Below are 55497 nucleotides of genomic sequence, written 5' to 3'. Positions count from 1 at the left end.
TCAGGTCGGCCTGGAAGAACGTCATGTTGGGGTGCGACCACGCGGGTTCCGCGTAATCGACATTGACCACCTGGGTCACGCCATCGGCCAGCAGCATTTCTGCAATGGCGCGGCCAATACCGGAACTGGCGCCGGTGACAAGCGTGGCAACGGGAAGGGACATCTCGGTACTCCGTACCGGCAACTACAGCCGGGTCCGTCAGAAAAAGATGCGGCCAGCCGGCGAGCCCGTCGGCCCGGCCGCATTGCTCTACCTCGTTGGGGAAGAGACACCACTGAAACTTCCCATCCGGGTAAACGGCAGGAAGCGGACGAAACTTGAGGGGCGCCGGGCGCCCCTCAAGTCCGTCAAGACACGTTCAGCAACGGTCAGACGCGTTCGATCACCATGGCGATGCCCTGGCCCACGCCGATGCACATGGTGCACAGCGCGTAGCGGCCGCCGGTGCGATGCAGCTGGTACATCGCCGTGGTCACCAGGCGGGCGCCGCTCATGCCGAGCGGGTGGCCCAGCGCGATGGCGCCGCCGTTGGGGTTCACGCGCTTGTCATCGTCGGCAATGCCGAGCTGGCGCAGCACGGCCAGGCCCTGTGCAGCAAACGCCTCATTCAGTTCGATCACGTCGATCTGGTCCAGCGACATGCCCAGCTGCTTCATCAGCTTCTGGGTGGCCGGTGCCGGGCCGATGCCCATCACGCGCGGCGCCACGCCGGCGGTTGCCATGCCGACGATGCGGGCACGCGGGGTCAGGCCGTGCTGCTTCAGGCCGGCCTCGCTGGCCAGCAGCAGCGCGCAGGCGCCGTCGTTCACGCCCGAGGCGTTACCGGCGGTAACCGTGCCGTCGGCACGAACCACGCCGCGCAGCTTGGCCAGCGCTTCCATGCTGGTGGCACGCGGGTGTTCGTCGCGCTCCACCACGATGGCATCGCCCTTCTTCTGCGGAATCGTGACGGCGGTGATTTCCTGGGCCAGCGTGCCGTCGGCCTGGGCGCGGGAAGCCTTCTCCTGGCTGCGCAGCGCCATCAGATCCTGGTCTTCGCGGCTGATCTTGTAGTCCGTGGCCACGTTCTCGGCGGTCTCGGGCATCGAGTCCACGCCGTAGGCGGCACGCATCGCCGGGTTGATGAAGCGCCAGCCGATGGTGGTGTCGAAGATCTGCGCATCGCGCGAGAAAGCCGAGGCGGCCTTGCCCATCACGAACGGGGCGCGGCTCATGCTTTCCACGCCGCCGGCAATCATCAGCGTGGCTTCGCCGGACTTGATGGCGCGCGCGGCCGTGCCGGTGGCGTCCATGCCGGAGCCGCACAGGCGGTTGATGGTGGCGCCGGGCACGGCCTCAGGCAGGCCCGCCAGCAGCGACGACATGCGCGCCACGTTGCGGTTGTCCTCGCCGGCCTGGTTGGCGTTGCCGTAGATCACGTCGTCGATGGCGGACCAGTCCAGGTTCGGGTTGCGTGCCATCAGGGCGCGCAGCGGCACGGCGCCGAGGTCGTCCGGGCGCACCGCGGACAGGCTGCCGGCATAACGGCCGATGGGGGTACGGATGGCGTCGCAGATAAAGGCGTCGGTCATGTTCTGTCTCACTCGTCTTTGGTATGGGTCAGGCGGCCACGGGTTGCAGCAGCGGCACGCCGGTCAGGCGCTGGAGTTCGTCGAAGGTGAGGCCGTCGACGAGGTCGCGGGCGACCAGGCCGTCCGGCGTCACGTCGATGGTCGCCAGGTCGGTGTAGATCCGCGTGACGCAGCCGATGCCCGTCAGCGGGTAGGTGCACTCGCGTACGACCTTGCTTTCGCCCTGCTTGGTCAGGTGTTCCATCATCACGAACACCTGCTTGGCGCCGATGGCCAGGTCCATCGCACCGCCCACGGCGGGGATGGCGCCCGGCGCGCCGGTGTGCCAGTTGGCCAGGTCGCCGGTCTGCGAGACCTGGAACGCGCCCAGCACGCAGAAGTCGAGGTGACCGCCACGCATCATCGCGAACGAGTCGGCATGGTGGAAATAGGAGCCGCCGGGCTTGATCGTCACCGGCTGCTTGCCGGCGTTGATCAGGTCGCCGTCTTCCTGGCCGGGCGCGGGCGCGGGGCCCATGCCGAGCAGGCCGTTTTCGCTCTGGAGCAGGATTTCACGGTCGGCCGGCAGGTGGTTGCCCACCAGGGTGGGCAGACCGATGCCGAGGTTCACCACGGCGCCGTCGGGAATGTCTCGGGCCACGCGGGCGGCCATCTGGTCGCGGGTCAGGCGGTTCATTGTGATCTCTCCTTGGCTTCAGGCGGCTTGATCGGCGTTGGCGGCCTGGGCGGCGCCATCGATCTTGACCACGCGCTTGACGAACAGGCCCGGCGTGACGATGTGCTCGGGGTCCAGTTCGCCCAGTTCCGCGATGTGGCTCACCTGCACGATCGCGCATTTGGCGGCCATGGCCATGATAGGCCCGAAGTTGCGGGCGGTCTTGCGGTAGGTGAGGTTGCCCCAGCGGTCCGCCGTGTCGGCCTTGATCAGCGCGAAGTCGGCGTGGATCGGCGACTCGAACACATAGCCCTTGCCGTCGATGATGCGGGTTTCCTTGCCTTCGGCCAGCGGGGTGCCGTAGGCGGTGCGGGTGAAGAACCCGCCGATGCCGGCACCGGCGGCGCGGATGCGCTCGGCCAGGTTGCCCTGCGGCACCAGTTCCAGCTCGATCTCGCCGGCGTGGTAGAGCGAGTCGAACACGTACGAATCCACCTGACGCGGGAACGAACAAATGATCTTGCGCACGCGCTTGGTCTTGAGCAGCGCGGCCAGGCCGGTGTCGCCGTTGCCGGCGTTGTTGTTGACGATGGTGAGGTCGCGTGCGCCCTGTGCGATCAGCGCGTCGATCAGCTCGGCCGGCATGCCGGCCATGCCGAAGCCGCCAATCAGGATCGTGGCGCCGTCGTGGATACCGGCCACTGCCGCTTCCACCGAGTCATATAGCTTGTTGATCACTTGCGTTCCAGTACGGAAAAGTCCGGCAGCGAAGGCCGGGACCAGCCGCAAGGGGGCGGCACGCAAAACTGTCTCCGGCGTCATGCAGGACGGGGCGTCCGCGCCGTCTGTCCCATGCTAGGCATGGTGGCGGGCGCAGACCGGGTCCAACAATCTTGGTGTTGTCTTGGCGGCCGTCTGGGCGGCCATGAGTGCATCTGAAACCTGCGAATCCTGCAAAATAAGTTCGCTATTCGAACTCCAATTCGCAGACTGAACAAAGGTTACACCCGGCCCGGAAACAGGGTCAAGGCGGCCCGACCCGTGGCGGGCGATAATCGCACCCCTCGGCGAGGGGCGCCGCCATCCTTTCAGGGTAGACGCAGGACGGCCTGGCTGCCGCTTACGCCGGGGCGTACCTCCAGGCGCACATCGATGCGCTCGCGCAGTTCGGTCACGTGCGAAATGATGCCGACCAGCCGGCCCGCCTGCTGGAGGTCCAGCAGCGTGCGGATCGCAAAATCGAGGCTTTCCGGGTCCAGCGTGCCGAAACCTTCGTCCACGAACAGCGTGTCGAGCTGGATGCCGCCGGCGCGCGACTGCACCACATCGGCCAGCCCCAGCGCCAGCGACAGCGAGGCGAGGAACCCCTCCCCGCCAGACAGCGTATTGGCTGGCCGCGCGCTGCCGGTGTCATGGTCGAACACCTCCAGGTCGAGCCCGCCCGCCACGCGCTGGTCGCCCTGCTCGCGCACGCGCTGCAAGGCGTAGCGGCCCCGGCTCATGCGCATCAGCCGCAGGGACGCCGCCTCGAGCACCTCGTCCAGCAGCGTCGCCAGCACAAAGCGCTGGAACGTCATGCGGCGCGGATTGTTGCCGTTGGCCACCTCCGAGAGCCGGCCCAGCACGGCGTAGCGCGCCTCCACATCGCGGCTGTCCTCGGCCAGCGCATCGAGCAGGGCCTGGCATTGCAGCAGCGCATCCCGCGCGGCGGCGAGTTCGGTGCGCTGGCGGATGGCATCCTCCAGCTGCACGGCTGCCGTGTCGCGTGCGGCCAGCAGCGCGGGCAGGTCCGGCGCGGCGATGGCCTGGGCGATGGCGGCGGTGCGCGCGCGGTGCTCGGCAGCGGTGGCCAGATCGATATCGAAACGGCGCACGGCTTCGTCGAGTGTGGCGATGGCGTCCGGCGCGAGCGTGGCGGCTGCGTAGGCCGCGGCATCGGCGAACCCGGCCAGCGCCAGCGCATCGGCCAGCTCGGTGTCGCACTGGACCGTGCGCGCGTCGGCCTGGGCCACGTGCTGCTGGGCCGATGCCAGCGCGGCCTCGCTGCCGGAGAGCATCGTCGCCGCCTGCCGTTCCGCGGCTTGGGCCACCTGCAACGCCGCTTCCAGCGCGCCGGCGTGGCGCCGGGCCGCTTCGAGCGATGTGGCGATCACATCGGGGTCACGCGATTCCGGCGGCACCAACGCGCTGGACGCCTGAAATTCAGCCTCTCGCTTGTCCCGCTCCTGCGCGGCGACGCGCGCCTGCGCATCGGCGGCGCTGGCGGCGGCCTCGGTGGTGGCGAGCGCCGTCCGGCCCTGCGTGGCCGCCGCTTCCAGTTCCTGCGCACGCTGGGCAGCCGCTTCCGCCTGCGTCGCGGCGGCGGTCAGCGCGGCCACGTCGGCCTCCAGCCGGCGGGCCCCGTCCTCCGATACATCCTCGATCGCTTCGGCGATATCGGCCAGCCGCTGCTGTGCCTGCACGACGTCCGCGTCGGCCTTCTGGCGTGCCGCCGTGGCCTCGGCGAGCGCCTCGTCGGTACGCTGGAGCGCCGCGCGGCTCGCGTCGAGGTCGTCATCGGTCACCAGCGCCAGCACCTGCTGCGCCAGCGCCGGATGGTCAGTGCCACCGCACACCGGGCAGGCATCGCCACGATGCAGGCCAGCGGCCAGCCGCGCCGCCTGCCCCACGCGCCAGGCGGCTTCCGACTGCGCCAGCGCGGCCCGCGCGGCGTCGCGCGCGGCACCGGCCCGGGTCCATTGCGTCTGGGCGGCCGTCTGCGCCGCGCGCAGCGGCGGCAGGGCAGCTTCCACCTGTCGATATTTGGCGATGCGCGCCAGGCGCTCGCGCGCGTTGTCGCGCTGGAGCCGCGTGGCGTCGAGCGGGGCCGCCGTGGCGCGCGCCTGCGCCAGCGCCTCGTCCAGCGCCTGCTGACGCTTGGTGCCGGCATCCAGCGCCGCCACGGCCTTGGTGTGGGCCGCCTGCGCTTGGGTCAACGCGGCGTTGGCCTGCGCCAGCGCGTGTTGCAGCAGGCCAAGCTGCCGCGCGCGCGGCAGCAGGTCTTCCAGCGCCGTGGCGCTGCGCTGGGCCGCCTCCCGCTCCCCGGCGCGCGCCTGTTCGGCGCGCAGGGCCACGGTGGCGGCGTCCGCCTCGTGCCGGGCGCGCGCGGCGGCGGCCTCGGAACGGGCCAGCGCCTCGCGGGAGGTGCCCTGCTCGCGGCGCGCCGCCTCGGCGTTGCGCGCCACTGGCGTCACGTGCGCGGCGCGCTGGGCCGCGCGCAGCCTGTCCCGTTCCGCATCCTTCGCCGGCACGCGAGCGTTGAGCTGCGCGAAGGTCGCCTCGGCCTCGTGCCACGCCTTCAGGTTCGCCTGCTCCATCTCGCCCTTGCGCAGTGACGCCTGCGCCGCCTCGCTCGCGGCGCGGGCCAGCGCTTCGCGCTGTTGCAGGTCGAGCAGCGCCTCCTGCTGTGCGGCGATGCGCGCCGCGAGGGCTTCCGTCGACGGCAGCGTGTACTGCTCCAGCAGCGTGCGGCGGCGCAGCCCGATCTCGTCGGCCTCGCGCCGGATACCCGCCGCCTGATCCTTGAGGTGCTCCTCCACGCGCCGATACAGCTCGGTGCGGAACAGCCGCTCCAGAATGGCCTGCCGCGCGCGCGAATCCGCCGTCAGCAGTTCGCGGAAGCGCCCCTGCGGCAGCACGATCACCTGCCGGAACTGCGCGCTGTCGAAGCCGAGCAGGTCGCGCACGGCATCGCCCACGCGGTTCGGCTGGGTCGCCTTGCTCCGCCAGCCATCGTCCATCATCACGTCCAGCTGCGCCTTGGCGGCCTCCTTGACGAAGCCGCCGGCGGCACGCTGGCTCGGCCGGTCCTGCGTAGGCGAGCGCGTCACCCGGTAGCGCGTGGCGCCCAGGCAGAATTCCAGCGTGACTTCCGTGCGCAGGGCCGGATCGGCGTTGGCGCTGCGCATGTCCTGGGGGTTGCGCTCGCCGCCGGAGGTGTCGCCGTACAGCGCGAAGCAGATTGCATCGAGCAGCGTGGTCTTGCCCGCGCCCGTGGGGCCGTGGATCAGGAAGAACGCCTGATCGCCCAGCTTTGTGAAGTCGATGGTCTCCGTGGCCGCGAACGGGCCGAACGCCTGGAGCGTCAGGTGCAACGGTTTCATGCCGATTCCCTTTCCGCCGCGGCCATGTCGGCCAGCAGGTCGTCCAGCGTCCGGCGCTGATCGCCGTCGAGATCCGCGTCCGCTACCTCGCGGAAGAAGTTGGCGAACAGCGTGCCCGTATCGAGTTCCCGCAACTGGCGCCCCGCCGCGCTGGCCTGCCCGCTGCGGGCCAGCACCGTGCGCTCCATCGCCAGCGCGTTGGGGTAGACCTGGCGCAGCCGCGCCATCGGGTCCAGCAGCGCGCCGGTATCGGACAGCACTGCATAGATATAGTCGTCACGGCGCGCGTCATCCATGCCCTGCGCCAGCAGCGTGGCCAGCTCGCCCTGCAGCACGCGCAGGTTGCGCAGCGGCTGGAGGGCGATCGGCTCGATCGTCACCTGCCCGGCGCCGTCGATCTCCACCAGCGAGACCGACTTCATGTGCTCGGCTTCCGACAGCGAGTACTTGAGCAGCGAGCCCGAGTAGTGCACCCGCTCGCCGATGGTCTGGGGCCGGTGCAGGTGGCCCAGCGCGACGAAATCGAAGCCGGCGAAGACCTCCGCCGCCACCGCCCCGCTGCCGCCGACGGACAGCGGCCGCTCCGACTCGCTCACCGCCCCGCCCACCACGAAGGCGTGGGCCACCGCCACGGCGCGCACGCCGGGCGGATGGGTGGCGCGGATGGCGGCCAGCTGTGCCTGAAGCGCCGCTTCGTGGCTGGGCAGGTCCAGCCCGAGCGCGTCGCGCACGGCGGCCGGCTCCGCATAGGGCAGCGCATAGATGCGCACTTCGCCATGGGCGTCGTGCAGCGTGACGCAGCTGGCCTGCGGGCCGGTGCGCCCCGCCACGTGCAGCCCCTGCGCCGCCATCAGGCGGGCGCCGAAGCCCAGCCGGTGCGCGCTGTCATGGTTGCCGGCGATCATCACCACGGGCACGCCCGCGTCCACGACGATGCGTGCCAGCACGTCGTCCAGCAGCGCCACGGCCTCGGGCGGCGGCACGGCGCGATCGTAGACATCGCCCGCGATCAGCACGGCGTCTGGCCGTACGTCACGGACCAGCGCGACGAACTGGTCGAGCACATGGGCCTGGTCTTCGAGCAGGCTGCGGGCGTGGAACAGCCGACCAAGATGCCAGTCGGCGGTGTGGAGAAAACGCAATCTGAGTCCTTCGGCGCCGTGGCGCGAGAAGCACGGCCGGGCCGCGCGGTCCCGCATCATAACGTTGCGGCCCCCCGCCCCGCATCCCCCAGTCTTCCGTTGTGGGTCCGCCCTTGTGGGTCCGCGTCAAGTGGGTCCGCGTCAAGCGGGCTCCGCTTCGCTGTCGGCGATCTGGAACTTGCGCATCTTCTCCCACAGCACCTTGCGGCTGATGCCGAGACAGGCGGCGGTGTCCTGCCGGCGCCAGCCGTTGGCGTCCAGCGCCGCGATGATGCGGCGGCGCTCCTCGGCGTCGCCGCGCGGGTCGGCGCGCTCGGTGCCGTCAAAGGCACCCGGGCGCAGCGCGCGGAACAGCGGACGGATGCGCGCCTCGTCCCAATGGCCGCACTGCTGCACGGTGATGCCAATCCGCTCGGCCAGGTTGCGCAGTTCCCGCACATTGCCGATGAAGAACGCCGTGCCCACCGCGCCGCGCAGCCAGTCCGGCAGGGGCGGCAGGGCGTCGAAGCCGGCCGTGCCGAGCATATGGCGCAGGAAGGAGACCAGCAGGCCGACCTTGTCCGCCGCGCCCCGGTCCTCCAGGCTGGGGATGCGCAGCTCGATCACGGCCAGCCGGAAATAGAGGTCGGCGCGGAAGCGGCCCTGGCTCACCGCCTCGCGCAGGTCCTTGTTGGTGGCAGCCACGAGCCGGAAGTCCAGCTTCACCGGCATGGTCGACCCCAGCCGCGTCAGCGCGTTTTCCTCCAGCACGCGCAGCAGCTTGACCTGCTGGAACAGCGGCAGGTCGCCGATTTCATCGAGGAACAGCGTGCCGCCGGTAGCCTGCTCGAAGTAGCCCCGGTGGGCGAACATGGCGCCCGTGAACGCGCCCTTGGCGTGGCCGAAGAACTGGGACTCGAACAGGCCGTCCGGAATCGCCCCGCAGTTCACGGCGACGAACGGCCCCTTGCCGTAAGTAGTGTTGCGCTCGTGGAACAGCCGCGCGATGCGCTCCTTGCCGGCGCCGGTCTCGCCGTACAGCATCACGTTGCTGCCGAAGTCCGCGTAGGTATCCACCTGCGACATCAGTTGCAACATGGCCGGCGAGCCGGCGACGAGGTCGGCCACGTCCGGGCCGGTGGCAGCGGCGGCCAGCAGTTGCGGCATCAGCTTGCCGATCTGCGTGCGCAGGTCGGCGCCGGTGAAGTCGTGCGGCAGGATATGCGCGTACTCGGGCGGAAAGCGGCCGGGGTCGACTTCCCGGTCCGGCGCGCCCACCCAGATCACCGGCATGCCGTGCGCGGCCTCCCAGTCGAGCGTGAACTTGGCCGCGCCGATGGCCGAGGCGCTGATCACGGCGATGCATGGCTTCACGCGCGGCTCGGCGGGCAGCGCGTCCAGCGCGCCGGCGCGGATCACCTCCACGCCCAGCGGCGTGAGGAAGCGCGCCACGCGGTCTGCAATCTCGTACTTGCCTTCCCAGACATAGACTTCCAGGGTCTCGTAGGCCCAGCGGTCGGCTTTCATGATGGTTCGGTTCTTCAGTAGACCTTCAGTAGACCAGTTCGGCGTTATTGCAATCGACCCCGTTCAGCCACAGGTCGGCATTGCCGAGCCGGATGCCGAGCGTGGACGTCAGCGGAATGAGCAGGGCGTCCAGCAGGCCCGCGATGGGGGTTAGCAGGGCGTCCAGCAAGGCCCCGACGTTCAGCGGGATGCCCAGCACGCCAAGGCCCACCGTCACATCCGGGTTGAGGTTGCGGACCATGTCCGTGATCGCGCGGGACAACGGCTTGGTCGATGACGTGGAGGCACTGCCGCCCGGCGCCAGTACCACGTCGTTGAGCGGGTTCATCGGCGTGACGTCCGGCTTGGGATTAGCAACGACCTTGGTCGACAACACCCCGGCAAGCACCTTCACTACAGCCAGCTCCACCGGCGTCGCCGCCGGCGCGCACTGCGGCTTCGTCCCATCGGCCACGCAGGTGGTCAACACGTCCGTGGTGACGTTGACGGTGGCGCGCCGCTGCGCCGGGTTAGCCGCGCACTGGACGTTGGTCAGGTCGCCCCGGGCCTGCCCCACGCGCAGCCAGACCGGCAGGTTGACATCCGCGCTGGCCAGCCCCAGCACCGGCAGATTGGCCTTGACCGCCAGCCAGAGCCCCAGTTGCGCGGTGGTGGCCGTGGTCTGCCACGTGCCGCCGGGCAACTGCCGCGCCGGCCCCAGCGCCACCTGCGGCGGCTGCACGATATAGAGCTTGCCGCCCACCGAGCCGAGGCCGACGTTGACCGCGATCTTGTCGAGGTCGATGGCACTGGTGCCGCGCGCCACGTAGGCCGCCGTGGTCAGCAGCGACGCCACGTTCACGGCCACCTCCGCCGCCGACGAGGCCGCCGGCGTGAGCACGCCCAGGTCGAGCATCTTCGCCAGCGAGACCGTGGTGCCGATGCCGCTCACCCCCAGCTGCGTCACCGGGCTGCCCAGCGCCGCGTTCAGCAGCGCGCTCTTGCCCGCCGCGCCCAGCACCAGCGCATAGAAGTCCTGGATGGAGAGCGTGGCATTGAGCAGCTGGTCGATGGTGCCCACGCCGGCTTGCAGGCGCAATTGCTCAAGCGTGACGTTGGCGCCGACCAGCCCGCTCCAGTCGAGCACGGACAGGGTCACCGTGTTGCCGAGCAGCAGGCCCAGCATGCCGCTGGCCGTGGACACATCGAGCAGGCCGCTGCCGAGCGTGAACGACGCCACGGGCGGGCTGCCGGCCGCGATGGCCTCCGCGCGCAGCTGCCGGGACGCCGTGCCGGGGATGACGAACAGCAGCGGCACCGTGTAGGTGGCCTGCACGCGCACCGCGTTGGGCGAGACCGTGGCGTCCGGATAAGCGGGGTTGAAGTGGCGCACGCTGTCCCCGTTGGCCGGGTTGGCCGGGTCCCACAGGCCCAGGCAGGCGCGCAGGCCATCGGCGGCGCCGCCGGCTACGTCGGCACATTCCGCGCTCACGCCCGACGCATAGCCGTTCTGCGCCGCCGCCGCCGTCACGCTGCCGAGCACGCTGGCCGTGGTGGCGGGCAGGTCGGCGGCACGCTTGAGCTGCTGCGCGCCGGAGAGCGCGGCCAGATCCACCGTCTTCTGCAACTGGCGCTGGCTGTAGAACACATGGCCGACGTCGATCGACACCAGCGCGGCAATGCCGACCGTGGCGATGAGCAGCGCCGCCATCAGGCTGACGGCGCCGCGCGCGTGGCGATGGGCTCGGAGCGGACGCATGGTTGTGGCCTTACTGCCCGTTGGGCGCGGGGGGCATATTGCTGCCGCCACCACGCAGCGGGCTGCCGGTGGCCTGGCTGGTGAAGAACTCCGGCAGCTCGTAGCGGAAGCTGCGCATATACCGCTCATAGCCGATGGCGGCCTGCTCGCCGCCCAGCGGGATGGCCGCGCCGGCCTGCGAGCCGTTGCGCTGGATCTCCAGCAGCGTGCGCGTCTGCTGGCCGACCGGGAGCTGGGCGGGAGCCGGCTGGGGCTCGGCCGTCTGGGCCGACGCAGGGGCGGCGGACAGCAGCGCCAGCGGCGCCAGCAGCGCCAGCGGCGCCAGCAGCGCCAGGTGACGGAAAGATCGGCGAAAAAATCGGCGAGAAAGTCGGCGGATGGTCATCGTGCGTCTCCTGAAGCGATGGCGATCGCGATGGCGTTGGCGTTGGCGTTGGCGTTGGCGTTGGCCGGGGCCAGCAGCGCCAGCGGCTTGGTGGCGGTTGGGCGCCCGTGGGCCAGCGCCGCACGCGCCACGCGCTCGCCCTCCTTGCGGACGGCGGCCCGCGTGGTCTCGGGCATGGCGGCGCGCTGCATCATCGCGTTGGCCTCGGCGCGCTTGCCGCTCGCCCACAGCCACACCGCCGCGTTGCTGACGATGCGCGGATTGCTGCCGTCCAGCTGCAACGCCTGCATCACCGGAATGCGCGCGTCCTGCAAGGCGCCGCCGCGCATCAGCGCGTAGCCGAGGTCGTTGGCCACCTGCGGGTTCACCGGATCGAGCGTGGCGGCCTGCCGCAGCGAAGCGGCGGCGCGGATGAAATCGCCCTGCCGGCCCAGCACCAGCCCGATGCCGTGATGCGCGGCGGCAGCGCGGTCGGTGCCCAGCAGCGCGCGGTAGGCGGTCAGCGCCGCGTCGTCCTGGCCGGTCTCGCGCAGCGCGGCGGCGCGCATCAGCTGCAGGCCCGGCTGGGTGCCAAAGCGCTGCTGGAAGGCGTCGATATGAGCCAGCGAGGCGAAGTACAGCCCCTCCTGCTGCATCCGCGCGATCAGGCCGAGGTAGACGGCCTGGTCGTTGTACTCGGCGCGGGCCTCCTTGTCGCGCAGCTTGGACAGCGCGATCTGCGCCTCGGCCTGCTGCGCCAGCGCGTCGGCGCTCTGCTGGCCCGGGCTCGCGCAGCCCGCCAGGAGCAGTGTCACCATCACAGCCGCCATCATGGCGCTCATCGGTTTCGTCATTCAGTGCCCTCCGTTCATGCGCGCCAGCATGCGAATCACGCCCAGGAAGCCCGGGCCGGCGGTGAGGATCAGCAGCACCGGCAGCAGGCTGACCACCATCACCCCGGTCATCTTCACCGTGAGCCGGCCAATCTTGTCCTTCATGCGCGCCTTGCGCGCGGTCTGCAGCCGCTCGCCGAACTGGCGCAGCGGCTCCTGCACCGCGCCGCCGTGGCGGTCTACCTGCGTCAGCAGCGTAATCAGGCCCTTGAGGTCTTCATCGTCGAACAGCTTGCCGATGCGCTGCAGCGTCTGCTCGCGCGAGCGGCCCGAGGCGAACTGCTGGTTCGCGCGCTGCAGCTCGGGGCCCAGCACGTGCAGCATGCTGCCGAACTCGACTACGATGATCTGCAGGCTCTGGTCGATGGACAGCCCCACGCCCTGCAGGAGCCGCAGCATGTCGATCAGCACCGGCAGTTCGTCGGCCACCCGCGCCAGCCGCTGTCTGGCGCGGCGGCGCAGGGCCAGCTTGGGCAGCAGGAAGGCCACCGCGAAGGTGGCGAAGCTCCAGCCGATGGCGCCGGCCAGCGACACCGGCAGCCGCCAGACGAAGGCCGCCAGCGCCAGCGCAACCGGCACCGCCACGCGCAGCCCGCCGAACACCGTGCGCGGGCGCACGCCGTAGTAGCCGCACTGCTCCAGCAGCCGTTGCTCCTCGGCGGTGACCACGGCGCGGCCCAGTTTCGAAGTGAGCCAGGTCTCGCTGAGGCGCCCGCCCAGGGTGGTGGAACCGGGGTTGGCGGTGGGGTTGGCCGCGGCGGCCGGGGGGGACGCCGATGGGGACGCCGATGGGGACGCCGGCGTGGCCGCCGCGCGCACCGCCTGACGGTCCAGCGCGGCGTCGAGCGTGCGCGTGGTGGCACGGCGCTGGCGCCATTGCCGCACCAGCGGCCACGCCAGCAGCCCCGCCGCGCCGGCGGCGGCCAGCAGGCTCATCGAGAGCAGAGAGGTCATGTCGATCGTCACATCCATGCGCGCGCCCTCATATCGACTTGGCCAGCCGGTATAGCAGCAAGGCGCCGACCACCTCCAGCCCCAGCGCGGTCAGCAGCATCGCCTTGCCCATCGGGTCGCGCCACATCAGCAGGATGTAGCCGGCGTTCATCACGAACAGGCCGCCCGCCACCACCAGCGGCAGCAGGCCCAGCACCCACGCCGACAGGCGCGTCTCCGCCGACAGCGCCATCAGCTCGCGCTGCGCTTCCTCGCGGTCGCGCATGAAGGTGGCGGTGCGCTCCATCACCACATCGGCCCGGCCACCGTAGCGCACGGACAGGCGCAGCACCGACGACACGATCACCAGTTCGGCCAGATCATAGGCGCGGCCCACCATCAACACCGCCTGATCGAGCTCCTTGCCGGCACGCTGGAGGTGAATGGCCTGCACCAGGCACTGGCGCAGCGGCGCCTCGGTGTTCGCCACGGAATTCTGGAACGCGGCCGGCACGCTGCTGCCGATGGTCATCAGCCGCACCACGCCATCGAGAAAGCCCGGCAACTGGCGCAGCATCTTCTCCCGGACGCGCCGGATGCGCACCCAGAGCAGGAAAGCGGCCAGCGCCACGCCCGTCACCAGCATCGCCGCCGCGCCCAGTGCGCCGCCGATCAGCCCGCCGAACAGCACCAGCGTGGCCACCGGGCCGCCCCAGCGCAGCGCCGTGGCGCGCGTGGACGCGAGGTCGGCGCGGCGCAGCAGGTCGGTCCAGCGGCGGCGCAGGTCGCGCGCGCCCGCTTGCGGGGCCGGGTCGGTGGCAGTGGCGTAGCGCGCCTTTACCTGCTCGGTCTGGGCGGCGAGATGCGCGCGCGCGTGTTCCGCCTGCCCGCGCGCGCGAGCCGTGGCGAGCAGCAGCAGCCCGGTGCCAAGCAGCACCAGGGCGACGGAGGCGATGAGCAGGCCGGCGACCGCCATCTCAGAGATCGAACCGGTCATCGAGCCCGAAGTTCGCGGGCCGCATGCGCGCGAGCTTGGGCGAGTGCGGCAGGATGCCGAGCGACTGCCAGCGGTCCGCCTCGGTGCCGTCGGCGTTCTGCAGCGGCTCGTGCCGGTAGAGTTCCTGCGTGGAGATGATGTTGTCGCCCAGGCCGGTCACCTCGGTAATCGACAGGATGCGCCGCTTGCCGCTCGACAGCCGGCCAATCTGCACGATGAAGTCGATGGCGTTGGCGATCTGCCGGCGCAGGCTCACCTCGCTGCCCTGGAAGCCGGCAAAGCCGGCCAGCATCTCCAGCCGGTACAGGCATTCGCGCGGGCTGCTGGCGTGGATGGTGCCCATCGAGCCATCGTGCCCGGTGCTCATGGCCTGGAGCATCTCCAGCACCTCGCCGCCGCGCACTTCGCCCACGATGATGCGGTCTGGCCGCATGCGCAGGCTGTTGCGCAGCAGGTCGCGGATGGTCACCGTGCCGGTGCCCTCGAACCCGCCCGGCCGGCTCTCCAGCCGCACCACGTGCGGGTGGTTGAGCGCCAGTTCGGCGGTGTCCTCGATGGTGATCACGCGTTCGGTGGCCGGCACGAAGGTGGCCAGCGCGTTGAGCAGCGAGGTCTTGCCGGAACTGGTGCCGCCGCTGACCAGGATGTTGCAGCGGGCGCGCACGGCGGCCTCCAGCAGTTCGCAGATCTCCGGGCTCATGGTGCCCAGCGCCTGCAGGTCCGCCGGCGTCAGCGGGTCCTTGCGGAACTTGCGGATGGACACCACCGGGCCTTCCAGCGCCAGCGGCGGGATGATGACGTTGATGCGCCCGCCGTCCGGCAGGCGCGCATCGACCATCGGGTTGGACTCGTCCAGCCGCCGGCCAATCGGCGCCAGGATGCGGCGCACGATGCGCAGCAGGTGCCCGCCATCGGCAAACCGCACCGGAATCCGCTCCAGCACGCCGTGGCGCGACACGTAGACGTCCATGTGCCCGTTCACGAGGATATCTTCCACGGCCGGGTCGTTGAGCAGGTCCTCGATGGGGCCGAAGCCGGCCAGCTCCTTGGTCAGCGCCTCGGCAATCTGGCGCAGCTCGGCCTCGTTGATCGGGATGCGGCGCAGCCGGGTGAAGCTCTCCAGCTCCAGGTCCACGAAGCGATGGATCGCCGTGCGCGACCATCGGCCGAACTCGGCGCCGAGTTCCTCGATACGCGTGAGCAGGTGCTCGTGCGCCGCTTCCTTGATCGTATGGAACTCCTGCGAGACAGGAAATGGTGCGGCGGCGTTGTCCGAAAATTCGATCGCTTGGGTCATGTCAGTTCCAGCTCTATTGCCAAGTCCGGATCAGGTTCGACTCGGGTCTGATTCAGGTGCCGGTGCGGACGGCGCGCAGCGCCTCCGGCAGCCTGTCCTTCATCCGCGCCAGGATGCTGCGTGCCTCGCCCGGCCCGGCGGCGTAGCCCAGCCGCGCCATCAGCGTGCCGAGCGCGCGCACGTAGGGGTCCGCCGCGTCGTCGTCCGCCAGCACCGCGCCCCGGTTGGCCGCGCGCAGCAGGGCGCCGCGCCGCTCTGGCAGGGTGCTGACGGACGCCACACCCACCCGTTCGGCCACCTGCGCGGCGTCCACGCCCAGTTGCGCGTCGAAGCGGGACACCAGCAGGTGCAGGTCGTCCCGTTCGATCTCGCGCTTGCGCAGCTCCTGCACCAGCTCCACGGCGGAGACGATGGCGCCCACGCTCTGCTCCGTGACGATCACCACGGCATCGGCTGCCTTGACGATCTGGGCCATGAACTCGGCATTGGAGAAGCCGCCGAGATCCACCACCTGGAGGTCGAAGAAGGCGCGCAGGCGGTCCAGCAGGGTCAGGGCTTCCGAGTACGAGACATCGCGCAACTCGGACAGCGTGCCCGGCAGCGGCAGCACGGACACCCCGTTGGCGTGGCGCGCCAGCGCGGTGCGCACGAAGACCTGATCGAAGCGGCGCAGGTTGCGCACGGCCTCGGCGAAATGAATTTCGGGCGCGATATTGAGGTACAGCGCGCCGTCGCGCGCCGGCAGGCCGAGGTCGAGCAGCAGCACCTCGCTGGCGCCGCGCTGGCGCACCGCCGCCGCGAGGTTCACGGCGGCGCTGGTCACGCCCACGCCCTGGCGCGCGCCCAGCATCGCCACGACCTTGCCGTGGCGGGCCGGCTCCACGGCGCGCACATCGGCACGCAGCGCGGCGCGCGGCACCATCAGCCGCTGCACCGCGGCCTTGGCCTGCGTGGTGGCGCCGTGCAGGTCGATGAAGTCCCGCACGCCGGCGCGCAGCGCGGCCAGCATGGTGTCCGGCTCGGTGGCATGGCCCACGGCCACCAGCGGCACCTGCGGGAACAGGCGGGTCACCTGTTCGGCCAGGCGCGTCGAGGCCACCGCGTGCGGCGCCGTGAAATCGAGAAACACCAGTCCGGGCCGGAGCGCGCTGATCTGGTCGGCAACGGCCTCCTGCGAGCTGGCCTCCACCACCAGCGTGCCAAGGCCCGCCAGCGCGCCGGCCAGCCAGTGGCGCACATCATCGCGCGCGGTGTTGAGCAGGAAGACCTCGGTCTGGGCGTCCATGGTCTTACCTCGAGAAGCCGGGCAGCGTGGGGTCGGCGAATTCGCCGAGCATGAAGCGGCCCCAGACGTTGGGGTCGCTGCTGGTGCGGCCGTCGTTGCCACCCACGCCCGCCACCGCCGGCGCATCCTTGGCCAGCGGCTTCACCAGATGCGGCGTGACGACGATCATCAGCTCGCGGTCTTCCTGGTGGAAGTTCAGGTTCTTGAAGAAGCTGCCCAGGATCGGCAGATCGCCCAGGAAGGGGATCTTGCTCACGTTGCTGACCGTGTTGCGGCTGACCAGCCCGCCGATGACGAAGCTCTCGCCATCGCCCAGCTCCACGGTGGTATCCGCGCGGCGCGTGACGATGGCCGGCACCGACGCGCCGTTGATCTGGATGCCGCGCGAGGGGTCGAGGTCACTGGCCTCGGGCGCCACCTTCAGTGCGATGCGCTGGCCGGACAGCACCGTGGGCGACACTGTCAGCCCGATGCCGAACGGCTTGAACTGGATGGTGGTGGTGCCCAGCGCCTGCGGCACCGGGATCGGGATCTCGCCGCCGGCCAGGAAGCTGGCGCTCTGCCCGGACAGCGCCACCAGGCTCGGCTCCGCCAGCACGCGCACCATGCCGTTGGCCTCCAGCAGGCTCAGGTTGGCGAAGATGCCCTTCGAGGCCGACGCGGCGATCAGGTTGAACGCGCTGCTGATCGGCGATGTCATTTCGCCGGCCGTGCTCACGCCGGACGTGAAGTCCACCTTGGTCAGCGACGACGGGCTGAACTGCGCGAACGTGAAGCCGCCCTTGTTGCGGATGAAGTTGAGCCCCACCTCCTTGAGCACGGTCTTGCTGATCTCCACCACCTTCACATCGACCTGCACCGTGCCCGAGACCGGCAGCGTGGAGCGATCCACGACGACGCCACCCGGCTTGCCGTCGGCTCCGCTTGCTGTCCCACCTACTGCGGCGCGGGCGGCCTGCTGGGCCCGGTACGCGGCGGCGGCGTCCGGCGACTGGCCGCTGATGGTGGCGCCGGCCGCCGAGACATCGACCTGCGCGCCATCGGCGTCGGCCGCCACGGCATCCACGCGCACCGTGTAGCTGAGCGGCGCGGCGTTGCGGGTCCAGAGCTTGAGGTCGGTGGCGCCGGGCTTCTTCGCCACCACGAGCACACTGGGCGGGCCGTTGCGGTGCTTGAGCAGCAGCGCGTCCGCCACGGCGGGGTTGCCCACGGCCACGCGCTCCAGCGGCTGGCCGGGGCGGATTTCCTGCTGCGCGCCGGCCAGCAGCCGCAGCGTGCGGGGGGCTGGCGGCGACTCCTGCGCCGGGGCACGGGCGGGCAACAGCGCGGCGCCGGCGGCCAGCGCGAGCGCCATCGCCGCGATCATCCTTCTATATAGATACGCCTCGGGGCCTGAATGGGCGCGGTAACGCGTGGGGGTGAACATGCCGTGGGGTCCGTTATTCGATGTCTCGCTTGCCGGCGCGGATCATCTCCACGCCGCTTCGGGTGTCGCTCGATCCCTGCCGCGCCACGGCTGCGGCGGGTACCGGGGGGGCAACAGGGGCCGCGGCCAGCGCCGTGTGCCGCACCGGCGCCGTGCCGACCAGCCCCGCCAGCGCCACGCCACCCAGCGCCTTGTCCGCCGGGGCGCGCGCGGCCTCGGGCGGCACGCCGGCGCGCGCCTGCAACACGCCCGGCGGATCGGCAAACATGCCTTCGCTCGGCATGGTCTCGTCCTTGGGGTTGCGCAGTGCCAGCGTCAGGCGTCCGGCCTGCTGCGCCATGACCAGCTTGTTGACCTGCTCCAGCGGCACCGACAGCACCGCCGTCTTTGCGCCCTCGCGGCGCGACATCATCTGCTCGGCGCCCTCGGCGCGCCTCGCGTCGTTGACCGCGCCGGCGCCGTAGGCCAGCACGCGCAGCCGCGAGAGCAGCATGCGCGCCTGGCTGTCGGCAATTTCCTGGCTGTCGCGGCGCAGGACCACGAACACATCCACATAGTCGCCCGGCTGCACCTGATGGCCGACGCCAATCACCTCGTCCACCGCCACCGCCATGGCGCGCTGGCCCTCGGGCACCTGACGCGCCAGCCCGGCCAGCAGTTGGCCTTCGAGCACGGGCACGTTGGCGCCGAGCGCCACCACGGGCACCTGGCCGGTCACGCGCGCGACGTCCTGATAGGCGCCGGTCGGGTCGATCGGCAGTTGCATGACCTTGAGCGCATCGGCGGGCAGCGGCTTGCCGGCTTCCACTGCGCGCGTGGTGACCACCACGGCATGCATCGGCGCGGCGCCCTGCACCGGCTGCGGCACTGCGGCCTGGCGCGCCACCCGCCAGGCCAGCAGCGCCAGCAGCGCGGCCAGCACCAGCAGCGCGACCGCCGCGATCCGTATCTGCCTGCTGTTCATGTGGGGGCTCCGGGTGTCATCGACATGGCTGGGTTCTCGGCATTCGTCTCGGAAAAAATCGGTTTCAGATATCGGGGGAGATCTGCACCACAGCCGAACCGGTCAGCGTGGCGGGCACCGGCACCAGCGGCACGCTGGGCAGGAGCGACGTAGTGGGCAGGTTCAGCGTGACGCGCACGCAGGTGGTACCGGCCGGGGCGGAGCAGGCGATGGCCTGCGCGACATCGGCGGCGGGCACCAGCGTGGCGAGGGAATCGGGCAGCGTGGCGCGCGCGGCCTGCGCGGCGGCGGACACCCGCAGGTCGATGGTGGTGGCGAGCGTGCCCCCGTTGGACGTCAGCGGATAACGCAGCGCAGCCCGCGCGCCTTCCTCGGCGGCGAGCGTGAGCACCTGCTGCAGCGCCAGCACCATGCCGTAGTACACGATGCCCAGCACCAGCGTCAGCAGGAGCGGGAACACTATCGCGAACTCGAGCGCCGCCACCCCCAAGTGGCCGCGTCGGGTCGCCTTCGCCCGTAATGACATGCTTCACCCGGTCTCTTCGTTAGCGCCAAACCGGAGGCGCGGCCTCCCCCGTTGCCGGGGGAGGTTCGCCGACAGCCATTTCGCGACTTGGTACCACTCTCACTGTTGCTTGCCCGGCCGTCCGTGTGCTGCCCGCGGCCGGTGCATTGCCATGACGATCCACGCCGATGCGATACGGCGTGGCCAACAGGGGTCGAGGATTGCCGGCGGCTGCTAGCTGCCGCTCTTCACGCCGAACAGCGTGGTGACCTTGGTGGAGAGTTGGGTGAAGCCCTGGCTGAGGCCGTCGCCGAGAGCGGTGGCCCCGGTGACGATGCCAAGGGCGATCAGGCCCACGATGAGGCCATATTCAATGGCGGTGGCGCCGCGTTGGTAGCGGCTGAAACGCGCCTGCGAGTTCTTTTTCATGATGCACTCCCGAAACGACAAAAAAATTCCGATCCCGTATGGGTGTTGCACGTGAACGCCAGTCCCACTGCCCCGTTACCGGTTGTGATCGCCGGCTTCGTTGAGCCGCGATTCTGTTGTATTTGGTGCTGGTGCAACATTTATAAGACATGCTATGTCTCCATCCATACCCCCCAGAGGAACTAAGGGAAAGCCCATGCGGCTCAGCTTAAGGTAGGACAGACGTTTGAAACAACGCGACCCCGGGCAAAGGACGATCCGAATTGTTCGAGCGGCCGCAATAAAAATGGGAGTGCCGTGCGGCGTCCTGCACGTTCTGATACAGGTCGCGGCACGGCACGAAATAAAAGGATGCGCCGCGCGGGGTAAGGACGACAGCGCACCATAAAGTAGCCGGGCGATGGCTAGGGAAAGTCCCGAGCCGTCTTCTGGCTCGGGGGGTTCAGTGTTGCGTCAGGCCACCAAGCAGGCCGGTGACGCCATTGAGCGGTGAGCCGGCATTGCCGCTGGTGGCGGTGCCACTGGTGGCATTGGTCGCATTGGTGGCATTGGTGGCATTGGTGGCATTGGTGGCATTGGTGAGTGCGCCGGTCACCGTGCCGACCAGGCCGGTCACCGGGGCCAGCGCGCCAACACCAGCGCTGCCGCCCGCCGCACCCGCCAGCGGCAGGCTGTTGATCAGGCCGCCCAGCGGATTGCCGCCTGCACCCGCCGCACCGCCCGCCGTGCCGTTCCGGTTGTTCAGCAGCACGCCGGCGGCCGCCACGGTCTTGCCGGTCTCCGTCACCACGCCGCCAAGCGGCGAGACGATCGGCTTGTCGGCGTTGCTCAGCATGCTGCCGCCGGTGGCCACGGTGTTGCCCAGCTTGGTCAGCAGGTTATCGACCGGAACGCCCAGGCCGCTGGCCCCGCCCACGGTCTGCGTGGTGTCGGTCAGCTTGGTCGTCAGCGGCACGATGGCCTTGCTCGCGCTGCCGGTCAGCTGCGCCACGGGGCCGGTGGACAGGCTATCGCCAAGCTTGCCGCCCACCTGCATGACCGTGCCGCCCACGGTCTGCACCACGCCGCCCACCGGCTGCGTGACGGGCGCCAGCGGCGAGAGCTGTGCGGTGCCGAGCGACTGGACCAGATCGCCCGCGCTGACCACGGTCTTGCCGGCCTGCGTGACCACGTTGCCGGTGTTGCCGACGGTGACGCCGAGCGGGTTGTCCACACTGCCGATCTTGCCCAGCCCTTCACGCACGCCCACGCCGAGCGTGGCCACGGTGTCGCCGGCCTTCATCACCACGTCGCCGGTGGCGTTCTGCGCGGCGTCCGGCACCACCGGCAGGTTCGCGTCCTTGACCTGCTGCCCGATCTCGCTCACCGCATTGCCGGTGGCCACCACCGTATTGCCGGCGCCTTCGGTCACCTTGGCGGTGGGCGTGGTGTCCACCGAGGCCGCGGGAGTCGGCGTGGCCGGCGGCGGCGTGACGTTGTTGTTGCCGTTCGGCGAGGCGCCGCTGCCGGAGCCGCCCGACGAGCAGCCCGCCAGCAGCGCCAGCAGGGCGCCACAGGCGATGGTGATGACCGACAGCGAACGTTCGCGTTGCATCGTTGACCTCATGATCTGTCTCCTATGGTGTCCAGGTGTGCTGATGTGCTGGTGTGCTGGTGTGCTGGTGTGCTCGAAATCCCGTGGGGGCTTGCCGATGAGCGCAAGCGGTGTGCCAGCATCAAGCGCACGTTCGATACGGGCGCGTCGCAAGCCCCCACCACTGCCCGGAGACCGTTGCCCGGCGCGGCACTCCGGCCTTCACGCCAGGGCCGGATGTGGGTGGCCACACGCTCCCGGAACACCGTGTGGCGTGTTACGTGCTACGTAACGTGTTCCCGCCCACGCCACACGCGCCGCGCCACGCCGGCCCCGCCCGCTTCATGCGCGCGTTTGAGCCCGCGCCCCGCAAACGCTTGTCTGACGCGCCTCTCCGCGACGCCTCCCTCCTTTCGCATGGCATGCCCGCCGGCCGGTATCAGCCATTACGGAGCCATGGCACACCGTTTGCGCAATGGCATGCACCGCCACGCATACGTGGCGAGTCGGGAAAAACTAAAAAAGGAAAAGGTCATGCGCAATCAAACGTTCGCGAAGCACATTGCCCTGTCGGCATTGCTCGGTTCGCTCATCGTGCTGGGCGGCTGCGCCAGCGGCAGCGGGTCTACGTCGATGGGCACCAGTGGCACCAGTGGTTCGAATGGCTCGGGCAGCAACGCCGGCATCGGCGGCACGGGTGGTACGGGCGGCACCGGCACGGATACGAGCAACAACGGCGGTGGTGGTAGTGGTGGTGGTGGTGGCGGTGGCGGTGGCGGTGGAGACAATGGCGGCGGCACGGTGGCGCTCACGCCCACCAGCACCATCGTCAGCAACACCGGCGGCGTGGTGAAGGGCGTGGGCGATACCGTGACCGACGTCGGTACGGCCATCAAGGATGCAAACCTGCCAGTGGTGTCGCCGGCCACGCAGACCGGCCTGGCCGGCGTGGTGACCGCGCTCGGCAGCGCCGTGAACACGCTGGGCACCGGCGTGCAGGACGGGCTCGGCAACATGCCGAACGCCACCAACCCGCTGGGCACCACGGTGGCCAGCACCGGCGGCGTGGTCGCGCAGGTCGGCAACGCGGTAACGAGCGCCGGCAGCGCGGTCAGCGGCCTGGGCAGCGGCCCGCTGGCGCCGCTCGGGGCACTGACCAACCCGCTCGGCGGCGTGGTCTCGCAGGTAGGCGGCGCCGTGACCGATGCCGGCGGCAAGCTCGGCACCGCGCTCTCCACGGGCCCGGTCGAGCAACTGACCAGCGGCGTGAGCAAGGCCATCGTGCCGCTCACCTCCACGCTGACCAGCAGCACGCAGACGCTGGGCGCGGCCACCGGCCTCGGCCAGCCAGTCAGCAACCTGCTGACCACGGTGGGCGGCGCGCTGGCAACCGCAGGCACGTCGCTGCAATCGACGCAGACACCGGTGGTGTCCGGCGTGGGCGGCATCGTCACAGGCACGGGCAACACGGTGGCATCCCTAGGCGGCGCGGTGAACGGCCCGGCCACGGGCGGCGCCGGCCCGCTGGCGCCGGTGACGGGGCTGGTCAGCGGCATCACGTCTGGCCTGACGGGCGGTAACGCCGGCGGCGGCACCGCGACGTCCGGCCCGCTCGCGCCGGTGACTGGCCTGGTGGCCGGGCTGACTGGCGGTAACGCGCCGGCCAGCACCACGCCTGCCCCGACCACGCCCAGCGGCGGCACGGGCGGCAGCAAGCCCGCGAATCCGCTGGCGCCAATCACCGCTCCGGTCACCGGGCTGGTCGGCGGCCTGGTTGGCGGCCTGACCGGCGCCCTCGGCACGGCAGGCGGCACACGGCGCTGACGGCCTCCTGTCGACATCGCACTTCCAAGACAAGCGTAGCGGCCACCGCAAGGCGGCGGGGATAGCGGCATCCCCGCCCGCCGTGGCACGCCACGCATAGCCGCGAAGCAGTGCTTTCTTGCCAGGGGTATTACCATGCGACCACGCATCCGTGTTGCCGCGCTGCTGCTCAGCGCCGGCGCCTGCCATTGCAGTCTCACTTTTGCCGAACGGGGCCCGGTACAGGGCGACCCGACCCAGACCCTGCCGCGCATTGCGCCGAGCAAGCCGGCCGACAGCAACGTCACCGTGCAGGTGGAGCGGCCCGATGCCGCCCTGCAGAACCTGCTGGCCTCGCGCCTGACGCCGCGCCACTTCCGCATCGAGGGCGCCAGGACGCTGCCCTTCGACCAGATCGCGGCCAAATTCGCGCCGCTCGCCAACCGCGAGATCACCGTCGCTGAACTGCTCCAGGCCGCGGAGTCCGTCACGCAGCGCTACAAGGACGCCGGCTACCCGCTCTCGTTCGCCTTCGTGCCGGCGCAGTCCTTCGAGAATGGCGACGTGCTGGTCACCGTGGTGGAGGGCTACGTCGCCAATGTCACGGTGCGGGGCAAGGCCGGCCCCGCCGAGGCACGGCTGCGGAAGATCGCCGAGCAGCTCAAGCGGGACCGGCCGCTGCGCCAGGAGCGCTTCGAGCACTACGTCAACGTGCTGGCGCAGCAGCCGGGCATGCAGGTGGCAGCCACCGTGCAGCCGCCCACCACCACGGACGGCGCCTGCGAGATGGTGCTCGAGGTCAAGCGCAAGCCGTTCACCTTCGGCACCGGCGTGGAATGGATGTCGCCCGGCGTGCGGGCCATCGCCACGGCCACCACCAACAGCCTGACGCCGCTGGGCGAGCAGCTCTCGTTCTCCACGCTGTTCCCGAAGGGGCGCGACAACGAGGAGTACTACGCGGCCAGCTACGCGCAGCCGATCGGCACCGAAGGCATGCTGGCCAAGCTCACCGCCTCCCACTATCGTGGCGTGCCGGAAAACGCGGCGCTGGCCCCGATCGGCTTCGAATCGCGCTACGTCAACGACTCCAAGCGGCTGGGCGGTACGCTGAGCTACCCGCTCATCCTCAATAACCGCCACGCGCTGACGCTGACCGGGGGGATGTACGCCAACAGCCAGTTCGAGCGCTACACCCAGGCCGTGCAGCCGGGGGCGGGCCGCCAGGTGGAACTGTCCACCAGCGTGCGCGTGGCGAGCCTGGAGATGGGCTACATCCAACGTGCGGAGGGCGTCACACGCAGCGCCACGCTCGGTCTCTACAAGGGCTTCGACGCGCTCGGCGCGAATCGGGAAAACAATCAGAATGATCTGAATTTCCTGCGCACCCGGCTGCTGGCCTCGCAGGCCAATGACCTGCCGTTTGGCTTCGGCATGGCGCTCTCGGCGGCGGGGCAGTTCAGCGACCAGCGGCTGGCGTCGAGCGAGCAGATCAGCTTCGGCGGCCGCTTCTTCGGCCTCGGTTATCCGGCGGGCGAGGTGGCCGGAGACAAGGGCTGGGGCGCCTCGGCGGAACTGAACCGGCTGTTCACGGTGGATTTCACCTACCTGAAGACGCTCCAGCCGTTCCTGGTGGCGGACATGGCGCGGGTGTATTCGAACAGTGTGTCGCTCTCGCACCGGACGCTGCAATCGCTGGCCATCGGCCTACGTTTCTCGGACCGGCGCTACTACACGATGGATATCTCGGTGGCCCAGCCGGTGGGCGACAAACCCACCAATGCGAGCCATCGCTCGCCGCGCTTCAACCTGCTGTGGTCGTACCAGTTCGATTGATGCCCCGCGCCAGCCGCTGAGGCGGTTTGGTGCAGTTCGATCCTTGACCCCTGCGTCATACGCAAATGAGAATTGATCGCATTTGTACACATCAGCACATACCAGGGGGTTGTCATGCAGGTCTCACGCGTCGTGGCCGGATCGGCCACATTGACCCAATCCGACGAAGCAGCCGAGGGCCGTGGCGGCGCGTCGCTGCCCCGGCTGACACAGGCCGTGGGCGCGGCCCTCGCCGCCGCACCCGTGGCGGCGCTGGCGCAGGTGGAACTGCCGCCCGTCACCGTGAGCGAGGAACGCCACGGCGGCTTCCGCGCCGCGTCCACCGGATCGCCCAAGGACCCCGAGGCGCTGCGCGACACCGCGCGCTCGGTCAGCGTGATTCCGCAGGAGGTCATCCGCACGACGGCCGCCACGAGCCTGACGGAGGTGCTGCGCACCGTGCCCGGCATCACGTTCGGCGCGGGCGAAGGCGGCAATCCCATCGGCGACCGGCCGTTCATCCGTGGCTATGACGCGCAGGCCAGCACCTTCCTCGACGGCTTCCGGGACATCGGCGCGCAGTCGCGCGAGATTTTCAACGTGGAGTCGGTGCAGGTCAACAAGGGGCCGGCCGGCGCCTATGACGGGCGGGGCGGCGCCGGCGGCACGATCAATATCCAGAGCAAGACGCCCCGGCTGGAGCACTTTGCCGAAGGCGCCCTTGGCGTGGGCAATGCCGAGTACGTGCGCGCGACGGTGGACGGCAACTGGCGCGTCGGCGAGCACGCCGCCGTGCGGCTCAACGCGATGTCCCACAGCAGCGACATCCCCGGGCGCGACGCCGCGCGCATGAGCCGGTGGGGCGTGGCGCCATCCGTCGCCATCGGCCTGGGCACCGCCACGCGCGTCACCGCCTCCTGGTACCACTTGCAGAGCGACGACCAGCCCGACGTCGGCATCCCGTACAACAACGCGTCGCACACCGCACGCAAGGACGGGCTGCCCCGGGTCCGCCCGACCGGCGATGGCCGGCCGCTCGACGTGCCGCGCGACACCTACTACGGCCTGCTGAACCGCGACTTCCAGAAGCAGCAGAACGACACCGGCACCCTGCGCATCGAGCACGACTTCAGCCCGGCGCTCAAGCTGCGCAACCAGACGCGGCTCTCGCGCACGGAGCAGGACTTCATCTGGACCCAGCCGGACTCCAACCTCGGCAACACCTACTACAACCTGCTCTGGCGGCGCGCCAACACGCGCGTGGGCACGGTTGACACGGTGGCCAACCAGACCGACCTCTCCGGCAGCTTCCGTACCGGCGCCATCGGCCACAAGTACGTGGCGGGCGTGGAATTCTCCGAGGAAAAGGCCAACTGGGACACCTACAAGGTCGATACCGGCGACCGCCGCTGCGCGAAGGGCGCCGGCGCGGCCAGCGGCTACAACTGCACGACCGTGTTCGATCCGGACCCGGCCGATCCGTGGGCGGGCACGATCCAGCGCAATCACCGGCCTACCGATGTGCGCACGCGGACGCTATCGGCCTACCTGTTCGACTCGGCCGAGATCACGCCGCAGTGGCTGCTCAATGCCGGCTTGCGGCTGGATCGCTATGACACCACGCTGACGCAGGCGCCGAATGCCAGCGGCGTGCGCAACCAGTTCTCCCGGCAGGACACGCTGCTCAACTACCAGCTGGGCGCGGTCTACAAGCCGGTCACGTGGGGCAGCGTCTATGCGAGCTTTGGCACGTCTTCCACGCCGGCGGGCTCGTTCCTCGGCCAGGGGGCCGAAATCAACGCGCTGGCGCCCGATGCCGCCGGCAATCGCGGCGACCAGCTCGCGCCCGAGAAGAGCCGCGCGGTCGAGCTGGGCACCAAGTGGGATGTGCTGGGCGAGAAGCTGGCGCTGACCGGCGCCGTGTTCCGCATCGACACGGACAATACGCGGATCATCGAGCAGGACGGCAGTGCGCGCATGGCCGGCGAGCGGCGCGTGGATGGCGTGGAACTCGGCTTCGCCGGCAACGTCACGGCCAGGTGGGCCGTGTTCGGCGGCTACACCCACCAGAAGGCCCGGCTGCGCAGGAACGGCGGCAAGGGCGCGGCAAACGGCGCCACCGACGGCAACGTGTTCCCGAACACCCCGGCCGACAGCTTCACCCTCTGGACCACCTACGAGGTGCTGCCGGGCCTGATCTTCGGCGGCGGCGCCAACTACATGTCCAAGGTCTGGGGCAACGAGGCCAATACCAAGTGGGTGCCGGCCTACTGGCGCTTTGACGCGATGGCCGCGTACCGGCTCAGCAAGTTCGCCAGCGTGCAGCTCAACCTGCAGAACCTGACCGACAAGGCCTACTACGCGCAGGCGCACCGCAACCACTACGCCACCATGGCGCCGGGCCGCGCCGCCACGCTGACGCTCACGCTGCGCTACTGACGGCCGGAGGCGGGCATGGATACGCTGCCATTCCGCGTGGCCTCCGCGCTGGAGCTGGGCCAGTTGGCGCCCGATGCCTTGCGCCACGTGCTGGCCGGCCCGCCCGGGCCGGCGCTGCGCTGGCTCGGCGCGGCCGCCGTGGGCGGCCAGCTCGATGCGCAGATGACGCTCGGTCAGTGGTTCCTGGCCGGGCGGGGCGTGCCGCCCGACGCGGCCCGCGCGCATTACTGGTTCAAGCGGGCGGCGCTGTGCGGACACGCGGGCGCCGCCAACCTCGTCGGCCGCTGCTATGAGAACGGCTGGGGCACGCCGGCCGATGCGCGCGCCGCCACGCACTGGTTCCACACCGCCGCCCTGCGCGGCTCCGATTGGGGGATGTACAACTTCGCCACCTCACTGGCACTCGGGCGCGGCATTGCCGCCAGCCGCGCCGCCGCCTTCACGTGGTTCGAACGCGCGGCGGCACGCGGCCATGCCAAGTCGCTCAACGTCGTCGGGGGCTTCTATGAGGATGGCTGGCACGTGGCGCGCAACCTCGCCTGCGCGGCGGACCACTACCGTCGCGCCGCAGCCGGCGGGGACTTCCGCGGCTGCTTCAACCACGCGCGCATGCTGGCGCTGGGCGGGCATGAGACACCCGCGCGCGCGTGGGTCCGGCGCGCTGCCGTGACCGCCCATGCGCCGTTCGTCGAAAAGATGCTGCACTGGCTGCGCGCGGCGCCGCAACCGGCGCTACGCGCGCTGGCGGATGCGGTGCAAGGTGCCCAGGGCGCCCAAACCCATCAGGGCGCCCCGGCGGTGCCCCTCAGTTCACCCGGAAGCCCACCTTGATCATGACCTGGAAGTGCGCGATCTTGCCGTCCTGCACATGGCCGCGCGTTTCCACCACTTCGAACCAGTCGATGTTCTTGATGGTTTCACCGGCTTTGGCAATGGCGTTGCGGATGGCACCGTCGGAGCCGTCGGCGGACGAGCCGACGATTTCAACCAGCTTGTAGGTGTGGTCCGTCATGGAGGTCTCCTGTCTTATCTGGTGTCGTGACTTCCATCATAGGCAGCATGTCCGGCAAGCCCAAGGGCCACGGACGCCGCCGATGCCCCTGCGCGGGTTGCGGAAGGGCCGCATCCACTGTTACGCTGCGGGCCGCTGAACTTCTGCCACCACTCTGTAACCTGATGTTTCCTTCCCTTCGCCGTTGCAAGCGGCTCGCCCTGGCGAGCCTGATGGTTGCCGCCACCGGCCTCGCCGCCGGGGCCCAGGCCCGCACCACCTCCACGCTCGAACGTCTGGCCGATGCGCTCACGCCCGCCGCGCGCCCGAGCGCGTTCGCGGCCGGCAGCACCTACACGCTCTGCTTCGTGCCGGACGGCCCGAGCTGCCAGGACATGCTGATCGACGCCATCCACAACACGCGCCGCAAGCTGCTGATCCAGGCCTACTCGTTCACCAACGTGCAGATCGCCAAGGCCGTGGCCGATGCGCACCAGCGCGGCGTGGACGTGCGCGTGATCGTGGACAAGAGCCAGGTCTCCGAGCGCTACACCAGCGCCACCTTCCTCAAGAATGCGGGGATTCCCGTGGTGATCGATACCAAGCCGGCCATCGCCCACAACAAGGTCATGGTGTTTGACGACCAGGCGGTCTTCACCGGCTCGTTCAACTTCACCAAGTCCGCCGAGCAGCGTAACGCCGAGAACGGCATGCTGATCCGGGGCGACGCCGCCGTGGTGCGCGCCTATACCGAGAACTGGCGCACCCGCTTCGAGAAGTCCTCCGCGTACTGATCACACGCCGGGGGCCGCCCCGGCCCCTCGGCATCCTCCCGCAGCAAGATCAGCCAAACGCTGACAGACCGGCCGCCCGCGCCGGTGTCTACTTCAGGTGTGTATCCCCGGATGCCGCGAACGGCTATTGCCCGGGGTCATGCCAGCCATGATCCCCCGTCAGTCAGACCCTCTTCCGGCGATGTCTCGAGCCTGCCCTCTCGCATCGTCCGATCGCCCCCTCGCGCGCCGCCGGCCAACCTGGCAGGAGGAAATATGCAAACAGAACAAAACACCGTGCGCCGAGGGGCGCGCGCGCTGTGCGTCATCGGCGTGGCCGTGGCGTCGCTGGGCTTGTCGATGGGCGCCCGCGCCGACATGAGCACGTCCAGCGCCGGTCCGTTCACCTATATGTGCGGTGGCGTGGCGGCGGATGAACAGGCGGAAATGAACAGCGCGGCCCGCGGGTACGACATGGGCCTGCTGTTCACGCAGGGCGGCCGGGGCGAGTACCTCTCGGACGTCAACGTGAAGCTGTTGCGGAACGGCAAGCAGGTGGCGGAGTTCACGTCCACCGGCCCGCGCTGCCTGATCAAGGGCCCGCGCGCGTCGTACCAGGTAGTGGCCACGTTCGAGGGCAGGTCCAAGCGGACCACCCTGAGCCCTGGCGAGAAGAACGTGCAGTTGCGCTGGTAAGGCGCCGGTCGGGCCATCTCCCCGCCGGCCCTCTATATAGAGATGCAGCCCTGAGCCGCCATCCCCTGCGCGGCCCCATGCCGGCCCCGTCCCCGCGGGGCCGGCATATTTTTTTGCGCGCGTTTTTGTCCACGGTTTTCGCAAACGAACCCGCCTGCATGAATGCAACAGGAATGGCACACTTCCGGGTTCCACTGTGGAAATTGCCTCAAACCCTGGAGAGTTCGCATCATGACGACCAAGCCCGATAGCCGCTGGATTCGCATCGACACCGCCGATGGCAGCTTTGACGCCTACCTGAGCCTGCCGCCGGGCGGCAAGCAGCCCGGCAATCCCGGCATCGTGCTGGTACAGGAGATCTTCGGCGTGAACGAGCACATCCGCGCGGTGGCAGACCAGTACGCGGCGGACGGCTACGTGGTGCTGGCCCCGGACGTGTTCTGGCGCAAGGCCCCGCGCGTGGAGCTGGGCTATAGCGGCGCGGATTGGGAGAAGGCGATGGCGCTGCGCACTGGCGTGGACCTGGAGGCCGCGGTGTCCGACATCGGCGCCACGGTCGCCGCGCTGCGCGCCGAGATTGGCGCGGGCGGCAAGGTAGCGGCGGTGGGCTACTGCTTCGGCGGGCTGCTGTCGTACCTGGCGGCGGCGCGCGGCATGGTCGATGCAGCCGTGCCGTACTACGGCGGCGGCATCCAGAACCATCTGCACGAGGCCGCCGCGCTGAACGTGCCAGTGCAGTTCCACTATGGCGCGCTGGACAAGCACATCCTGCCCGAGCATGTGGAACAGGTGCGCCAGGCCGTGGCCGGCAAGCGCGGCACCGAGGTCTTCGTCTACGACCAGGCCGATCACGGCTTCAACTGCTGGGCGCGCGCCTCGTTCCACCAGCGCTCGGCGGCGCTGGCCCATGGCCGCGCGCTGACCTTCCTGGCCAGCGCGCTGTCCTGAGCCCCCCCGCTAAGCCGCGCTAGGCCGCGCTCAGCCGACTCAGCCGACTCAGTAGGGCACGGCCACGCCGTTCTGGATCTTCACGCGGTCGCCCGAACGCAGGTTGTACGGGCTGGCCTGCGTGAGGGTCAGGTAGCCGTTGTCGTTGGTGCGCACCCGCACCCGGTAGGCCGCCGGCCCGGTGTTGGTCTGCTTCTCCACCGCATTGCCGGCCACGGCGCCGGCCACCGCGCCGCCAATCGTGGCGATGGTGTTGCCGCGCCCGCCGCCCACCTGGTGGCCAAGCAGCCCGCCCGCCACGCCGCCGATCACCGCACCGACGCCGCTGGTGTCCGCAGGCTGGCCACGCACCATCTCGATCGATTCCACCCAGCCATAGCGCACCGCGTACGGGTCGCCGCCATTGCCGGCCTGCGCCGACGGATAGCCGTACTGGTCGTAACCGGGCTGCTGCGGGTAGGACGCCTGGGGATAGCCGGACTGCGGGTAGCCGGACTGCGGGTAGGCTGGCTGCTGGTACGCCGGCTGCTGGGGATAGCCCGACTGGGGATACGACTGCGCCGGATACCCGCCGCTGATCTGCGTGCCGCTGGTGCCGCTGGTGCCGCTGGTGCCATACCCCGCCTGCTGCGGGTAGCCGCTGCCGTAGCTGCCGCCGTAAGCGCCTCCATAGCCGCTGCCGTACCCGTCGGCATAACCATTGCCATACGGCGCGGTGACACAGCCGGCCAGCGCGCCGGCGGCGATGACGGCCAACGCCGTGGAACGAAACGGGAAAGACATGGTGGAGACTCCTGCGGCCAATGCGCGTGTGGATGATGCGCGCGAGTCTAGGGTCGGGGCCCGGCGGCAGGTGTCACGGAAGATTGTGATGGGTAACCGGCTGTAACGCCGCCCGTGGACGCATCAGAGCCGGTCGGCGCCGTCGTCGTTGAACGCCGTGATGCGGGCCACGCGGAAGGTGTTGCGCAGGGACTCGAGTTCGGCCCGGTGCAGCATCGCCAGACGGTTCAGGCAGCGCTCGCCCTTGGCCAGCAGGTGGATCTGCACCACGCGGCGGTCGTCGGGATTCACCTTGCGGCTGACCAGCCCGGCCGCCTCGCAGCGGTTGACCAGTGCCACCACACCATGCTGCTTGGCCTGCAGCCGCTCGGCCAGCTCGCCCACCGAGGCCCAGTTCCGGTCCGCCGAGCCGCGGATGTGGAGCATCAGCAGGTATTGCTGCACCGTCACGCCTTCGGCGCGCGCGGCGTCTTCGGAGAACCGCAGGAAACGCCGCAACTGGTATCGGAAATCGGAGAGCGCCTCGAAATCCTGCTTGGTCAGGGCGGCTTGGGGCGCGGCGGGCTTGCGTGACATTGAAGAATCAGTTTTGCAGAGGGGGAAATCCGGCGCTCATTATAAAAGCGCACCTTGTGCCCGCAGCCACCCTCCGGTGCGCTGCCGCGCATTTCCGCGTGCGCGCGGGACCGGGTATGGCAGAATCTGTGCGGAGACCGACACCCTAACACCGCCAACCCGGAAATCCGCCCGATGTTCACGGAAATTGTCCTGTTCCTGCTTGATACCGTCTTCACGCTGTTCGGCATGGCACTGCTGCTGCGCCTCTGGATGCAACTGACCCGGCTGCCGTCGCGCAATCCGGTGTCGCAGGGCGTGTTCCAGGTCACGGACTGGATCGTACGGCCGCTGCGCCGCATCATGCCGGGCTTCGGCGGCATCGACTGGGCCACGCTGATCGCGGCCTACCTGACCGCCGTGCTGTTCCTGGTCTGCCGCGCGCTGGTGCTGGATGCCGACCCGCTCGCCTTCCTGCCCGTGATCCTGGCGCTGGGCCTGCTCAACGTGCTCAAGTGGGGCATCAGCATGGTGATGTGGGTAACGCTGCTGATGGCCATCCTGTCGTGGGTCAACCCGCAATCGCCGATGGCGCCGGCGCTCTGGCACCTGACCGCGCCGATGCTGCGCCCGCTCCAGCGCGTGATACCGCGCCTGGGCGGCTTCGACATCTCGCCGCTGATCCTGTTCGTGATCGCCCAGATCCTGCTGATGGTCATTGCCAGCGTGAGCCGTGGCGTGATCTGAGCCGCAAGGCTAGCATAAATCGATACCCTAGGGTTAACCCTTATTGTCCAGATGACTGGACAGTCTGTCGAGGATTTACCCTTTTTCCTGTGCGTGCCGAAGCCTACATTACAGCCACCGCGGACCCACCGCGATCTCTGCCAATAAGTAGGAACAGCACAACCATGAAGAAGAAGACCCTCGCCCTCGCCCTCCTCGCCCTCGGCCTGGCCGCTGGCGCCACCGCCGCCCAGGCTTCGCAGTCGCTCACCGACCTGGCCCGCCTCGACGGCAGCATCGGCCGCGTCGGCCGTGCCGACCCGTTCACCGACGGCGCCCGTGGCGTGACCGAGAAGCGCGATGTGTACACCGAAGGCTCGCGCAGCGTGACCGAAAAGCGTGACGTGTACTCGGAAGGCGCCCGCACCGTGACCGAGCAGCGCGACCAGTTCAGCGAAGGCGCCTGAGCCGCGTAGTGGTACCCAGGGCGGCGCAACGCCGCCCGGCAGCACACCCGGGGCGCCTCCCCTCGCCCCGCTAGACTTCCCCCTGCTCCATCCGTTCGAAAGATTCCACCCGCACCGCGGGCGCCATCCGCGCCGCCGGCTCGGCCAGATCGCCAAGGTCCGCGCCCATCATCGATTCGATGGCTTCCATGAACGCGCGCACCTTGCGCGGTTGCAGGCGCCGGTCGGGCAGCAGCGCGAAGACGCGCAGCGGCGGCAGCGGATAGTCGGGCATCACCCGCACCAGCCTGCCCTGCGCGATCTCGGTCTCGGCGGCCGTCATCGGCACCCGGGCGATGCCCAGCCCGGCCAGCGCTGCCTGCATGCGCAGCTCGGCGTTATACGTCTGCATGCGCGGGCGGATCGGCACCGAGATGCGTTCGCCATCGCGCGCGAACTCCCAGACCGAGACACCGGGCGTGGCCAGCGTCGGCATGTTCGAGAGATCTTCCGGGTGCATCTGCGCCGGCAGGCTGGCCGCCAGCGAGGGCGCGGCCACCAGGCCGCGCTCCACGTGCCAGATGCGCCGGGCGATGGTGCCAGAGTCGGGCAGCTCGGTCTCCACCGTGACGAAGGCGATGTCGAAGCCCTCGCGGATCGGATCGACCAGACCCTGGGAAATCTCCACGGTGATATCCAGGGCGGGATGCGCCGCAAGTGTCCGGCAGATCACACCACCCAGTTGCTGGGCGCCGAACTCGTACGGCGTGGCGATGCGCAGCATGCCCTGCACGCGCTCCTCGCGCGCCAGGGTTTCCTGACGGATCTCGCGCAGCCGCGCGAACAGCGGGGCCACATCGCGATAGACCGCGCCCCCGGCATCGGTGAGGCGCATGCGGCGCGTGGTGCGCTCGAGCAGCTTGGCGCCGATGGCCGTTTCCAGCCGCGCCACGGCGGCCGACACCCGGGATTTGGGGCAGTCCAGCGCTGCGGCCGCCGCCGTGAAGGTGCCCTGCTCGACGACGCAGCAGAACGCCTCCCAATCATTCCACTGAATTGTTTCGTTCACTGACCCGATACCTGCGACATTTTGCGATCGCACATTATGAGGGAGAGCGGGGCGTCCGTCAGCGTGGCGGTCGGTCGCGGCGGGGTGTGGCCGATCGCCCCGGACTAGCGATTTGGGCGCATTTCCACTACCCTTTCGGCCTTTCCGAGCCAATTTCGAGCCCATTCCGCAATGGCGAGCCCTGCCGATTCCGAAACCTCCCGCACGCCGGGCGCACCGTCCGCAGAGAAGCCGAGCGACAGCTATGTGCAGTCCTTCGCACGCGGGCTGTCCGTGATCCGCGCGTTCGACGCCCGCCACCCAACCCAGACGCTGACCGAGATCGCCCAGGCCAGCGGCCTCACGCGGGCCGGCGCGCGGCGTATCCTGCTCACGCTGGTGGGGCTGGGCTATGTGCAGGCCGATGGCCGCCAGTTCCGCCTGACGCCCAAGATCCTCGATCTCGGCTTCGCCTACCTGACCTCGATGCCGTTCTGGAACCTGGCCGAGCCGATCATGGAGGCGCTTTCGCAGTCGGTGCATGAAAGCTGCTCGATTTCCGTGCTCGACGGCACCGAGATCGTCTACGTGCTGCGCGTGCCGGCGCGCAAGATCATGACGATCAACCTGTCCATCGGCAGCCGGCTGCCGGCCTATTGCTCGTCGATGGGGCGCGTGCTGCTGTCGGGGCTCGATGACGACACGCTCGACCGCGTGCTGCGCGACACCGCGCTGGAAGCGCGCACGCGCCGCACCGTGACCGACATCGACCAGCTGAAGGCGCTGATTGCCGACATCCGCACGCGCGGCTGGGCGCAGAACGATCAGGAACTGGAGGAAGGGCTGGTCTCGCTGGCCGCGCCCATCCGCAACCGCGCCGGGCAAATCATCGCCGCCATCAATATCAGCGGGCAGGCCAACCGCACCAGCGCGCAGGAGATGTCGGATCGATTCCTGCCGCCGCTGCTGGAGGCCTCCGAAAAGATTTCCGGGCTGGTCGGCCTGCGGACCTAGGCGCGCCTGCGTCGAAGAACGACGGGCTCAGACCCGCGCCTTCGGTTCCCAGGACACCGCGATATCGCCGTTGACGAAGGTCTGGCAGGCCATGCGGAAGCCGGCGCGCAGGTCGTCATCGCTCAGATGCCTGCGCTCCTTGGGCTTGACCGCGTCCGTATGCTCCAGCCCGCGATCGATGTGGCACTTGCAGGTGCCGCACAGCCCGCCGCCACACTTGAACGGAATGCCGCCCTGCTCGCGCAGCGATACGCGCAGCAGGTTGCTGTTGGCGGGCGCGGTAACCGTCTTGCCGGCATTGGTCACGAATTCGATTTCCACCTTGCGGATTTCCGGCGCCGATATTGGCGCCACGGGCGCGGGGCTACCGCTCCCGCTTCCCGTGTCCCCGGTGGTGTCGGCGGCAGCCGTCTCGATATCTGCCCGCATCATTGTTTCCTTAAAGAGAGGTCCATGCTGCCGAAGTGCGCCAGCGCCTGCAGCGCGGCCCGGGCAGCGTCGAGCGTGTCGAAGCGCTCGAGGAATTTCGATGGCACGTGGTTGACCACCGGCGGCGCGTCCGGGCCGCCGGTTTCGTCGATCACGGGCACTTTCACCGCCCCGTGCAGCGTGGCGATCACGAAGATCGCCTTTGGGCGGCCATAGAACAGGTACTCGTAGGTTTCCACCGGCTCCACGCCGGGCACGGGCTCGGTGCGGAACTGGCCCGGCTTGCTGGTCAGGATCACGAACATGAGGTCTGGGCCGGGGTCTTGGCCTGAGTCTTGGCCTGAGTCTCTTGTGCCGGGGTCTCTGGCTGCAGTTCCTCCTGCTCCAGCTCGATGTCATGCGTGAGCCAGATCTGGCAGGCGAGCCGGAAGCCCTGGTCGATGCGCTCGCCCAGCTGCTTCTTCTCCTTCCAGTTCGGCGGCGGCAGATGCTCGGCGCCGGCCAGCACCCGGCATGCGCACTTGGAGCACTTGCCCATGCCACATTCGTAGCGCAGGTTCGGATACGGAAACTGCTTGATGCCGGCGCGGACGACGAGGTTGGTCTCGGGCTTGACCTCGTCCACGAAAACCTGCCCGTGCTTGTGAAAGACGACTTTCGGCATGTTGATGACTTCGCTGAAATCGAAAAAAGGAAGCGTCCGGCGTCAGTGCCAGAGCAGCATCGCGCAGATCGTGGAGACGAACAGCCCTGCCAGCACGGGCAGCAGCAGCGCCCGCACCGCATCGAGCACCGGCACGCGCGCAAAACCGGCCACGGCGATCAGGGAGGACCAGGCGATCAGCGTGCCGCCGCCGGTCCAGACCGCGCCCATCTGGCCAACTGCTGCCAGCGTGGCGGAGTCGAAACCCACCACCGGGCCCAGCGCGCCGGCCAGCGTGCCGGTGAGCGGCAGGCCGGCGAAGCCGGAGCCGTCGATGCCGGTGATCATGCCCACCAGCAGCACGCCGAACGCCACGAACACGTGGTTGTCCGGAATCATGTGCTGGTAGGCCTGGATCAGCTCGAACAGCAGGCTGGGCGCCTTGCCGGCGTCCACGCCCAGGATCTGCGCGGCGGTCTCGCCGGCCCCCACGAAGAAAAAGCCGGCAATCGGCAGCACCGAGCCCATCGCCTTGAACGCGAACACGAAGCCATCGGTGATGTGCTCCGGGCAGACGTCGAGCATCTTGCGCGGCCCTTCGGCGGCCAGCGTGGCCAGCATCATCAGCAGCGCAGCCACGCCGCCCACCAGCGCCGCTGCCGCGCCGCCCTTGAGGTCGGGCATGCCGGCGGCCAGCTTGGGCAGCACCATCAACGACACCACGCAGACAAAGGCTACCGGCGTGAGCACCGCAAAGAACTTCGACCACTTGATGCGGCGCTTGGCCACCATCGCCAGGCTCTGTTCGATATTGGCGTCCGTTGCGAGCGGTTCCGGGTGCTGCGTGCCGCGCGCAATCTCCGCCTTATCGAAGGTGCCGGTGGCTTCCATGGCCGTGTCCACGCCCGTGGCACGGGCCTGCCAGCGGTCCAGCAGCGCGCCGTTGGCCGGCACGATGTGGCGGCGCATCGACAGATAGGCCAGCGTCAGCGCGATGGTGCCGGTGATGATCGACAGGATCAGCGCCCGGTCCGCCACCACGGCAGCGCTGACCGCCGCGCCCGCCGCCTTGGCGCTGATGCCCGGCGCCACGCCGATCACGTAGTCCGACGACAGCGCCATGCCCTGCCCCGCGATGGCGATGGCCATGGCGCCGGCCAGCGGCGGCAGCCCGGCGGCGATGGCCGCGGGCAGCAGGATGGCCGACACCAGCGGCACCGCCGGCGTGGGCCAGAAAAACAGCGAAATCACATAGGTGATGCCGGCCAGAATGAAGTAGGCGCTGTGCCCGTTCTTCATGACGAGGCGGAACGGCTCCACCATGCGGATATCGGATCGCAACGATTTCAGCGCATTGAGCAGCGCCGTCATGAAGGCGATCACCAGGAAGATATTGAACAGTTCCTTGGCCGCGACGAGGCTGGCCGAGAAGATGCCCCCCAGCGCGCTGACCGGGTTGCCCGTGATGGCGAGGATCACGAGGAAGGTGCCGACGATGGACGGCACGACAACGTTGGCCCGCAGGATCATCGTCAAGACGATGACTGCGACACCTAGCAGATACACCCAGTGTGCCAGGCCGATTTCTACGGTTTGTTGCATGAGGCTCCCCTGATCCTGATCTTGGGGCCCTTGTGGGGGCGGATGAAATAAAACCTGCCGTCGACCTCTTGGCTGCGCGCATGCAGCGCTGTGCGTCGATCTAATTTGTATACTATATCCCGTTGATGCTTCCGAACAAGCGAAACCTGCATGGCTTGGGGTAATCCCCCAATGCGGTGCGGAAAGCCGCGTCAGTGCACGGTTTCAGCGCATCACGCACCACCCTGGAAGGCGCGCCCCAGAAAAATATCGGTGCAACAGCGCTAGCAATTTTTTCGGTCATGTGTAGACTGTATACCGAAATGAGCCACGCACATCCTTGAGCCCCCATCGACCATGCTCCATATCACCGACGAACGGATCGACCGACACGTGACAGCCCAGGACGCCCAGCAGGCGATGCTGGCGGCCTTCCAGAGTTTTGGACGCGGCGCGGCCGCGATGCAGGAACGGATCCGGACGGAGGCGGGCGGCGTGAAGCTTTCCACGCTTGGCGCGGTGATTCCGGAGCAGGAGGTGGCGGGGGCCAAGGTATATACGACGATCGCAGGACAGTTCTCATTTGTCATCCTGCTGTTTTCAACCGTTGACGGCCGCCCGCTGGCTTCATTCGATGCGGGCGCGATCACGCGGCTGCGCACGGCGGCCTGCACGGTACTGGCGGCGCAGCGGCTGGCCCGGCCGGAGAGCGCCACGCTCGCGTTGTTCGGCGCCGGCACGCAGGGCGTGCAGCATGCGGCGCAATTGTCCGCAGCGCTGCCGCTGCGCCGCGTGCTGGTGGTGGACCCCTATGCCGATGCGGGGCTGCCCGACCAGCTCGCCGCGCAGTGCGGCATCCCCGTGACCTTTGCCGATCCGGCCGTGGCCGCCGCGCAGGCCGACATCATCGTCACCGCCTCGCGCTCGACCACGCCGCTGTTCTCGGGCGAGCTGATCCAGCCGGGCACCTTTATCGCCGCCATCGGCTCCAGCCTGCCCCACACCCGCGAACTCGACGACACCGCCCTGGCCCGCGCCGCCACCGTGGTGGTGGAGTGGCGCCCGCAGTCGCTGCGCGAGGCGGGCGACCTGGTGCTGGCCGACAAGGCGGTGCTGCCCGACAGCAAGATCGTGGAACTGGCCGATGTCCTGCTGGGCAAGCCAGTGCGCCGTCATGCCGACGACATCGTGATCTACAAGTCGGTCGGCGTCGGCCTGGAGGACATCGCCCTGGCCGGCATGGCCTATCGACGGATTACCGAAGCAGAGGCTGGGAAAGGCTGAGGCGCCTGCGCCCGGCAGGCCCTTTATCGTCCAAATTCGCCCAGATCCGATTGCAGAAAGTATACAAACAGCATTCCGATTCAAACCCGCCGCAGATAAGACGTCTCTCACGTCGCGGCTCACAACCACCCCTGAACCACCCCTCGTCAAAACAGGAGCCCCCAAATGGCCGAACTGATGAACCGTGAAGATTTCCGCGCCGCCCTCGAGAACGCAATCAAGGGCAAGAGCGCCAACCAGGCGCCCTTCAGCAAGGCATGGGCTGGCGGCACGCTCTCGCGCGACCACCTCGCCCGCTGGGCCGAGAACCACTATCACTATGTGGGCCCGTTCGCGGACTACCTCGCCTATATCTATGCGCGCACGCCGGACCACATGACCGAGGCCAAGGACTTCCTGCTGGCCAATATGTACGAGGAAGAAATCGGCGGCGACCGCCATACCGACCTGCTGATCCGCTTTGCCGAAGCCTGCGGCACCACCCGCGAGCGCGTGGTAGATGCGGACAACATGTCGCCGACCACGCGCGGCCTGCAAAGCTGGTGCTACGCCGTGGCCATGCGCGAAGACCCGGTGGTGGCCGTGGCCGGCCTGGTCGTGGGCCTGGAGTCGCAGGTGCCGTCGATCTACCGCAAGCAGACCCCCACGCTGCGCGAGAAGTACGGCTTCACCGATGAGGAAGTCGAATTCTTCGACCTGCACATCGTCTCCGACGAGATCCACGGCGAACGCGGCTACCAGATTGTGCTCGAGCACGCCAATACGCCGGAGTTGCAGCAGCGTTGCCTGAAGATCTGCGAGATTGGCGCCCAGATGCGACTGCTCTACACCACCGCGCTCTATTACGACTACGTGGACGGCACGCGCGAGACCGTGGCCGCCTGAGCGGCCCCTGCATCTGCCCCGGCCTGCTCCCTCGGGCAAGGCCGGGCGCCCCGCCCCCGTTCGCAAAGGCCACAGTCATGACCGAGACGTACCGCAACTACATCGACGGCGAATGGTGCGAAAGCGCCAGCGGCCGCACCACCGACAACCTCAACCCCGCCGACACGCGCGACATCGTGAGCCGGCACGCCGCCTCGGACGCGCGTGATGCCGCCGCCGCCGTGGCCGCCGCCTCGGCCGCCTTCGGCACCTGGAAGACAACCCCGATCGGCAAGCGCGCGAAAATTCTCAACGATGCCGCCGCGCATCTGGAAGCCAACGCCGACGCCATCGCCGCCGAGCTGACCCGCGAGGAAGGCAAGGCGCTGTCCCTGGCGCGCGACGAAGTCATGCGCTCTGCCCAGACGCTGCGCTTCTACGCCGTGGAGGGACAGACCTACGGCGGTGAGACGTATCCTAACGATGACCCGGACATGCTGGTCTACAGCCAGCGCGAGCCGCTGGGTGTGGTGACGGTGATCTCGCCGTGGAACTTCCCGGTGTCGATTCCGGCCCGCAAGATCGCGCCGGCGCTGATCACCGGCAACACGGTGGTCTTCAAGCCCTCGTCGGATGCGCCGCTCTCGGGCTACCGGCTGGCCGAAGCCTTCGTCAAGGCGGGCATTCCGAAGGGCGTGCTCAACTTCCTGACCGGCAGCGCCGCCGAGGTCGGCCCGACCATCGTCGAATCGCGCGCGGTGCGGGCGGTGTCGTTCACCGGCTCCACGGCGGCGGGCGAGCAGATCCACAAGTCCGTGCCGATGACCACGCGCACGCAGATGGAGCTGGGCGGTAAGAATCCTCTTATCGTGATGGAGGATGCCGACCTCGACAAGGCCGTGGACCTGGCCATCAAGGGCGGACTGTCGCTGTCCGGGCAGGCGTGCACCGGCACCAGCCGCATCCTCGTCATGCGCGAGGTGAAGCAGGCGTTCACGGACAAGCTCGTGGCCAAGGTCAAGACGCTGAAGATCGGCAGTGGCATGGCGGCCGGCATGGATCTTGGCCCGCTGGCCACGCGCAAGCAGCTGGAGACCGTGCTGGGCTACATCGCCGCCGGCAAGTCCGAAGCCACGTTGCTGTGTGGTGGCGAAGCGCTGACGGAGGGCGATTTCTCGCACGGTTACTACGTCTCGCCGGCAGTGTTCACCGATGTCACGCCGACCATGCGCATCGCCCGCGAGGAGATCTTCGGCCCGGTGCTCGCCATCCTGGAAGTGGGCAGCTACGCCGAGGCCATCGCCGTGGCCAATGACTCCGAGTACGGCCTGTCCGCCGCCATCGCCACGCGCAATCCGCGCTACATGCACGATTTTGCGCACGACATCGAGTCCGGAACGGTGAAGATCAACCGCACCACCACCGGCAACCTCGTCAATGCGCCGTTCGGCGGGCTGAAGCGCTCGAGCACCTCTACGTTCCGGGAGTCGGGCCGCGCGGGGCTCGAGTTCTACACCCAGATCAAGACCATCTATCGCGGCTGCTAAGCCGTCAGCCCCGGTTATTAAGGATTTCACGATGAAAAAGGCAATCAAGCTCGAATTGCGGGAAGCCCGCCACATGGTGGCGGCGGCGGTGAAGAAGGCCGAGGAAATCGGTGTACTGGAGTCCATCTGCATCGTCGACGAAGGCGGCTACCCGCTGCTGCTCGAGCGCATGGACGGCGCCCGCATCACCGGCCCGCAGATCGCCTGGAACAAGGCGTTCACGGCGGCCGGCCACAAGCGCTCCACGCACCTGTTCAACACGGCGCCCAACGGCCCGGCGCTGCCCGGCAACGAGGCGTTCGGCATCCAGTGGAGCTTCGAAGGCAAGTTCGCGGTGTTCGTGGGCGGCTACCCGGTGGTGGTCAACGGCGAGGTGGTTGGCGGCGTGGGCCTGTCCGGTGGCAACGGCGAACAGGACACCGCCTGCGGCGTGGCCGCGCTGGAGGCGCTGCGCGACCTGCTGGCCGCCGAAGACCTGACCGTGCTGGCGCAGGCCGACATCAAAAAGTAAGCAGGAGCGCGGTCATGTCCCACGGAACCCATCCCCTCTATCGCATCGAGATTGCCGAGACGCAGCAGTCGTTCACGGCGCAGCCCGGCGAGTCCGTGCTGGATGCCGCGCTGCGCACGGGCGTCAGCCTGGCCCATGAATGCACCTTCGGCGGTTGCGGCACCTGCCGCGTGCGCGTGGTGGAAGGATCGGTCAGTTATGAAGAATTTCCGATGGGACTGACCGAGGACGAGGACGCCGCCGGCTTCGCCCTGGCCTGCCAGGCCCGGCCCACGGCCGACCTCGTCATCAGCACCGCGCGCGCCATGGCGCCGGCCGTGCCGGCACGCCGCGCGTCGGCCATCGTGCAGGCGGTGACGCCGCTCGCGGCCGACGTGCTGCACCTGCGCATGGCCCTGCCCGACGACACGCCGCTGGCCTTCGCGCCGGGCCAGTACATGAAGATTCTGCTAGACGACGGAAGCCATCGCAGTTTCTCGATGGCATCCGCCCCGCGCGGCAACGAGGTGGACTTCCACGTGCGCCGCATTGCCGGCGGCCGCTTCACGGCGGGGCAGCTGCCACGCCTGCAACCGGGCGACCGGCTCGATGTGGAAGTGCCGCTCGGCAACTTCGCGCTGCGCAAGGAGGATTACCGCCCACTGCTGATGGTGGCCACGGGCACCGGCATCGCGCCCATCAAGAGCATGCTGGAGTCCCTGATGGACGACCCGGACTGCCCGCCGGTGTGGCTCTACTGGGGCATGCGGTCCGCATCGGACCTCTACCTGGACGACGAGATCCGCGCCTGGGGCGAGCGGCTCTACGATTTCCAGTACGTGCCGGTGCTGTCCCGCGCGGACGCCGACTGGCAGGGCCGGCGCGGCTATGTGCACGAAGCCGTGGCGGCGGACCTGGGCGACCTGTCCGAACATGCGATTTATCTCTGCGGCTCGCCCAACATGATCCGCGATGCGAAACAGCTGTTCACCGGACTCGGCGCGCAGGTACCGTTCCTGTATGCCGACGGGTTCACTTTCCAGCATCCGACGATGTAGTGGAATGTCTGGTCGCAAAGGTTGACGGTATACAATAGTGGCATTCACGCCGGTCCCATGCATCCCAATGGGCCGACGCTTCAACGCTCAAGTTTCTTGCGCGATCCACGATTTCCACGGCCGATCCCGACCATGAACGACGCCACCACCAGTGCCTTCAGCCCGAATCCGGACACCCCGGCTGCCAGCCTGGGCGCCCAGCATTCCCCGCTTTTCGCGCTTGTGACCGATACGTTGCGGCAGCGCATCCTCGGCGGCCAGTACGACCCCGGCGAGCGGTTGGTGGAGAACACGCTGTCGCAGGAGCTGGGCGTGTCCCGCATTCCGGTGCGCGAGGCGCTGCGCGCGCTGGCGGCAGAAGGACTGGTCAAGATCGAGCCCCGGCGCGGGGCGTCGGTGGCGCGCCTGTCGCCCAATATCGCCCGCGAGATGGTCGAGGTGCGCGCCACGCTCGAAGGTCTCAACGCCAAGCTCGCCGCGCAACGCCGCGACCCCGCACTGATCCTGGAAATCGAGAAGGTTCTCAAGGAAGGCAACGACGCCGTGAACAGCGGCCAGACCGAGCGCTTCGTCGAACTGAACTCCAGGTTCCACGAACTGCTCGGCAATATCGCCGCCAACAGCGTGCTGCAGGACATGATGCGTTCGCTGCGCGAACGCACGGGGCTGCTGTTCGCGCCGGCCAACCTGAGCCGCGCGCGGGTGAACTGGGACGAGCACGCCCAGATTCTCCAGGCCGTGATTGCCGGCGATGCCGACCTGGCCGCGCTGCTGGCCACGCGCCATGTGTTCAGTGCGGCAAAAGCTGTCGAAAACATGAACGGCGCCCCGGCAAGCGAGCCGGGCGAGGCGTCCCAACAGGGCACGTAATCCCTTCCGCCTGACCCTCAAGCCACATCCGGCTGCATTCCGGCTACATCCGGCCACATTCCGGTGCACCGAGGCCCGCCCTCGCGCGGGCGTCCGCGCATGGGCATTCCCCGTCCGCACCAGCAAATGGCGCGCCGCACCATCGCGGTGTATACTGTAGGCCGTTGTTAACCACAATAGGGAATGACCATCATGCAATACCCGGATGCTTCGTACCTCGGCCGTCCGGTCGGCGAGCAACTCCGCAAGCACTTTGCCCGCCGCGACGCGGTTCGGCACGCCACCCCGCTGCTGCCTGTCCGTCTGGCCGATCTGTTTGCCCTGTTCCGTTCGGGCACGACCCGCGGCAACGCCGCCTGACGCACGCCACCCGCTGGATATCGCGCCAATGAAAAAGCCGCCATGCATGGCGGCTTTTGTGCTTCTGGGACGCAGCGCGCTTACAAGGCGGCCGGCGGCAACTCCACACTGCCGAACTCGGCTGACCGCGTGCCGGCCAGCGGCCGGTTGCTCGCCCCGAAGTAAGCGAACGCTACCGACAGCTTGACCGTCTCGGCGTCATTCCGGCCCGCCGCGTGGAACAGCCGGCTGTCGAACATCAGCACATCGCCCCGATGCAGGGTCAGCGGCATCGCCCCTTTCAGCAGGCTCTGGCTGTTGGGATGCGCCTCAATGAGGAATTCGGCCGGATCGAGCTGTTCCGGCGCCAGCTTGGCCTGATGCGAGCCCGGAATCACACGCAAGACGCCGTTTCGCTCGTCTTCATCGCCCAACGCCAGCCAAACCGTCACCAGTTCGGGCTTCACGAACGACCAGTAGCGCGTATCGCGATGCCAGCCGGTCTGGCTGCCAAAGTGCGGATGCTTGGTCATCACGCAGTTGTGGTGCGCCAGGGTCAGGCGGGCGGGCTCGCCCAGCAGCGCCTCTACCGTGGCCACCACGTGCGGATCACTGGCCCAGCGGCGGAATACCTCGTCGCGGCCATAGGCCTGGCGCAGCCGGCGCACCGTGCCGCCCCCTTCGGCCTGGCGCGAGGCGGGCGCGCCGGGATAGCCGAGATCGGCCTCGAACTCCACCGGCGGCACGGCGGCGGCCAGATGTTTGCGGGTCATGTCCTCCAGCGCGGCGCACATGGCCTCGCTGGCAAAGCGGCGCAGCACGATGTAGCCACCCGCGTGGAATTCACGCGCCAGGCTGGCCAGACCGGCCTGGTCGGCCAGGGGCGCGGAGGAGTCGAAATCGAGGGAAACCGGGGCGCCGGAGGCGCGGTGTTGCGAGGCAGTCATCGGGGAGGGATGAGACCAATCTGAAAGTGGCAAGGCGCCAACAGATCGATGATGCCAGAAGCGGCGAGATCCGGCGCGGGCTGGCGGGCGATACCGCCCATTTCGCGTGAGACAACAGGACATTTGTCGCCCCGAATGCGTGCGGCAACCCACTGTCCGATGCGACCCCTACGCCGCTACAATGGCCGCACTCTGCACCTGCAGCCACGTCACCGGAGGCAACTCGTGACCGCCCGACCCAGGATCGTTGCCTCGCTCGCCGAGGCGCAAACCCAGCTAGGCCGCATCCTACTGGGCAAGCCGCGCCAGGTGCGCCTTGCCCTGGCCTGCATGCTGGCCGGCGGCCACCTGCTGCTCGAAGACGTACCCGGCGTGGGCAAGACCACGCTCGCGCATGCGCTGGCGCAGACGCTGGGCCTGCAATACCAGCGGGTGCAATTCACGAGCGATTTGCTGCCGGCGGATCTGGTTGGCGTATCGGTCTTCCTGCGCGAGGCCAGCGAGTTCCGCTTCCATCGCGGCCCGATCTTCGCCCAGCTGGTGCTCGCCGACGAGATCAACCGCGCCCCGCCGAAAACCCAGAGCGCGCTGCTGGAGGCCATGGCCGAGCGGCAGGTGACGCACGACGGCACCACGCATGCGCTGCCCGCGCCGTTCTTCGTCATCGCCACGCAAAACCCGCTCGAGCAGATCGGCACGCATGCGCTGCCCGAGTCGCAACTCGACCGCTTCACGATGCGGATCTCGCTCGGCTACCCCGATCCGGCCTTCGAACGCGTGCTGTACCTCGGCGGCGCCGCCGACCAACGTCCGGTTGCCGTGATGGACGCCGAGCAGGTGATGGCGCTGCAGGCCGCCGCCGCCAAGGTCTACGCGAGTCCCGCGCTGGTGGACTACGTGCTGGCGATGGTGCAGGCCACGCGTGCGGAACCGGGCTTCGTTGCCGGACTGTCGCCGCGAGCGGGACTGGCGCTGCTGGCCTGCGCGCGGGCCTGGGCGTTGCTGGAACAGCGCGAACTGGTGGTCCCCGAGGACGTGCAGGCCGTATTCGCGGCAGTGGCAGGGCACCGCCTGCTGCCGTCCGGCCATGGCGTGGGCCAGGGCGCCGGGGTGCTCGACCGCCTGCTGTCCAACGTCGCCATTCCCTGATTTCCGGCCCGCCATGCGGCAAGCCTCCGCCACCGCGCACCGTCCGCTGACCGCCTGGCTGCACCGCCAGCATGGGCCGGTCAATGGCGTGGTGACGTTCGATCGGCGCCATCTCTATATCCTGCCCACGCGCAGCGGAGCCGGCTTTGGCGTCCTGCTCGTGGCGATGCTGCTGACCTCGCTGAACTACAACATCAGCCTCGGCTTCGCGCTTACGTTCCTGCTCGCCGGCATCGGCATGGCGTGCATGTGGATGGCCTATCGCAATCTGCTGGAACTGGCGGTGTCCACGGGTGCCGCCTCTCCGGCCTTCGTGGGCGATGTGGCAGTCTTTGCGCTGAACGTGGACAACGCCGACCCAGCGGCCCGCATCGGCCTGGAGGCCCGCACGCCCCAATCCGAGGTGGCCACGCTGACCCTCGATGGCGACAGCCGGGGCACCTTGGCGCTGCGCGTGCCGGCCACCGCGCGCGGGCGCCTGAAGCTGCCACGCGTCACGTTCTCCAGCCGCTTTCCTTTCGGCCTGTTCCGCGTGTGGAGCTACGCGGACTTGTCGCTGGTGGCTTTCGTCTATCCGGCGCCCGAGCCGAACGCCCCGCCGCTGCCGCAAGTGGCCCGCCCGGACGACGCCGAGGACGGCACGCTGTCCGTTGCGTCTGACGATGGCATCGACCAGTTGCGCCGCTATCGCACTGGCGACCCGCTGCACCGCATCGCCTGGAAGCACAGCGCCCGCACGGGCCGGATGCTGAGCCGCACCGGGTCCACGCCGCGCCTGCCCGGCTGCTGGATCGACTGGGACGCGCTGCCACCGGGCATGGATACGGAGGCCCGGTTGTCCCGGCTGTGCGCGTGGGTGCTGGCCGCCGGCGACGAGATCGAGATCGGCCTGCGCCTGCCCGGCGTGGCATTGCCGCCCGCCCAGGGTGCCGCCCATCGCCGCGCCTGCCTGGAAGCGCTGGCCGTGTGGCCGGAGCGGCGCGCGTCATGACGCGGCACGAAGTTCGCCCGCTCGGGCATCAGGAACACGGCATGCTGATGGGCCAGCTCGCGCTGGTGCTGGCGCCGCAGGCGCGCTCGCTGCCGGTGTCGGTCAGCCTGCTGCTGCTGGTGCTGCTGGCCTGGCGCTGGCTGCTCTGGCGCCAGCGCGCACCGCTGCCATCGAAGCTGATGCTCGGCGTATCGGCCGTGCTGGTACTGGTGACCGCCGCCGCGCTCGTGTGGCAGTCGGGCGGCAGCCTCGGGCGCGAACTCTGCGTGGCGCTGCTGGGCGCGTTCGTCATCCTCAAGCTGCTGGAAACCCGGGCGCTGTCCGATGCCACGCTGGTCACGCAACTGTCGTTCTACCTGCTGCTGACGCTCTACCTCGCCGATCAGCCGTTCTGGCTGGCGATCTACAGCATGGCGATTGGCGCATGGATCCTGCGCAACTGGCTGCTGCTGCATCATCCGGAAGCGCGCGGGCGGCTGGCGATCTGGCCGCTGCTTGGCCGCATGGCGCTGATCGGCCTGCCGTGGGCGCTGTTCCTGTTCGTGCTGTTTCCGCGACTCGACCATCCGCTGTGGCGGCTGCCGCAGTCCGAGCCCGTGGGCCGGACCGGCATTTCAGACACGATGAAACCCGGCAGCGTCGGCGAACTGATCCGCTCGCCCGAGGTGGCGTTCCGCGCCGATATCGTCGGGGATCCGCTGCCCGCCAGCGCGCTGTACTGGCGCGCGCTGGTGCTCTGGAACTATGACGGGGTGGCGTGGCGGCCCGCCGAGGGGTCGATGCGGCCCATGCGCCCGGCCAACGGGCTGCGCGATGAAGGCGACGACCCGCCACTGCCCGCTGGTGTGCGCGCGTACAACGTCACGCTGGAGCCGAACCAGCAGGCTTGGCTGTACCTGCTCGACCGGGGCCTCGCGGTGTCCGGCAGCCTCGACGCCCGCGTCTCCGCCGACGACGAATTCTTCACCCGCGCGCCGGTGGACCGGCCGCTGCGCTACCGGGGCCACTCAACGCTGGCGGGCACGCCACAACCACTGTCGCGGCGCACGCTGGCGCTGTCGCTCGCGTTGCCGGAAGGCAATCCGCGCAGCCGCGAACTCGCTGGCAGCTGGATGGCGCAGTATCCCGACCCTTGGCGGCGCGTGCAGGCCGCACTGCGGCTCTTCGCCGGTGCGCCCTTCGCCTACACGCTCTCCCCGCCGCCGCTGGGCAAGCAGCAGGTGGACAGCTTCCTGTTCGACACCCGCCGTGGCTTCTGCGAGCACTACGCCAGCAGCTTCGTGTTCCTGATGCGCGCCGCCGGCGTGCCCGCGCGCGCCGTGATGGGCTATCAGGGCGGCGAGTACAACCCGCTGGGCCGGCACTACATCATCCGGCAATCGGATGCTCACGCCTGGGCCGAGGTGTGGATCGCCGGGCGCGGATGGGTGCGCGTGGACCCGACCAGCGCCGTGGCGCCGAGCCGTGTGGAAGAAGGCGTGGACGCCGCCCTGAGCGGCGACGAAGCCGAGGCGCTGCGTGCATTGCGCGGGCCGGCATGGCTGCGGGACCTGCGCCTGGGCCTCGACGGACTGACCTATACGTGGCAGCGCTGGGTGCTCCAGTATGACCGCGCGCAGCAGGGCCGGCTGCTGCAGAAACTTGGCATGGATGGCCAACTGCCGGCGCTGCTGGCGGGCGGGCTGGCAACGCTGAGTCTTGTCGCACTGTTGCCGCTCTGGCTGCGGCAACGCCGGCTCGATCCACTCCAGGCGCTCTATGCCCGCTTCTGCGCACTGCTGGCGCGCCATGGTTGCGCGCGCGGGGCATCGGAAGGGCCCGCCGATTTCGCACTGCGCGCCGCCGAGGCATTGCCAGGCGCCGCCACCGCCTTGCAGGCGTTCACGCGCGACTACATCGCGCTGCGCTACGGCACGCCGGATGCTGCGGGCCGGCTGCAGGCGATGGCGCGCATGCGCAAGGCGCTGATACTCGTACGGCGACAAGTGCGCTAACCATCACGCGCATCGGCCGGTTGCCATTCCCGCACCTCGGTCATATAGTTACGTCTGTAACTATATCGAATGTAACAAATGCCTTTCGAACAGCGCATTGCCCGGTTCTGCGCGGAATACCCGGACGCGCCGCACGACCTGATGCTCGCCTCCCGCCTCCTGCTGCGCTCCGCCAGATTGCTCCGACATCACATCGAGCGCGCGCTGGCTCCGCACGCGCTGGACATGGGCCAATACCTGATCATGAGCCTGCTGCTCGCCGATGGCGGACAGCCGACCATGCCGTCGGAGCTTGGCGTCGCCATCGACGCCACGCGCACCCAGATGACGCGTCTGATCGACGGCCTGGAGGCGCGCGGGCTCGTGCAGCGCAAGACCTCGACGCAGGATCGGCGCAGCCTGGAACTGACGCTGACGGCGGAAGGCCGGGCGCTGCTGGATCGCGCCGCGCCCGCCGTACATGCCGCCTATGGCGAGGCCTGGGCGCCGCTGGGCAAGGATCGGCTGGCCGATGTCACACGCGACCTCGCGCAGCTGCACCAGAATCTCGCGGCGCTCGACGCGCAGCGGTCGTGAACCTGCCCGCCCCCCAAGGCGAGCGCGCCGGCCCTCGCTGGCCCGGTATGTTGAGTCGGCTGTTGAGCCGCCCCCAGCGCCAGACGTTGCTGATGATGCTGCTCGCACTGGCCACTGGCGTGGAGTTCCTCGAGAACATCATGTTCGTGTTCGCGTCGAGCCATATCGTCGGCGGCATCGATGCGGACCCGCGCAGCTTTGCGCTGGTGCAGGCGGCCTATGCCGTGGGCAGCATGCTGATGATTCTCAAGCAGCAATGGCTGGCGCAGCGCTTCGGCTATCGCTACTACCTCACGGGGTCGTTGCTGCTGTTCATGGCTGGCACGCTCGGCGCGGCCACCAGCACCGGCTTGACCCAGATGGTGGCCGCCCGCTTCGTGCAAGGCGTGGGCGGCGGCGCGCTGTTCACCAGTTGCCGGATTCTCGTGAATCTGATGTTCGGCCCGGCTGACCGGCCGCGCGCCACACGCATCTTCATGCTGGGGATCTTCGGCGCGTCGGCGCTGGGGCCGGCGTTCGCGGCGGAGCTGGTCGAGCGCGGTGTCTGGCAGGATGTGTTCTACGGCGTGCTGCCGTTCGCGGCGCTGGCCACGCTCGGCGCCTGGTTGCTACTGCCCGATGCCGAGCCGCGCGCCGATGTGGGCGGCCCGGCGCTCGGCCCGTTGCTGCTGTTCGGCGTGGCCATCGTGGCACTCCAGGCGTCCCTGACCGAAGCGCGCTTCGACCTGTTCTCGCATCCCGCCCGCGTGGCCGTGGTCGCCGCGCTTGCCCTGGCACTGCTGGCCGGCTTCCTGTGGCACCAGTGGCACCACGCCACGCCGGTGCTGCGGCTGCGCGCGCTGCGCCACCCCGTCTACCTGACTGGGCTGGCCATGTATTTCGTCTACTACATGATCAGCAACCTGAGCGGCTACGTCTTCCCGATCTACGCCGAACAGGCGCTCCGGTTCCCGCTGGCCACCACGGGCTGGCTCAATACGCTGGCCGCCACGATCAGCCTGGCCGGCATCTGGTGCTATCTGCGCGTAGCGCGGCACCTCAAGCACAAGAAGCCGGTCATGGTGGCGGGCCTGCTGCTGATGGCGGGCGCGATGACGTGGTTTTCGATGATGCCGCCCGATGTCGGGCCGGTGGCGCTGCTGCCCGGGCTGGTGGGCAAGGGGCTGTTCGGCGTGATGGTCATCATCCCGATTGCCGGGCTGACGTTCCGCTCGCTGGCCGACGACGACGACTTCGCCCACGGCTACCGCAGCAAGAACCTGATGCGGCAGATTGCCGGCTCGTTTGCGTCAGCGCTGGGGGCGGTGCTGCTGCAAAACCGGCAGTTCGCGGTGCATACCAGCCTGACCCATGCCATCGGGCAACGCCCCGCCGAGACGGCGCAGTGGATGGAGTCGGCACAGAAGGCGCTGATGGCGCGCGGCTTTGATGCGGGGCAGGCGCACGCGGGCGCGCTGGCGCAATTGGCGACGATCGTCGACCAACAGGCGCGGCTAATTGCCTGCGAGGATCTCTATCGATTGATTGCCGTGCTCGCGCTGGTGGCGGCCATCGGCATGTTCGCGCAGCGTCGGCTGGACTAGCGCCCAGACTGTGGACGGCGCGGTGAGGATACGACTAGGGGCGGGAGAGGTGTCCGCCCGTCAGAACAGCGACAGCTGGCGCATGCCGAAGCCGATGGTTTCTTCCACGCGGGCACGCGCATGGGCCAGGGAGCCCTCGGCGCCGGAGTAGTTGCCGGCCGCCCAGCGGTAGACCACGGGGAGTTCGCCGCGATCGGAGAGATGGACCTCGCCGAGCTTGTCGCCACGTTCGTTGCGGTAGAAATGAGAACGGTAGCCGCGCTCCCAGTGCGGAGCGGCTTCCTTTTTGCGGCGACGCGGGGTCGTCGGCTTGGTGGTGGCAGGCGTCAGGCGCCGCGTTCGGTCGGTACCCGGCGAGATGGGGGCGCGGGTGAAATCCAACTGCATAGACTTCCTTGTTCTGTCGATTCAGCAAGAACCAGACGTGGTGGCCATGGCCGCCACTCGCTTCATGCATCGCAGTCGAGATCATACCTGCTCAAACACGTTTTTGGGATGTTTTATCGCCCTGAATTCGGCCTCTGGCAAGGGTTTGCGGGCCGTATACCGGTTTACGGTATACGGCCTGTATACGTAAACCGGGCACCGTAAACCCGGTTTTCCGGACCCCGTTAACCGAGGTCCAGGGGGATGAAAATCCGGGCATCGTCACGTTGCACGAGCAGCGCAACCTGCTTGCCGGACTTCGACACAAGCGCCCGCAACTGCTCCGCCGAACTGATCGGCGTGCCGTTCAGCGACAGGATGACATCGCCCGGCTGAATGCCCACGCGCGCGGCCGGACCGGCCACGTCTTCCACCACCAACCCGCCATCGATGCCGCTGTCCCGCTTCTCAGCCGGCGTAAGCGGGCGCACCGCGAGGCCGAGCTTGCCGCCGGTTTCGCCACCATTCGCCTTCTGCGCCACGGCACCTTCCTGGGCCGTGCCCACCTTGACGGTCAGCGTCAGCGGCTCGCCCTTGCGGATAACCTTGAGCTGGGTCTGCGTGCCGGGCTTCATGTCGGCGACGTGCTCCGGCAGATCGCCCGAATGGTCAATGACATCGTCGCCCAACTGCACGATCACGTCACCCGGCTTCAGGCCGGAGCGGGCGGCGGGGCTGTCCGGCTCGATCGAATTGACCAGCGCGCCGGCCGGCTTGGGCAGGTTGAAGGACTGCGCCAGCGCCTGGTTGACCTCCTGCACCGAGATGCCGAGGCGGCCGCGCGTGACCTTGCCATGCGCCACCAGTTGCTCCTGCACCTTCGTCGCCACGTTGATCGGAATCGCGAACGACAGCCCCTGGTAGCCACCGGTCTGGCTATAGATCTGCGAGTTGATGCCGATCACTTCGCCCCGTTGGTTGAACAGCGGGCCGCCGGAGTTACCGGGATTCACCGCCACATCGGTCTGGATGAACGGCACATAGGTGTCATCTGGCAGCGAGCGGGACTTGGCGCTGACGATGCCGGCAGTGACCGTGTTCTCGAAACCATAGGGCGAGCCGATGGCCAGCACGGGCTCGCCGACGCGGATCTTCGACGGATCGCCAAGTCGCACCGTGGGCAGGTTCTTCGCATCGATGCGAATCACGGCGATGTCGGTCTGCGGATCTGCGCCGAGCACCTTGGCCTTGAATTCGCGACGATCGGTCAGTTTGACGGTGACTTCCGTGGCGTTGTCTACCACGTGAGCATTGGTGAGAATCAGCCCATCGGAACTGACGATGAAGCCGGAGCCCAGTCCGCGCACCAATTGCGGCTGGCTGCTCTGCGGACCCTGGAACTGCGGGCCGAAGCGCTTGAAGAACTGGAACAGCGGATCGTCGGGATCGATACCCTGCGGCGCCTGCGCAGAGGTCCGTTGGGCGCGCGCGGTGACGCTGATGTTCACCACGGCGGGGCCGTACTGGTCGACGATGCCCGAGAAGTCGGCCGGCGTGGCGACGGCGACGGGCGCGCCGGAGGCCGAAGTCGTGACGGGCGTCGGCGCGGCGTAGCCGGGGGTGATGGCATCCTTCTGGAGATAGGCATAACCGCCGGCCAGCGCAACGAGCGCGGCGACACCGACGGCGGAGCGGGCAAAAGTCTGGCGAATCATGGTCTTTCCTCTCTGGTTTGGCTTCTTGCGCGGACGCAGGAGTTGCGGCGCGATGGAAGCATCCTAAGCAGCCATCCTTAAACCAGACTTAAAGTTCCGACCTATCTCGCCCGCGTCACCTATCCTCAATAGTCACGATAGAAAATTTATCTTGCACACAATTTAATTGTGTATAAGATAGAGCCATGGCTGACGCAACGAACTCTTCCGCTACCGATGACTGGCTTCGGCTGGATCAACAGCTCTGCTTCGCGCTGTACTCCACGTCGCTGGCAATGACCAAGATCTACAAGCCAATTCTGGGTGAGCTTGGACTCACTTATCCGCAGTATCTGGTCATGCTGGTGTTATGGGAGACGGACAAGCTGACGGTATCGGCACTGGGGGAACGGCTGACGCTGGACTCCGGGACACTGACCCCGCTGCTCAAGCGGCTCGAGGTTGCCGGGTTGGTGACACGGGCACGCGATGAAGAGGATGAGCGACGCGTGCTGGTCAGCCTGACGGATGCCGGCCGGCGCCTGCGCGCATCGGCGGAAGGTATCCCGGAAAAGATGTTGTGCGCGACGCAGTGCTCGATCGAAGAGATCCAGACATTGACGGCGCGCCTGCATGAGATGCGGACCACGCTGGACAATGCACGGTCCGAGGATTGATTTGCCGATTTCGGCATGATTTTGAAACGCCCCCGAGCGGGCATCGCTAGGAGAATGCAAATGAAACTCGAGAAAGTCCTGTACACCGCCCACGCATCCGCAACCGGTGGCCGCGATGGCCGCGCCGTGACGTCCGATAATCAACTGGACGTGAAGCTGGCCGTACCCAAGGAAATGGGCGGCAAAGGGGATGGCCTGAATCCCGAGCAGCTGTTCGCGGCTGGCTATTCGGCATGTTTCCTGGGTGCGATCCGTTTCGTGGCCAGCCAGCAGAAGATCACGGTCTCGCCGGACGCCAAGATCGAAGGCGCCGTCGGCATCGGCCAGATTCCGCAGGGCTTTGGTATCCAGGCCGATCTGAAGATCTCGCTGCCGGGCATGGATAAAGAAGCAGCCCAGAAGCTGGTGGAAGCGGCTCACCAGGTCTGCCCCTATTCGAACGCCACGCGCGGCAACATCGAGGTGACGCTGACGGTGGTCTAAATTTGGCTACTGCTGCGATCACAAACAAAAACGCCGGCAAATTTGCCGGCGTTTTTGCTTTTATGCTTTGTCTTCCGTTTCGAGCACCGCACAAAACGCGCGCTTTTGCACGGCCGACATGCGCTTGGTGGCCAGCTCGGCCTTCAACGCTTCCGATTTGTTGTCGTAGCGAAGCCATCCAAGCAGGCGCCTGGGTTTGCGGGACCGCGTGTATTTGGCACCAATACCGGCAAGGTGCTGGGCATAGCGGCGCTGGACGTCGGTGGTAATCCCCGTGTAGATCGAATTGCCTTCGCATTCGAGCAGGTAGAGATACCAGGGGGTTGCCTCGGCGCAAGCGAGGTCTTCTTTGTCAGAGGGCATGGCACGCAGATCATAAGCGTTTTCGTCACGAAAATGCCAATCTGGCGCCGCAAAAGCAAAACCCCCAGCCTTTTGGGGCTGGGGGTTTTGGGTATAAGAGCCTGGCGATGACCT

55 protein-coding genes (1 of these 55 only partly in view) are annotated in these 55497 nt (G+C 68.6%); 24 read left to right on the top strand and 31 right to left on the bottom strand.

Annotated elements, in window-relative coordinates; all coding sequences use genetic code 11:
- The 19 genes from SB751_RS07145 to SB751_RS07055 form a co-directional block, all read right to left on the bottom strand.
- Positions 1–163, bottom strand: the 5' portion of a protein-coding gene (locus SB751_RS07145; RefSeq protein ID WP_410747897.1) for an SDR family NAD(P)-dependent oxidoreductase. 569 nt of this gene lie to the left of the window's left edge; only the first 163 of its 732 coding nucleotides appear in the window; the start codon lies at positions 161–163; its stop codon lies off the left edge, out of view.
- Between the two features lie 206 nt (positions 164–369).
- Positions 370–1572, bottom strand: a complete 1203-nt coding sequence (gene pcaF, locus SB751_RS07140) for a 3-oxoadipyl-CoA thiolase (protein WP_144199815.1) — start codon at positions 1570–1572, stop codon at positions 370–372.
- 28 nt (positions 1573–1600) lie between these two features.
- On the bottom strand, positions 1601–2248 hold the full coding sequence (locus SB751_RS07135) for a CoA transferase subunit B (RefSeq protein WP_144199813.1): 648 nt from the start codon (positions 2246–2248) through the stop codon (positions 1601–1603).
- Positions 2249–2266: 18 nt separating this feature from the next.
- The gene (locus SB751_RS07130; RefSeq protein ID WP_144199811.1) at positions 2267–2965 is read right to left on the bottom strand and encodes a 3-oxoacid CoA-transferase subunit A; all 699 of its coding nucleotides are present in this window, start codon (positions 2963–2965) and stop codon (positions 2267–2269) included.
- A 350-nt stretch (positions 2966–3315) separates the two neighbouring features.
- Positions 3316–6369 (bottom strand): AAA family ATPase, encoded by a 3054-nt coding sequence (locus SB751_RS07125; RefSeq protein WP_410747896.1) that lies wholly within the window; start codon positions 6367–6369, stop codon positions 3316–3318.
- A complete protein-coding gene (locus SB751_RS07120) occupies positions 6366–7511 on the bottom strand; it encodes an exonuclease SbcCD subunit D (protein ID WP_144199807.1) in 1146 nt (381 codons plus the stop codon). Before SB751_RS07120 ends, SB751_RS07125 begins: the two co-directional genes overlap by 4 nt.
- A 141-nt stretch (positions 7512–7652) precedes the next feature.
- On the bottom strand, positions 7653–9017 hold the full coding sequence (locus tag SB751_RS07115) for a sigma 54-interacting transcriptional regulator (RefSeq protein ID WP_410747895.1): 1365 nt from the start codon (positions 9015–9017) through the stop codon (positions 7653–7655).
- Positions 9018–9042: 25 nt separating this feature from the next.
- A complete protein-coding gene (locus tag SB751_RS07110; RefSeq protein ID WP_313819109.1) occupies positions 9043–10755 on the bottom strand; it encodes a TadG family pilus assembly protein in 1713 nt (570 codons plus the stop codon).
- A 10-nt stretch (positions 10756–10765) separates the two neighbouring features.
- On the bottom strand, positions 10766–11140 hold the full coding sequence (locus tag SB751_RS07105; RefSeq protein ID WP_144199803.1) for a DUF3613 domain-containing protein: 375 nt from the start codon (positions 11138–11140) through the stop codon (positions 10766–10768).
- On the bottom strand, positions 11137–11973 hold the full coding sequence (locus tag SB751_RS07100) for a tetratricopeptide repeat protein (RefSeq protein ID WP_410747894.1): 837 nt from the start codon (positions 11971–11973) through the stop codon (positions 11137–11139). Before SB751_RS07100 ends, SB751_RS07105 begins: the two co-directional genes overlap by 4 nt.
- Entirely contained in the window at positions 11974–12972 is a 999-nt protein-coding gene (locus tag SB751_RS07095) for a type II secretion system F family protein (protein WP_144200057.1), read from the bottom strand. It lies immediately after the preceding gene.
- Between the two features lie 22 nt (positions 12973–12994).
- Positions 12995–13921 (bottom strand): type II secretion system F family protein, encoded by a 927-nt coding sequence (locus SB751_RS07090; RefSeq protein ID WP_410747893.1) that lies wholly within the window; start codon positions 13919–13921, stop codon positions 12995–12997.
- A gap of 1 nt (position 13922) precedes the next feature.
- On the bottom strand, positions 13923–15239 hold the full coding sequence (locus SB751_RS07085) for a CpaF family protein (protein WP_144199799.1): 1317 nt from the start codon (positions 15237–15239) through the stop codon (positions 13923–13925).
- Between the two features lie 52 nt (positions 15240–15291).
- Complete coding sequence (locus SB751_RS07080) at positions 15292–16524, bottom strand: pilus assembly protein (RefSeq protein ID WP_284454531.1); 1233 nt, start codon at positions 16522–16524, stop codon at positions 15292–15294.
- A 4-nt stretch (positions 16525–16528) separates the two neighbouring features.
- Positions 16529–17890 carry a type II and III secretion system protein family protein gene (locus SB751_RS07075; protein ID WP_409558941.1) on the bottom strand — a complete coding sequence of 454 codons (1362 nt, stop codon included), beginning with the start codon at positions 17888–17890 and terminating at the stop codon, positions 16529–16531.
- A gap of 73 nt (positions 17891–17963) precedes the next feature.
- Positions 17964–18914: a Flp pilus assembly protein CpaB gene (gene cpaB / locus SB751_RS07070; protein ID WP_144199793.1), complete on the bottom strand. Its 951-nt coding sequence runs from the start codon at positions 18912–18914 to the stop codon at positions 17964–17966.
- 64 nt (positions 18915–18978) lie between these two features.
- Positions 18979–19440, bottom strand: coding sequence for a TadE family protein (locus tag SB751_RS07065; protein ID WP_144199791.1), 462 nt, complete (start codon positions 19438–19440; stop codon positions 18979–18981).
- A gap of 213 nt (positions 19441–19653) precedes the next feature.
- Positions 19654–19848 (bottom strand): Flp family type IVb pilin, encoded by a 195-nt coding sequence (locus tag SB751_RS07060; RefSeq protein WP_144199789.1) that lies wholly within the window; start codon positions 19846–19848, stop codon positions 19654–19656.
- A 442-nt stretch (positions 19849–20290) separates the two neighbouring features.
- Entirely contained in the window at positions 20291–21442 is a 1152-nt protein-coding gene (locus SB751_RS07055) for a collagen-like triple helix repeat-containing protein (RefSeq protein WP_410747892.1), read from the bottom strand.
- Positions 21443–21955: 513 nt separating this feature from the next.
- Between SB751_RS07055 and SB751_RS07050 the strand changes: the two genes are divergently transcribed.
- The 4 genes from SB751_RS07050 (at position 21956) to SB751_RS07035 (ending at position 28306) form a co-directional block, all read left to right on the top strand.
- Positions 21956–23245, top strand: coding sequence for a collagen-like triple helix repeat-containing protein (locus tag SB751_RS07050; RefSeq protein WP_144199785.1), 1290 nt, complete (start codon positions 21956–21958; stop codon positions 23243–23245).
- Between the two features lie 135 nt (positions 23246–23380).
- Positions 23381–25057, top strand: coding sequence for a ShlB/FhaC/HecB family hemolysin secretion/activation protein (locus tag SB751_RS07045; protein WP_211944245.1), 1677 nt, complete (start codon positions 23381–23383; stop codon positions 25055–25057).
- A gap of 114 nt (positions 25058–25171) precedes the next feature.
- Complete coding sequence (locus SB751_RS07040; RefSeq protein WP_410747891.1) at positions 25172–27475, top strand: TonB-dependent receptor; 2304 nt, start codon at positions 25172–25174, stop codon at positions 27473–27475.
- A 15-nt stretch (positions 27476–27490) separates the two neighbouring features.
- Positions 27491–28306 (top strand): tetratricopeptide repeat protein, encoded by an 816-nt coding sequence (locus SB751_RS07035; RefSeq protein WP_144199779.1) that lies wholly within the window; start codon positions 27491–27493, stop codon positions 28304–28306.
- Here the strand turns inward: SB751_RS07035 and SB751_RS07030 are convergent.
- Positions 28281–28487, bottom strand: coding sequence for a dodecin (locus SB751_RS07030; RefSeq protein WP_144199777.1), 207 nt, complete (start codon positions 28485–28487; stop codon positions 28281–28283). The two genes, SB751_RS07035 and SB751_RS07030, sit on opposite strands and share 26 nt — an antisense overlap.
- A 164-nt stretch (positions 28488–28651) precedes the next feature.
- Between SB751_RS07030 and SB751_RS07025 the strand changes: the two genes are divergently transcribed.
- From SB751_RS07025 to SB751_RS07015, 3 genes are all read left to right on the top strand, one after another.
- A complete protein-coding gene (locus tag SB751_RS07025) occupies positions 28652–29260 on the top strand; it encodes a phospholipase D family protein (protein WP_244845055.1) in 609 nt (202 codons plus the stop codon).
- A 255-nt stretch (positions 29261–29515) separates the two neighbouring features.
- Positions 29516–29935, top strand: a complete 420-nt coding sequence (locus tag SB751_RS07020; protein ID WP_144199773.1) for a hypothetical protein — start codon at positions 29516–29518, stop codon at positions 29933–29935.
- A gap of 231 nt (positions 29936–30166) precedes the next feature.
- On the top strand, positions 30167–30883 hold the full coding sequence (locus tag SB751_RS07015; RefSeq protein WP_410747890.1) for a dienelactone hydrolase family protein: 717 nt from the start codon (positions 30167–30169) through the stop codon (positions 30881–30883).
- A 48-nt stretch (positions 30884–30931) separates the two neighbouring features.
- On the opposite strand, the gene SB751_RS07010 is transcribed toward SB751_RS07015, so the two are convergent.
- On the bottom strand, positions 30932–31666 hold the full coding sequence (locus tag SB751_RS07010; protein ID WP_410747889.1) for a glycine zipper 2TM domain-containing protein: 735 nt from the start codon (positions 31664–31666) through the stop codon (positions 30932–30934).
- Between the two features lie 123 nt (positions 31667–31789).
- Complete coding sequence (locus tag SB751_RS07005) at positions 31790–32242, bottom strand: MarR family winged helix-turn-helix transcriptional regulator (RefSeq protein ID WP_144199767.1); 453 nt, start codon at positions 32240–32242, stop codon at positions 31790–31792.
- A 174-nt stretch (positions 32243–32416) separates the two neighbouring features.
- On the opposite strand from SB751_RS07005, the gene SB751_RS07000 reads away from it, so the two are divergent.
- Together SB751_RS07000 and SB751_RS06995 are read left to right on the top strand one after the other, a co-directional pair.
- Positions 32417–32968 (top strand): YggT family protein, encoded by a 552-nt coding sequence (locus SB751_RS07000; protein WP_144199765.1) that lies wholly within the window; start codon positions 32417–32419, stop codon positions 32966–32968.
- Between the two features lie 164 nt (positions 32969–33132).
- Positions 33133–33414: a hypothetical protein gene (locus SB751_RS06995; RefSeq protein ID WP_144199763.1), complete on the top strand. Its 282-nt coding sequence runs from the start codon at positions 33133–33135 to the stop codon at positions 33412–33414.
- Positions 33415–33484: 70 nt separating this feature from the next.
- On the opposite strand, the gene SB751_RS06990 is transcribed toward SB751_RS06995, so the two are convergent.
- Positions 33485–34462: a LysR family transcriptional regulator gene (locus SB751_RS06990; RefSeq protein WP_244845054.1), complete on the bottom strand. Its 978-nt coding sequence runs from the start codon at positions 34460–34462 to the stop codon at positions 33485–33487.
- A 171-nt stretch (positions 34463–34633) separates the two neighbouring features.
- On the opposite strand from SB751_RS06990, the gene SB751_RS06985 reads away from it, so the two are divergent.
- Positions 34634–35455 (top strand): IclR family transcriptional regulator, encoded by an 822-nt coding sequence (locus tag SB751_RS06985; RefSeq protein ID WP_144199761.1) that lies wholly within the window; start codon positions 34634–34636, stop codon positions 35453–35455.
- Between the two features lie 27 nt (positions 35456–35482).
- On the opposite strand, the gene SB751_RS06980 is transcribed toward SB751_RS06985, so the two are convergent.
- The 4 genes from SB751_RS06980 to SB751_RS06965 form a co-directional block, all read right to left on the bottom strand.
- The gene (locus SB751_RS06980) at positions 35483–35785 is read right to left on the bottom strand and encodes a 2Fe-2S iron-sulfur cluster-binding protein (RefSeq protein WP_244845057.1); all 303 of its coding nucleotides are present in this window, start codon (positions 35783–35785) and stop codon (positions 35483–35485) included.
- Positions 35786–35883: 98 nt separating this feature from the next.
- Entirely contained in the window at positions 35884–36189 is a 306-nt protein-coding gene (locus SB751_RS06975; protein WP_144199759.1) for a ferredoxin, read from the bottom strand.
- Positions 36180–36548, bottom strand: a complete 369-nt coding sequence (locus SB751_RS06970) for a 2Fe-2S iron-sulfur cluster-binding protein (RefSeq protein WP_244845052.1) — start codon at positions 36546–36548, stop codon at positions 36180–36182. Before SB751_RS06970 ends, SB751_RS06975 begins: the two co-directional genes overlap by 10 nt.
- Before the next feature lie 42 nt (positions 36549–36590).
- The gene (locus SB751_RS06965; protein ID WP_144199757.1) at positions 36591–38129 is read right to left on the bottom strand and encodes a hypothetical protein; all 1539 of its coding nucleotides are present in this window, start codon (positions 38127–38129) and stop codon (positions 36591–36593) included.
- Positions 38130–38465: 336 nt separating this feature from the next.
- On the opposite strand from SB751_RS06965, the gene SB751_RS06960 reads away from it, so the two are divergent.
- From SB751_RS06960 to SB751_RS06930, 7 genes are all read left to right on the top strand, one after another.
- Positions 38466–39392 (top strand): ornithine cyclodeaminase family protein, encoded by a 927-nt coding sequence (locus tag SB751_RS06960; protein ID WP_211944044.1) that lies wholly within the window; start codon positions 38466–38468, stop codon positions 39390–39392.
- Between the two features lie 165 nt (positions 39393–39557).
- Entirely contained in the window at positions 39558–40277 is a 720-nt protein-coding gene (locus tag SB751_RS06955) for a TenA family transcriptional regulator (protein WP_144199753.1), read from the top strand.
- 77 nt (positions 40278–40354) lie between these two features.
- Complete coding sequence (locus tag SB751_RS06950) at positions 40355–41803, top strand: aldehyde dehydrogenase family protein (RefSeq protein ID WP_250025724.1); 1449 nt, start codon at positions 40355–40357, stop codon at positions 41801–41803.
- Between the two features lie 31 nt (positions 41804–41834).
- Positions 41835–42314: a GlcG/HbpS family heme-binding protein gene (locus SB751_RS06945; RefSeq protein ID WP_211944042.1), complete on the top strand. Its 480-nt coding sequence runs from the start codon at positions 41835–41837 to the stop codon at positions 42312–42314.
- Positions 42315–42328: 14 nt separating this feature from the next.
- Positions 42329–43351: a 2Fe-2S iron-sulfur cluster-binding protein gene (locus SB751_RS06940; RefSeq protein ID WP_211944041.1), complete on the top strand. Its 1023-nt coding sequence runs from the start codon at positions 42329–42331 to the stop codon at positions 43349–43351.
- A gap of 132 nt (positions 43352–43483) precedes the next feature.
- Complete coding sequence (locus SB751_RS06935) at positions 43484–44221, top strand: GntR family transcriptional regulator (RefSeq protein ID WP_144199745.1); 738 nt, start codon at positions 43484–43486, stop codon at positions 44219–44221.
- Positions 44222–44404: 183 nt separating this feature from the next.
- Complete coding sequence (locus SB751_RS06930) at positions 44405–44581, top strand: hypothetical protein (protein WP_186296906.1); 177 nt, start codon at positions 44405–44407, stop codon at positions 44579–44581.
- Between the two features lie 80 nt (positions 44582–44661).
- Here SB751_RS06930 and SB751_RS06925 read toward each other — a convergent pair whose 3' ends face one another.
- Positions 44662–45507, bottom strand: a complete 846-nt coding sequence (locus SB751_RS06925) for a phytanoyl-CoA dioxygenase family protein (RefSeq protein WP_144199743.1) — start codon at positions 45505–45507, stop codon at positions 44662–44664.
- 225 nt (positions 45508–45732) lie between these two features.
- On the opposite strand from SB751_RS06925, the gene SB751_RS06920 reads away from it, so the two are divergent.
- From SB751_RS06920 to SB751_RS06900, 5 genes are all read left to right on the top strand, one after another.
- The gene (locus SB751_RS06920) at positions 45733–46656 is read left to right on the top strand and encodes an AAA family ATPase (protein WP_410747888.1); all 924 of its coding nucleotides are present in this window, start codon (positions 45733–45735) and stop codon (positions 46654–46656) included.
- Between the two features lie 13 nt (positions 46657–46669).
- The gene (locus tag SB751_RS06915; RefSeq protein WP_144199739.1) at positions 46670–47647 is read left to right on the top strand and encodes a DUF58 domain-containing protein; all 978 of its coding nucleotides are present in this window, start codon (positions 46670–46672) and stop codon (positions 47645–47647) included.
- On the top strand, positions 47644–49641 hold the full coding sequence (locus SB751_RS06910) for a DUF3488 and DUF4129 domain-containing transglutaminase family protein (RefSeq protein WP_410747887.1): 1998 nt from the start codon (positions 47644–47646) through the stop codon (positions 49639–49641). The genes SB751_RS06915 and SB751_RS06910 overlap by 4 nt, the downstream gene beginning before the upstream one ends.
- A gap of 78 nt (positions 49642–49719) precedes the next feature.
- Positions 49720–50217, top strand: a complete 498-nt coding sequence (locus SB751_RS06905) for a MarR family winged helix-turn-helix transcriptional regulator (RefSeq protein ID WP_410747886.1) — start codon at positions 49720–49722, stop codon at positions 50215–50217.
- Positions 50218–50264: 47 nt separating this feature from the next.
- A complete protein-coding gene (locus SB751_RS06900; protein ID WP_144199733.1) occupies positions 50265–51800 on the top strand; it encodes an MFS transporter in 1536 nt (511 codons plus the stop codon).
- A gap of 60 nt (positions 51801–51860) precedes the next feature.
- On the opposite strand, the gene SB751_RS06895 is transcribed toward SB751_RS06900, so the two are convergent.
- On the bottom strand, positions 51861–52187 hold the full coding sequence (locus tag SB751_RS06895) for a hypothetical protein (protein ID WP_144199731.1): 327 nt from the start codon (positions 52185–52187) through the stop codon (positions 51861–51863).
- 224 nt (positions 52188–52411) lie between these two features.
- Positions 52412–53881 carry a DegQ family serine endoprotease gene (locus SB751_RS06890; RefSeq protein ID WP_410747885.1) on the bottom strand — a complete coding sequence of 490 codons (1470 nt, stop codon included), beginning with the start codon at positions 53879–53881 and terminating at the stop codon, positions 52412–52414.
- A 185-nt stretch (positions 53882–54066) separates the two neighbouring features.
- Between SB751_RS06890 and SB751_RS06885 the strand changes: the two genes are divergently transcribed.
- Positions 54067–54537, top strand: coding sequence for a MarR family winged helix-turn-helix transcriptional regulator (locus SB751_RS06885; protein ID WP_144199727.1), 471 nt, complete (start codon positions 54067–54069; stop codon positions 54535–54537).
- 60 nt (positions 54538–54597) lie between these two features.
- Positions 54598–55020, top strand: coding sequence for an organic hydroperoxide resistance protein (locus SB751_RS06880; RefSeq protein ID WP_092296121.1), 423 nt, complete (start codon positions 54598–54600; stop codon positions 55018–55020).
- A 60-nt stretch (positions 55021–55080) separates the two neighbouring features.
- Here SB751_RS06880 and SB751_RS06875 read toward each other — a convergent pair whose 3' ends face one another.
- Positions 55081–55383, bottom strand: a complete 303-nt coding sequence (locus SB751_RS06875; protein WP_144199725.1) for a GIY-YIG nuclease family protein — start codon at positions 55381–55383, stop codon at positions 55081–55083.
- Between the last annotated feature and the right edge of the window lie 114 nt (positions 55384–55497).

This window comes from Cupriavidus sp. SIMBA_020 (assembly GCF_046535395.1).
Taxonomy (GTDB): domain Bacteria; phylum Pseudomonadota; class Gammaproteobacteria; order Burkholderiales; family Burkholderiaceae; genus Cupriavidus; species Cupriavidus campinensis.
Note: the sequence above shows the minus strand (reverse complement) of the source record. Positions and strands in the feature narration are given on the sequence as shown.

Excerpts from the sequence above, each read along its gene's own strand:
- SB751_RS06895 (WP_144199731.1), bottom strand. The coding sequence starts at position 52,187 with ATGCAGTTGGATTTCACCCGCGCCCCCATCTCGCCGGGTACCGACCGA.
- SB751_RS06970 (WP_244845052.1), bottom strand. The coding sequence starts at position 36,548 with ATGCCGAAAGTCGTCTTTCACAAGCACGGGCAGGTTTTCGTGGACGAG.
- SB751_RS07025 (WP_244845055.1), top strand. The coding sequence starts at position 28,652 with ATGTTTCCTTCCCTTCGCCGTTGCAAGCGGCTCGCCCTGGCGAGCCTG.
- SB751_RS07030 (WP_144199777.1), bottom strand. The coding sequence starts at position 28,487 with ATGACGGACCACACCTACAAGCTGGTTGAAATCGTCGGCTCGTCCGCC.
- SB751_RS07100 (WP_410747894.1), bottom strand. The coding sequence starts at position 11,973 with ATGACGAAACCGATGAGCGCCATGATGGCGGCTGTGATGGTGACACTG.
- SB751_RS06880 (WP_092296121.1), top strand. The coding sequence starts at position 54,598 with ATGAAACTCGAGAAAGTCCTGTACACCGCCCACGCATCCGCAACCGGT.
- SB751_RS07115 (WP_410747895.1), bottom strand. The coding sequence starts at position 9,017 with ATGAAAGCCGACCGCTGGGCCTACGAGACCCTGGAAGTCTATGTCTGG.
- SB751_RS06965 (WP_144199757.1), bottom strand. The coding sequence starts at position 38,129 with ATGCAACAAACCGTAGAAATCGGCCTGGCACACTGGGTGTATCTGCTA.
- SB751_RS07060 (WP_144199789.1), bottom strand. The coding sequence starts at position 19,848 with ATGAAAAAGAACTCGCAGGCGCGTTTCAGCCGCTACCAACGCGGCGCC.
- SB751_RS07085 (WP_144199799.1), bottom strand. The coding sequence starts at position 15,239 with ATGACCCAAGCGATCGAATTTTCGGACAACGCCGCCGCACCATTTCCT.
- SB751_RS06975 (WP_144199759.1), bottom strand. The coding sequence starts at position 36,189 with ATGTTCGTGATCCTGACCAGCAAGCCGGGCCAGTTCCGCACCGAGCCC.
- SB751_RS07075 (WP_409558941.1), bottom strand. The coding sequence starts at position 17,890 with ATGATCGCGGCGATGGCGCTCGCGCTGGCCGCCGGCGCCGCGCTGTTG.
- SB751_RS07110 (WP_313819109.1), bottom strand. The coding sequence starts at position 10,755 with ATGCGTCCGCTCCGAGCCCATCGCCACGCGCGCGGCGCCGTCAGCCTG.
- SB751_RS07045 (WP_211944245.1), top strand. The coding sequence starts at position 23,381 with ATGCGACCACGCATCCGTGTTGCCGCGCTGCTGCTCAGCGCCGGCGCC.
- SB751_RS07065 (WP_144199791.1), bottom strand. The coding sequence starts at position 19,440 with ATGTCATTACGGGCGAAGGCGACCCGACGCGGCCACTTGGGGGTGGCG.
- SB751_RS06890 (WP_410747885.1), bottom strand. The coding sequence starts at position 53,881 with ATGATTCGCCAGACTTTTGCCCGCTCCGCCGTCGGTGTCGCCGCGCTC.
- SB751_RS06885 (WP_144199727.1), top strand. The coding sequence starts at position 54,067 with ATGGCTGACGCAACGAACTCTTCCGCTACCGATGACTGGCTTCGGCTG.
- SB751_RS07125 (WP_410747896.1), bottom strand. The coding sequence starts at position 6,369 with ATGAAACCGTTGCACCTGACGCTCCAGGCGTTCGGCCCGTTCGCGGCC.
- SB751_RS06995 (WP_144199763.1), top strand. The coding sequence starts at position 33,133 with ATGAAGAAGAAGACCCTCGCCCTCGCCCTCCTCGCCCTCGGCCTGGCC.
- SB751_RS07135 (WP_144199813.1), bottom strand. The coding sequence starts at position 2,248 with ATGAACCGCCTGACCCGCGACCAGATGGCCGCCCGCGTGGCCCGAGAC.
- SB751_RS07050 (WP_144199785.1), top strand. The coding sequence starts at position 21,956 with ATGCGCAATCAAACGTTCGCGAAGCACATTGCCCTGTCGGCATTGCTC.
- SB751_RS07080 (WP_284454531.1), bottom strand. The coding sequence starts at position 16,524 with ATGGACGCCCAGACCGAGGTCTTCCTGCTCAACACCGCGCGCGATGAT.
- SB751_RS07090 (WP_410747893.1), bottom strand. The coding sequence starts at position 13,921 with ATGGCGGTCGCCGGCCTGCTCATCGCCTCCGTCGCCCTGGTGCTGCTT.
- SB751_RS07035 (WP_144199779.1), top strand. The coding sequence starts at position 27,491 with ATGGATACGCTGCCATTCCGCGTGGCCTCCGCGCTGGAGCTGGGCCAG.
- SB751_RS06915 (WP_144199739.1), top strand. The coding sequence starts at position 46,670 with ATGCGGCAAGCCTCCGCCACCGCGCACCGTCCGCTGACCGCCTGGCTG.
- SB751_RS06875 (WP_144199725.1), bottom strand. The coding sequence starts at position 55,383 with ATGCCCTCTGACAAAGAAGACCTCGCTTGCGCCGAGGCAACCCCCTGG.
- cpaB (WP_144199793.1), bottom strand. The coding sequence starts at position 18,914 with ATGAACAGCAGGCAGATACGGATCGCGGCGGTCGCGCTGCTGGTGCTG.
- SB751_RS06960 (WP_211944044.1), top strand. The coding sequence starts at position 38,466 with ATGCTCCATATCACCGACGAACGGATCGACCGACACGTGACAGCCCAG.
- SB751_RS06940 (WP_211944041.1), top strand. The coding sequence starts at position 42,329 with ATGTCCCACGGAACCCATCCCCTCTATCGCATCGAGATTGCCGAGACG.
- SB751_RS06955 (WP_144199753.1), top strand. The coding sequence starts at position 39,558 with ATGGCCGAACTGATGAACCGTGAAGATTTCCGCGCCGCCCTCGAGAAC.
- SB751_RS06925 (WP_144199743.1), bottom strand. The coding sequence starts at position 45,507 with ATGACTGCCTCGCAACACCGCGCCTCCGGCGCCCCGGTTTCCCTCGAT.
- SB751_RS06905 (WP_410747886.1), top strand. The coding sequence starts at position 49,720 with ATGCCTTTCGAACAGCGCATTGCCCGGTTCTGCGCGGAATACCCGGAC.
- SB751_RS07105 (WP_144199803.1), bottom strand. The coding sequence starts at position 11,140 with ATGACCATCCGCCGACTTTCTCGCCGATTTTTTCGCCGATCTTTCCGT.
- SB751_RS07020 (WP_144199773.1), top strand. The coding sequence starts at position 29,516 with ATGCAAACAGAACAAAACACCGTGCGCCGAGGGGCGCGCGCGCTGTGC.
- SB751_RS06985 (WP_144199761.1), top strand. The coding sequence starts at position 34,634 with ATGGCGAGCCCTGCCGATTCCGAAACCTCCCGCACGCCGGGCGCACCG.
- SB751_RS06930 (WP_186296906.1), top strand. The coding sequence starts at position 44,405 with ATGACCATCATGCAATACCCGGATGCTTCGTACCTCGGCCGTCCGGTC.
- pcaF (WP_144199815.1), bottom strand. The coding sequence starts at position 1,572 with ATGACCGACGCCTTTATCTGCGACGCCATCCGTACCCCCATCGGCCGT.
- SB751_RS07015 (WP_410747890.1), top strand. The coding sequence starts at position 30,167 with ATGACGACCAAGCCCGATAGCCGCTGGATTCGCATCGACACCGCCGAT.
- SB751_RS07000 (WP_144199765.1), top strand. The coding sequence starts at position 32,417 with ATGTTCACGGAAATTGTCCTGTTCCTGCTTGATACCGTCTTCACGCTG.
- SB751_RS06910 (WP_410747887.1), top strand. The coding sequence starts at position 47,644 with ATGACGCGGCACGAAGTTCGCCCGCTCGGGCATCAGGAACACGGCATG.
- SB751_RS06945 (WP_211944042.1), top strand. The coding sequence starts at position 41,835 with ATGAAAAAGGCAATCAAGCTCGAATTGCGGGAAGCCCGCCACATGGTG.
- SB751_RS07040 (WP_410747891.1), top strand. The coding sequence starts at position 25,172 with ATGCAGGTCTCACGCGTCGTGGCCGGATCGGCCACATTGACCCAATCC.
- SB751_RS07005 (WP_144199767.1), bottom strand. The coding sequence starts at position 32,242 with ATGTCACGCAAGCCCGCCGCGCCCCAAGCCGCCCTGACCAAGCAGGAT.
- SB751_RS07010 (WP_410747889.1), bottom strand. The coding sequence starts at position 31,666 with ATGTCTTTCCCGTTTCGTTCCACGGCGTTGGCCGTCATCGCCGCCGGC.
- SB751_RS07055 (WP_410747892.1), bottom strand. The coding sequence starts at position 21,442 with ATGCAACGCGAACGTTCGCTGTCGGTCATCACCATCGCCTGTGGCGCC.
- SB751_RS06935 (WP_144199745.1), top strand. The coding sequence starts at position 43,484 with ATGAACGACGCCACCACCAGTGCCTTCAGCCCGAATCCGGACACCCCG.
- SB751_RS06900 (WP_144199733.1), top strand. The coding sequence starts at position 50,265 with ATGTTGAGTCGGCTGTTGAGCCGCCCCCAGCGCCAGACGTTGCTGATG.
- SB751_RS06950 (WP_250025724.1), top strand. The coding sequence starts at position 40,355 with ATGACCGAGACGTACCGCAACTACATCGACGGCGAATGGTGCGAAAGC.